Origin of the sequence: Dethiosulfovibrio salsuginis (assembly GCF_900177735.1) — a bacterium.
Classification (GTDB): domain Bacteria; phylum Synergistota; class Synergistia; order Synergistales; family Dethiosulfovibrionaceae; genus Dethiosulfovibrio; species Dethiosulfovibrio salsuginis.
The window spans coordinates 1-43,498 of sequence record NZ_FXBB01000022.1; the positions used below are offsets into that span (position 1 = coordinate 1).

Genomic DNA, 43,498 nt, shown 5'->3' on the forward strand with positions numbered 1-43,498 from the left:
TGGGGCGACAGGACGTCGCCCCAAGCCGAGGGGGCACAGGACGTGCCCTCCGAGGCGGTTCGTACGGAACAGGCAGGTCGAGTATACGATTGGGCGAAACAGGGCGTAGGCGGGATGATCTCTCCGAGGGGACTCAGACGTGAGTTTTAGAAATTCCCTACTCTAAGGTTTCTACGACCTCTTTAAGGGCCTTTCTTATGGGGATGTTCTGAGGACAGGCGGTCTCACACTGGCCACAGTCCACGCACTGGGAGGCCTTGCCTCCGTCTTTGGTGAAGGCGGTGTAAAACTGCTTCGCTCCGGCCAGATCGTCCAGCATGGTGACCTTGTTGAACTGGGCGAAACATTCCGGTATCTTGACCCCGGCGGGACAGGGCATACAGTACCGACAGCCGGTGCAGTTCACCGCCATGCGGTCCATATAGATCCTGGCGACCTTGTCCATGGTCTCCCTCTCTCTGTCCGTGAGGTTATCGGGCTGTCCGTTCTCCGCCGCCAGAAGGTTCTGCTCCACCTGCTCCATAGAGCTCATTCCGCTCAGGACCACCGAGGTCTCCTTCTGGTCCCATATCCACCTAAGGCCCCATTCGGCGGAGGGTCTACCAGGAGCCTCCCTCTCCAACAGGCCCTTGACCTCCTCGGGGACGGACTGGACCAGGGCTCCGCCTCTCAGTGGTTCCATGACGACAACCCCTACGCCTCTGTCGTAGGCCTCCTTGAGCCCCGCCCTTCCCGCCTGGTAGTTTTGGTCTATGAAGTTGTACTGTATCTGGCAGAAGTCCCAGTCGTAAGCCCTCAGGACGGTGCTGAACAGGTCCGGTCCGTCGTGGAAGGAGAATCCCACGTTCTTCACCTTGCCGGACCTCTTGGCCCGGTCCAGAAAGGAGAACACGTTAAGGGCTGTGACGTGGTCCCACCTACCCTGGTTGAGGGCGTGGAGCAGGTAATAGTCTATGGAATCGGTCTCAAGGCGATCCAGCTGGCTGTTCAGAAAGCCGTCAAAATCGTCGTGGCTCTCGGTGAGCCAGCAGGGTAGCTTAGTCGCCAGCTTTACCTTCTTCCTGTAGCCCCCTCTTAATGCCTCGGCGACGAATAGCTCCCCGTCCCCTCCGTGATAGGGCCAGGCGGTGTCGACGTAGTTTATTCCTCCGTCTATACCTGCCCTTATTATCCTTGTGGCCTCCGCTACGTCCACCGTCCCGTTCTCCCCTGTCGGTAGCCTCATACAGCCGAATCCCAGCGCCGAAAGCTCTTCCCCAGTTCCCGGCATAACACGATACTTCATGTCCACTCCCCCTTTAGATGGTTTTTCTGGATCCATTTTAAGCCCATTTAGGCTTATAAGGAACCCTGTGGTAGGATATCCTCTTGATACGCTTATTTTTAGAGAGGAGAGATCGACCTTGATGGGAGTTAGCCACGCGATAATGTCCTTCGCCCTGGTCTACGGCGCTACAGGAAAGGCCGTCCCCGCCTCCCTCGCCTCCGCCGGGGCACTGTTTCCCGACTGGATAGAGAGGGTGGTTTACGGTAAAAAATGGATGAAGCACCACCGTAAGTGGAGCCACTGGTTCGTCCCCTATCTGGGGTTGGCCTGGTGGCTCAGTCGCTATATAGAGGGGATTCCCCTGCCCTCCATCCTGAAAAAGTTGGAGGGAACCCTGTATCTGTCGCTGGATGTTCCCACCGTCGAGTTAGCCCTGGGGTTCCTGTTCTTCTGGCTCGTCGTAGGCTGCCTGCTCCATATCCTGGAGGACGGCTTTTTCGGCCCTATTCCGGTGCTGATACCCTGGAGAAGACATCGGTTGGTCTATCAGCTTTTTAAGACAGGAGGGATGGCGGAAAGGATCATCTCTAGATTGGCCCTTATAAGTGCGGTGGTCCTAAGATACGTAGACGGCACAGGATCGGTTGTGGGATAATTTTATGGTACTCTGTAAATAAGTTCGGAGATATAAAGGCTCTCGTCGATCGAGGCGGAAGCCCTCAGATAGGAGGGGTTTATTTGTCTTATAGGTTTATATCCTGTTGTGTCGTAGCGTTGATGCTATCTTTGTCCAGTGTCGGTGTAGGGTTTGCCTCCGAGGACGGCCAGATAATGGGTTTCATCGTGGATTCGGCGGGCCGTCCTGTCCCGAACGTGACGGTGAAGGTCGTCGGGGGAGAGAAGGAACTGACCGCTATGTCGGACAGAAAAGGGGAGTTCGTGCTGAGGGATCTCTCCCCCGACGTCCCCCTCTCGGTCCTCTGGGACGAGGGCAAGGCCTCCTCCGGAAAGGTAGAGGGAGTTCGAGTTCCTCCCGGTGGAACCCTTTTCGTCATGACGGGCTACCTGTCCGGCGAGGTCGGAGAGACCCTATCCTTCAGAATTCCGTCGAACCCCACCACAGGCTACAGTTGGGCCATTGCCGACCGGGGGAACCCTTCGGTGGCTGTCCCGGTAGGCAACCTTATGGAGTCTCGGGATGAAGCGAAGGATCCAAGGGGCAACGTAGGGGCGGGAGGAAACGAGCTGTGGCTGTTCAGATGTGTCGGCCCGGGGAACTCGTCGGTAGGTTTATCCTACGTCAGGCCCTGGGAGACCGATGTCCAACCTTCCAGAGTGGCGGTGGCTATACTTTCGGTGAGATGATGATTCGTTTCATAGCTCTATCTCTAGTAGCCTCACTGTTCTCTGCCGTACCCTCGTGGGCTGTGGATAAGGGGACTGTGGCACCGCCGAGCCAGGAGTACGTCCAGTGGATCGAGGCCGCCGAATTAGCTTGCATCACGGAGAGCAAAGATAGGCCCTTAGGGGACGTTCCTCCAAGGATCGATCTGTCTCACCTGAAAGGCGATCAGCTGTCTCTTTTCGCCGCAAAAGGATCTTTATCCTCTTTTCCGGTCAGCTACGACCTTAGGCCCACGACCTACCTCTCTCCTGTGAGGAACCAGGGTCACTTTGGAACCTGCTGGGCCTTCGGCTCCTTTGGATCTCTGGAGTCGACCTTTAAGAGGAGGGACGGGATCTCCAGCGATTTTTCCGAGGCCCATCTGGCCTACTTTGCCTACGTCGACCTAGGTCCAGATATGCCGGCTTTTACGCCTCAAGAGCCCCCTTTTGGAAACGACCCTATCTTTGACCAGGGGGGGAACGTGTGGAAGGCGACGGCGATTCTGAGCCGTTGGACCGGTGCGGTGAAGGAGTCCGACCGGCCCTACCAGAGCGTATCTCCTTGGCCTCAGGAGCTCTTTCCCCTGTCCTCCGACCGGGTCTCAAGCCACCTGGAGCAGGTGTTATTTCTAGGAAGCGATTTCCATGGGCCCTCTATGAAATCTGCCGTCATGGACTACGGGGCTGTAGCCTTCAGCATGGTCTGGAGTAACGACTTTTACAACGTCTCCACCGACTCCTACTACAACCCGACAGGGGACGGCGCTGGCGGCCATGCGGTGCTGCTTGTCGGATGGGACGACCACTATCCAAGGGGAAACTTCAACTTAGATCCCGGCTCCGATGGCGCCTGGCTGGTGAAAAACAGCTGGGGTGAGGGCTGGGGGGATAAGGGGTTTTTCTGGATCTCCTACAAAGAGGCCGTCTTCCGTCGGCCTGCCCTGTTTATCGGGGCCTCCTCGGATAACTTCGAGTATATCTATCAGCACGATCCTCTGGGATGGGTTGACAGCTACGGATTCAACTCCGACACCGCCTGGTTTGCAAACGTCTTTCAGGTCTCCGGCGACGCCGGTGGTTGGCAGAGCCTGGAGGCCATATCTCTGTACACCGGCGGGGCCAACAGCTCTTACACTATAGAGGTCTGGTCAGATGGAACCCCTGAAAATCCCAGAAGCGGACGGAGAATTATGACTCCACAGGAAGGCACCATCCCTGTGCCCGGGTATCACACCGTGAGGCTAAAAGAGCCTCCCTACCTTTACGATGGCTCTCGGTTTTCGGTGGTCGTAAAGTTGACAACCCCGGGATACCTGTTCCCGGTTTCGATCGAATCGCCGGAGGAAGGCTACTCGGATAAGGCCAAGGCGGCGAATGGACAGAGCTACGTTAGTTCCGACGGAGCGATCTGGCTGGACATGAACGCTACACGGCCAGGAACCAACGTCTGTATCAAAGCCTTTACGTCTAAAACCGACCCACCGCCGTCGTCCGGTGGGGGCTGTAATATCGGAGTTAATCCTGGGATACTGCTGCTCGCTCTGCCTATGGTAACCTTGATCAGATGAGTGCGATTTCTTGGAATCAATGTGATAAAATACAATGGAGGTGGTCTGTAGAGGTCATCTCCATTCCTTAAGGGAAAGGGGCGTGTTATAGGTATGAGGGGACTACTTTTCGCTGTGATGATGGCAGTATTTGCTATTTCGGTGACCCCTGGGGCCTACGCTGAGGCCAAGACCGTACCCGGCGAGTATCTGGTGTTATTTAAGACCAGGGATAAGGTGATGGAGACTGAGGGCAGGGATAGAGACGTTGCGGTGTCGGTTATGCTCGATTTTCAGAGCGAATACCTGGCGGTCCGATACGGCCTGGAGGTAAAGAACTCTTTCAGCGCTATCTCCCGCTCCAACGGAAAAGGGATGTTCTTCGTGAAGAGCGAAAGGGCGTCTATGGACGGAAAATTCGAGGAAAAACTGCTTGAGGAACTCAGGGCGGACCCCTTTATAGAGGCGGTCTCTCCGAACGAGGTTCAAAAAATGATCTCCACCTCAGTGGGGATATCAAAGCCCTAAGGGGCTCGAAGGGGTGTATATAATGGGGAAAAAATCTCTGTTTATCGCTTTCGCTTTCTTTGTCTTTATCTGGGGCGGTGTGGCCTTTGCCCAGTCCGCTCCGGTTGGAGAGTACGTCGAGGGAGAGGTCTTAGTGGTTCTGGAGGGAACGGGTATCAACGCCTCCGACGTCTCGTCCTTCAAGGCCGGTCTCGACTCCTCCGCAAAAGCCCTAGCCTCCTCTGTAGGGGCCAAGTCGGTGGGGACTTACAGCGCGATAGCCGCCCAGAGCGGCAAGAGCATCGCTCACCTCAGGGCAGAAGGCAAAACCACAGCAGAGCTCATGGAGGAACTTAAAGCCCAGCCCGGGGTGGTCGGGGTTGCCCCGAACTACATATTCAGGATATCCTCCTGGTCCAACGATCCGATGAGTGGCGACCTGTGGGGTATGGCGGATATAAAGGCTCCCGAGGCCTGGGGCCTTTGTTCCGGCGATAAAGGGGTTTTTGTGGCCGTTATCGACACGGGGATAGACTACAACCATCAAGATATAAAGGAGAACATCGGCAGAGATCTTGACGGAGAGTTGGGGATCGACACGGTTTCAAACGACAGGGACCCGATGGACGACAACGATCATGGCACTCATGTGGCCGGGACCATAGGAGCGGTCGGGAATAATGGCATCGGAGTAACCGGCATAAACTGGGGCGTCAGCCTCCTCGCCGTGAAAGTACTGAACAGAGAGGGCAGCGGGACCGGAGATCAGATAGTGGCTGGACTGGATTACGTTGTCGGCCAGAAGAGAAGGGGCCTTAACATAAGGGTTGCCAACATGTCCCTGGGCGGTTGGGGCCTGCCCATAAACAACCCCGACTCAGACCCTTACGCCAGCGCGTTCAAGGCCGTAACGAACGCAGGGATACTCCTCGTCGTCGCAGCAGGAAACGAGGGGCAGAATATAGACAACCCCACAGGATACAGAGACAGGGAAGATAAATGGATCGACCTCAGAGGCCTTGCGGTATACCCTGCCTGTTTCAAGTTCACCAACATGATCACGGTGGGAGCCATCAGTGCCGACCATACCCAGGCGTATTTCTCAAACCACAGCCCCAACTACGTCCATATCGCCGCCCCAGGCGTGAGCATACTGAGCACCGTATCAAACGACAGCTATCAGAGGTTCGGTGGAACCTCCATGGCGACGCCCCACGTGGCAGGCGTGGCCGCCCTTATAGCTGCCTACAGGCCCAACCTCAGTGCTGGGGAGATAAAGGGCAGGATACTCGCCAACGTCACGGATAACAGCGTGCTTGCCGGAAGCGTCGCGACAAGGGGTAACCTCAACCTTTACGATGCGCTGCGGGGGGCCAAAAGCGACGTCAAGGTGACCTCCATAACGGTTCCGTCATCTCAAAAGGTCCTGGATATAGATGCTGGAACCTCTGTCGCTCTGAGCCCGACTGTGAGTCCCTCCAACGCCACCAACAAGGTCCTGGTCTGGTCCTCCAGCAACAACTTTGCGGCCACCGTTTCCGGAAGCGGTGTGGTCAAGGGAAGGTACTCAGGGACCGCCACAATCTACGCAAGCAGCAACGACGGAAGCAACGTCTCGGACAGCGTGACTGTAAACGTCACCGGTGGAAGTCTTTTTGGGGACGGCGGTGGCTGCTCCATCGGCCTCGCACCTGCCACTCTCCTGCTGGCATTGCCACTTCTGTTCCTTCGCAGGTAAGGCTTAAGGTAAAGATGAAGGGGGACGACCTAGGTCGTCCCCCTTCATCTTTACCGGTTCAGATAAGCCCAGGCCACCGAGGCGGACATAGCGGCCCCTAGCTCAAGGACGTCGTCGTCGACGCAGTATTTGGGGTGGTGCTGAGGATAGGTCATGTCCTTACCCTCGTTTCCGGTCCCAAGGAACATGAAGGTCCCGGGTCTCTCCATGAGGTAATAGCTGAAGTCCTCGGCACCCATGGTGGGCCTCGCCTCGGAGACCTTATCCTCGCCTAGAACCTCTTTAGCCACTCCGACGGCGAACCTGGTGAAGTCCACATCGGTCACCGTGGGGGGGAGCATGTTGGTGTAGCTGAACTCCGCCTCGCATCTCATGGCGGAGCAAATAGCCTTGGCTACCTCCTCCATCCTTGCGGCGATGTTCTTTCTGACGTCCTGGTTGAAGGTTCTGGTGGTCCCCTTTATCAGTGCCGAGTCGGGGATAGCGTTGAACACCGAGCCGCTTTTTATCTCGCCGACGGAGATAACCGCCGCGTCCAGAGGGTCTACCTCCCGGCTGACTATGGTCTGCCAGGCCGAGACCACCGAACAGGCGGCCATCACCGGGTCCACCGACATATGGGGCATGGAACCATGTCCCCCTCTGCCTTGGATCTTGAGCTCGAACATATCCGCCGAAGCCATGGTCGGACCCTCGCAGTAGGTCATGGAGCCGCTTGGCACGGGCGACCAGATGTGCTGACCGAAGACCACGTCCACACCCTCCAACACACCTTCCTCCACCAGTTCCTTGGCTCCGCCGCCTCTTTCCTCGGCGTGCTGGAAGATAAGCCGTACCCTGCCGGGAAGGTCGTTCTCCATCCCCTTGAGGATTTTTGCGGCGCCGAGGAGCATGGAGGCGTGGGCGTCGTGGCCGCAGGCGTGCATCACTCCGTCGTTTTCCGACCTGTAGGGAACGTCCCTCTCCTCCTGGACAGCCAGGGCGTCTATATCGGCCCTCAGGGCGATGCACTTATCCCCCTGTCCGAGGTCCGCCACGACGCAGATATCCTTCCCCTTGCACCCCACCTTCACCTGGTCGTACCCCATGTCCCTCAGGGCCTGGGCGATGGTCGCCGCCGTCTCGAACTCGCAGTGGGACAGTTCGGGGTGTCTGTGAAAGTGGTGTCTCCACTGAGCTATCTCTTCCCTTATTTCCCTTGCCTTTTCCCTTATCTGTACGAGCATAAAAGCGCCTCCTATCTTAAAGTGGACTCAAACCTGTCGATGGTGGAAGGGGATATTTTCGGGGTGAATGAACTGACTACCGCCGCCACTGCGAAGTTGACTATGAGCCCGACGAATCCCTCGTGAAGGCCCATCGGCGACGGAACCCCCATGAACTTTATGGCCACCACCGTTGCCAGACCAGCCAGAAGCCCGGTCACGATACCGGCTTTCGTGGGCCATTTGGCGAAGAGACCGAGAAAGACCGCAGGGAAGAACTGGGTAACCCCCGAGTATCCCACCAGGAGCAACGACACCAACATGGATGGGGCAAAGATCGCCAAAAGCACCGCCAACACCGTCAGGACCGGCACCAGTGCCCTTCCCAGCTTTGCCACCGCCATGTCCTCCATCTCCGGCTTAAAGCCCTTCTGTATGACGTTTCTGGCCATCAGGTTGGAGGAAGTGAGAATGAGCCCCGAGGAAGTCGAAATAGATGCCGCAAGGCCTCCTGCCCCTATGAATCCAGCCAGAAGAGGTGGAAAGTTGTTGACCAAGGCTATGAGCATGGCATGGTCCGGTTTTGTTATGGTCCCCGCAAAGGCTGGATCAATCCCCGCCTTGGCCGCACAGGTAAAGCCCACCACCATTATAGGTATCATGGTCAGGGAGTAAAGAGGCAGTATCGTTGCGTTTCTGCGGACCACCTTCTCGCTCTTCGCTGCGTAGGTCGCGGTGAAGATATGGGGCCACATCCAGAAACCGAGGCCGCAGATGAGGGACACCGACGCGACCCAGAATATCCCCAGCCCCGCGCTGTCCGGCAGGGTTAGGTGGTTGGGCTTGATCTCCTGAAGGATCTCCCACACCTTGGCCGTTCCACCGAAGAACTTGTGGGGGAATATAAACCCTATGGACACCATCCCGAAGAGCATGATGATGGCCTGAAGGAAGTTGGTCCAGCCGATGCCCCTGAGCCCCGAGACGTAGACGAATATCACCGCAGCTATGAAGCTTATGATTACAGCAATCTGCCAGGAGATAGCCCCTCCCGACGCCAGTTGAACTATCATACCCGCTCCCATTATCTGAAGCTGGAGGTAGGGAATGGAGAAGATGACCCCTATAAAGGCCACGAAGACCCCCAGCCAACGGCTCTCGTATCTGTCCGCTATAAAGTCGGGCTGGCTTATGTATTTAAGCCTGGATCCCAGCCTGTTTATCCTGGGCCCTATGAAGAAATAAAGCCCATATGCGATGGATCCGTAGGCCATGGCGTAGACGATGCTCATTCCCTTGGAATAGGCCCATCCCGCCAAGCCTAAAAAGGCGAAGGCACTGTATATCTCCGCTGCCGCGGTGGTGTAGAAAAGGAAGGTCCCGAACGACCGACCTCCTACGAAATAGTTCTCCATGCTGAAGGCCTGGTTTCTCCCCGCCAGGACCCCCACCACCGTGGTGACTATCAACCAACCGAATATTATGGCTATGGAGATGGTCATCTGTCCTCACCGTCCTCTTTTGCCCTGACGATGTAGGCGTAGGTCATCAGGCAGGTGGTTATGGGGACCATCAAGCCGGACCAGAATAGGATGAAAGGCACCCCGAAAATAACCGGACTCACCCGGTTTGCCAGGTTCAACACAGGGGGCATATACCCCGCCACTATCAGCGCAAAGCACCAAAGCACCTTTCGCTCTCCTCTTGTAAGACCCACAAAAAACACCTCCGAAAGTATGGAATAGTATGCACTATAGCACGGAGGCCCTTTTTAGGGAACCCCGATTCACAAAGGCTCCCTATAAAAACCTATTTTCATAATGTAAGGGATGATTCCGCCCGTTTTCTCGATATTCTCCACAATATTAGGGCTGTTGGTGCTATCACAAGCTGAGCCCATGCGATGACTCTCATTGCTCCAGAGGTGCCAAAGTAGGCGGACAGGGCCCCTATTATAAGCGGCGACAGGGCGAAGCCCAGATCCATGGACAACATGCCTATAGAGGAACCTTTAGGCATGAGCCTGGGAGGGAATACGTCCGGTATGAGGGCCAGCATCACAGGAAAACCGAAGCCCATTCCCAAGCCGTACCCCATGGCGGCGAGAATCAAGGTGAAAGAGCTGTCAGCCGCCAGGGCTCCGGTGAGGGCCACCGCCATAACGGTTATGGAGACGCACCCTAACAGATATCTGGGGACGTCCTTTATCAGCTCGCTTCCGAATACCCTCAGGGCGACGCAGGTCACGGCGTTTACGGTGTAGAAAAGGCTCGCCGACAGGCCCTTTTCCCTCACCGGAAGGGACAGAAACTGTAAGGTCGTCGAGTTCAGCACCGAGAAGGATACCAGCGTGAGTATCATGGCCCATACGCCGGAGGTGCCAAAGCAGTCGCCCCAGCTTCCCCAATCCTCTTTTTCCTCGCCCTGTCTCAACGACTCAGGGGAGGGTAGCCCTCTTCCCATAAGGGCGGCTAATACCGTCAGGATAGCGGGTATCACCAGGTAGGAGGTCTCCATGTTTCTGTTTAAAAGCCACTCTCCCAGAGGTACCACGGTTATCTGAGGGAGGACGTAAGCTATGCCCATTATGGCGAAAAGAGGCCCTCTTTTCTCCTCCGGAATCACCAGCCCCTGAAAGGTGGATATGGCCACCATGGCCACCCCTCCTACCATTCCAAGCCCTGCCCGAAAGGAGATCATCCCCGCCATCCCCGGGGCGATCCATATGGAGGCGGTGGCGGCTAAAGATAGGATTCCCGCCATAAACAGGGCGCCGCTGAAGCCCCACCTCTCGGTGGCCCATCCTCCCATAGGACGGGATATAATCGCCGCCAGGTTCAGGGCGGACATGGACCATCCTATAACCCCTATGGAATAGCCCTGAGCGGAGAGGACCACGGGAAACAGAAACCCCACCGCCAGCATGGCCTGTATAAGATAGGCACCGGTAAAACATCTCCAGAAAAGTCCGCTCATCTTCTCACCATCCCCATCGCTGTCACGGCGGCACTTGCCGCTATGCCGGAGGCCATCGGTGGCAACCATATATGGAGGGATCCCGACGCCGCCATGGCAGCCAGTCCCGTTCCGTTGGCCGCCAGGGCCCACCTAGGTGATAGCCTCTCAGGCCATATCACAGCCACAACAAGAGGGATAAATGTCCCTGCTCCTCTCAGCCCCATGCTCAGATAGCTCCAGTGGAGTATCTGAGAGCCCTGGACGGCGCAGGCCATGATTCCCGCCGCCGCCACCACTAGAGCCACAGCCCACCGGCTCATCGCCAGCTCGCCGTCGCTCTTTCCCTTGGTCAAAGGGATTACGCCGTCTCTCACTAAGTTTGTGGCTATACCGAAGGATAGTCCCGCCCCTGCCCCTATGAGGGTCACCAGTATAACTCCCCACATAGCTCCCGCCAGAGCGGGGTGAAAGTTGGCGGTTATAAACGACGGTAGCGCTGACGCCGGGTCAACCGACACTCCCGATGCCCTCATGGCCAGCCCTGTGAGGACCCCCATTATCCCCACGGGAGGAATCAGGATGGCCGAGAGGATAGCTCCCCTGGCGGCGGTCCTCTCGTCGGAGGCAGCGAAGATTCCCTGGACGTATATCTGGGTGCAGAAGACCCCTGCTACCATGGACAGTAAGGCGTTGCCGTCGGCTCTGAGCCCTCCTCCGAAAAGATCGAACCACGGCCTGACCGGCAGGGCCCTTAGCAGCTCCGCCGGGGACGCTATGGACCAGGCGGCCAGGGCACAGAGGGCCATTGTCCCGTAAAGGGCCACCATCTTTGCCTTTCCTATAGAGCTGTAGCTCTTAAGCCCTCCTGAATAGGTGAACGCCAGTATGAGAGAGCCCAGTATCACCGCCGAGAGTTCCGGCGAGATCGGCAGTATGGTCCGAAACAGCGCCGCTCCCGCGAGAAACTGGGCCACTACCGATAGAAAGGTCCCCACCGAGGCGGAGACCATGGACAGACCGCTCATCTTTCCTCCGTAGTTTCGGGAGAGAAACTCGGGAACCGTAACGAACCCCGATCGTCTGAGAGGCCCTGCAAACCACAGCCCCAGTATGAGACAGCCTAGAGCGGACCCTAATGTGAACCACCAGGCCGAAAGGCCGGACACGTAGGCCATCTGAACCGTTCCTACCGTCGAGGCCCCTCCTACGATAGCTCCCATGATAATCCCGCTTACCCCAGCGGCACCGACGGACCGACCGGCGACCGAGTAGTCCGACGACGATTCCACCGACCTGGCGGATCTAAGCCCTAAAAGCACGAAAAGGACCACTGTGGCCCCTAAGCCGACAAGAAACAAAACCCTTCCCCCTCTAACTCTGAATCCATAGATTGTAGCACTCCCGTTGACATAGGCCTATGATCTTTCTATAATCCATTTATAGATACCCTATGACTCTAAAAATGGCGGTGGAGCGATGAACTTGAAAAGAAACTTAAAATGGTTTTTTCCCGGTGCTTTAGCGGTTATGCTGATAGGGGTGCTTTTTGGTCCGAGGTTCTTCTCCCCTAAAGACGGGGCAAGGGAACCTATCGTCGTCCGTCCAGTGAAATCCATGGTCCTCAGTCCTATCGACGGGGCCTGGATAAGGACTATGCCCGGAAGGGTCCAGGCATCTCGGAGGGTGGACCTGGCCTTTAGGGTGTCAGGACCTCTGGTGGAGCTGTCAGCTAAAGAGGGTGAGCATGTCAAGGCCGGAGATGTTCTAGCCAGAATAGATCCAAGGGACTTTCAGTTGGCCCTGGACGGTGTAAGAGGTTCTCTATCACAGGCCAGAGCCACCTTAGAGGCCATGAGGCGAGGGGCTAGAGCGGAGGATATCCGGTCTCTGGAGGCCCAGGTGGCCTCAGCGAGGGCAAGGGCGGAGGAGGCGGAGGCCCAGTTCAGCCGGTTTAAGAGGCTTTACGAGGCGAAAGCCATATCCCAGTCCGAGTTCGACCGGTACAGGACCGCCAAGGACGTGGCGGCCTCGTCGCTTATGGCGGCCCAGCAGGAGCTTCAGAAGGCCAGAAAAGGGGCCAGAGAGGAGGACATCCGGGCCATGGAATCTCAGATAAGGTCCCTTCAGGCCCAGGAGTCCGCCGCTGCCGCTGCTCTGGCGGACACCGAGCTAAGGGCACCTTTCGACGGAACGGTGGCTCGACGAATGGCGGATAACTTTCAGTTCGTCACAGCCCGACAGCCTATACTGAGCCTTCAGGATACCTCTTCGGTGGAGGTAGTGGTGGACGTCCCCGAGTCGGCGATAAACCTTAACCCCGACGACCTTGATGTATGGGCTTCGTTCTCGTCAATTTCGGGAAAGTTTCCCCTTAAGCTGGTGGAGTTCTCCTCCGCCCCGGACCCTGAGACCCAGACATATAGGGCCACCTTAGCTATGGAGGTTCCCGATGGGATCAGGCTATTTCCGGGAATGGCGGCGGAGGTCTCGGGAAAGATAAAGTACGGTGGGACGGGCAAGGTCTACCGGATCCCCATAGAGGCCCTTCTCTCCGACGATAGAGGATCGGGGGTCTGGGTCGTCGGAGAGGATCTCAGGGTCCAGTGGACCTCCGTGGAGGTAACCCACCTAGGTGACGGCCACGTCGACGTGAAAGGGCATATAGAGGCGGGAGATAGGGTGGTCACCGCAGGGGTCCACGTCATCAGGGAGGGGCAGTCCGTAAGGCTTTTGGAGGGCAAGAGATGAACATCGGCAGGTGGGCCATGGAGAGAAAATCCTTCACCCTCTTCGTGGCGGTGCTTATCGCCATCGGTGGAGTCTGGGCTTACTCGGGTTTAGGCCGTCTTGAGGACCCTGACTTCACCGTAAAGACTGCCCTGGTAGTGACCTCTTACCCTGGAGCCTCTCCTACGGAGGTGGAGGAGGAGGTCACGGACCAGATAGAGCAGGCGGTTCAGAGGCTTCCTCAGCTGAAGCGGGTTCGGTCTCAGTCCCGAAGGGGCCTGTCGGTGGTCTACGTGGATATAAAGGACCGCTACACCAACGGAAAACTTCCTCAGGTCTGGGACGAGCTTCGGAGAAAGATAACTGAGGCCCAAGGGCATCTCCCCCCCGGTGCTGGCCCCTCCATGGTCAACGACGACTTCGGTGACGTATTCGGAGTGGTCTTCGCCATAACAGGGGACGGCTACTCTATGGCGGAGCTGAAGACCTACGGGGACAGGATAAAAAAGGCCCTCCTTCTCGTTCCCGACGTCGCCCAGGTCTCCCTTTGGGGGGATAGGACCGAGGCGGTGTTCGTGGAGATGTCTCGGTCCAGAATGACCGAGCTCGGCGTATCGCCAGAGCAGATAGCCGCCACCCTCCAGGGCCAGAACCTGGTGGCCGACTCGGGGTCGGTGTCGGCGGGATCCCTGAGGATCCCTATAGATCCCACGGGAAACCTCAGGTCGGTGGAGGATATCGGGGAGCTCCTGATAAGAGGGGGCGTCGGAGGGCGGCTGTTGGCCCTCAAGGACGTCGCCCGCATATACAGGGGCTACATAGATCCTCCTAGAAAGGTGATGTCCATAAACGGACGGTCCGCTATCGCCATAGGAGTGTCCACCGTTCCAGGGGGAAACGTGGTCCGAATGGGAGACATGGTCAAAGAGGAGCTTAAAAGGATCGAGCAGGATCTGCCAGTAGGGGTTGACATAGAGACGGTCACTTACCAGAGCGACCTGGTTCGGGACGCAGTCCAGGGTTTTGTCGTCAACCTGGTCGAGGCGGTGGCCATAGTGATCGTCCTGCTGGTGGTCTTCATGGGAACGGTAAGCGGCCTCCTTATGGGAGCCATTCTGCTTCTCACCATAGCGGCCACCTTCGTGGCGATGAGGATAATAGGCATAGAGCTCCACAGCGTGTCCTTAGGGGCCCTAATAATCTCTTTGGGAATGCTGGTTGACAACGCTATCGTCGTCACAGAGGGGATACTGGTCGGCATATCCGCCGGAAAGGACGGTAAAGCCACGGCCTCCCGGATAGTGGAGGAGACCAAGTGGCCTCTCTTGGGAGCCACCGTCGTCGCCATACTGGCCTTCGCCGCCATCGGCCTCTCTCAGGACGTAACAGGGGAGTTCTGTCGAAGCCTATTCCAGGTTGTGGCGGTGTCTTTGCTTATATCCTGGATACTGGCCATAACCGTGACGCCTTTGCTGGCGGTCATGTTTCTTAAACCCGACGGTAATGGCGGCGAAAAGGGCGGTTCCTTCTACTCCCTTTACAGCGGCTTCCTCATAAAGTGCGTCGATCGACGAAAGCTAACCTTGGGGTCTATGGTGTTGCTTTTGGCCCTGGCTCTATGGGGCTTTCGCTTCGTGGGCCAGAGCTTCTTCCCTGACACAGTCAGAGATCAGTTCATGATCCAATACTGGCTTCCTGAGGGGACCGACGTCGACAGGACCGCCCAGGACCTTAAGGAGATATCGGAGCACCTCCTAAAAGAAGAGACCTCCGTCGCTTCCGTGGCGGCCTTCGCAGGGGAGGGGCCCCTTCGGTTCTATCTGGCCTTCGAGCCGGAGCTTCCCAACAGTTCCTACGGATTTCTCCTGGTGACCGTTAAAGACTACGATGCCATAGGGGGAATAATGGCAAGGCAGTCCCTCTGGACCGCCGAGAGATTTCCCGACTCGGAGGCCCGGTTTGAGCGGTTCAAAAAGGGGCCTGGGGTTGGAGCCAAAGTCAAACTTAGGATCACCGGAGACGACCCATCGGTGCTCAGAAAGCTCTCCAGACAGGTGAGGGCCATCATGGCCCAGGATCCCGCGGGGATCGACATCAGGGACGACTGGAGACAGAAGGTCAAGGTCCTGGTCCCCGAGGTGAACGAGGCCAGGGCAAGACGTTCTGGCCTGACCAGGGCGGAGATAGCGGGAGCGTTGAAAGGAAACTTCGACGGCAGACCTGTAGGGGTATATCGGGAGGGGGATAACCTGCTTCCTATAATGGTAAGGGCCCCTGAGGCGGAGAGGCAGGACCTGGACTCGGTGGAGGACGTCCAGATATGGAGCCGAGGTCTGAGGCGTTTCGTCCCGGCGGGGCAGGTGTTTTCAGGACTCAGGCTACAGTGGGAGGATCCGATCATATGGCGCAGGAATCGCTCAAGGGTCATAACACCTCAGTGCGATCCTCTGACCGGGACCGCCGAGGAGCTTCGCCGGAGGATCCTTCCTTTGGTAGATTCCCTTGAGGTGCCCCACGGCTATGAACTTGTATGGGGAGGGGAGTTCGAGGACTCAAAGACCTCTCAGGATGCCCTGTTAAAGCCCTTCTTGCTCAGCTTCGTCCTCATGATAGTGGTGGTTATGGGGCTCTTCAACGGCTTCAGGCAGCCAGCGGTGGTCTTTCTGTGTCTGCCATTAGCCGCCATAGGGGTGACCCTCGGGCTTTTGGTGACGGGCCAGAGCTTCGGTTTCATGGCCCTGCTGGGATACCTCAGCCTTGCGGGAATGCTCATCAAAAACGCCATCGTCCTGCTCGATCAGATAGAGCTTGAGCTGGCCCAGGGCAAGGCCCGATTCTCCGCGGTTATGGAGGCCTCCACCGGCAGGATTCGTCCGGTCATGATGGCGGCCATGACCACCGTCCTCGGCATGGCACCACTGGCTCTGGACGACTTCTTCGCCGCTATGGCTGTGACCATAATGTTCGGGCTTACCTTCGCCACGGTGCTGACCCTCATAGTGGTTCCGGTGCTCTACTGTGCCCTTTATGGAATATCCTCCGACGAGGTATCCCATGGCTCGTAGAACCCGGGAGGAAGCCGCCAAGACCAGGGAAAAGCTCCTCTCCGTGGCTACTGACCTTTTCTCGAAAAAAGGGGTGGACGGAGTCACCTTGGTGGAGATAGGCAAGGAGGCGGGGTTCACAAAAGGGGCGCTGTACCGCCATTTCGGCGGAAAGCCGGGGCTCTTAAAGGAGCTCATGGACTACGGGGCGGAGAAGGTGGATCAACTGGAGGAATCCTGCCTGAAGGGACCAGAAGAGCCTCTGGACAGGCTCCGAGCCATGGTCATGGAGGAGATGGAGGTATTCGAGGGCCGTCAGGAGCTGCAACGGATACTGGCCATATTTCTGGACCGCAGAAGCTTAGCGGAGGACGAGGGGATACTGTCGTCCATAGAGTCCCTGAGGGACAGGACCATCGGAAGGATAAAGTCGGTGATGGAGGAGGCCAAAGAAAAGGGACACATCTCCAAGGAGATCGACCTGACCGTTGCGGCGGAGAGCCTTAGACTGCTGATCTTCGGCCTTATGGAGAGAAAGCTGTACTCCTCCTCCCCCTATGATCTGTCCTCTCAGGCCAAGCCTATGCTGGAGCTTTTTTTTAGAGCTCTAAGGCCATAGCACGAAAAAGGCCCAGGGTTGGGGGACCCTGGGCCTTTCTCTATAAGGAGTTGTTGAAGAAGTGTGTGTGGTGTCTTTAAGGAGGTTATTCGCCTCTCGCTCTGTGGCCTAAATTATAGGGTAGAGACCTTCGCCGATCATCGGGAGAAACCCCCTACTTGGAGTAGGTAAATATACCTAGAGCACCTCAACACCTTATCGTCAAGGCCATGATACCATATAATCCTGTACAGGCCATAAAAAACACGGAGGTGTTCTCTTGAACATGAACTGCATAATACATCGGGGCAACGACCCCTTTTTCAACTTAGCTATGGAAGAAGTCCTCTTCGATCGGTCCTCCCGAACCGGTGAGGGCTACATACTCTTATGGAGAAACGCCCCCACGGTGGTGGTGGGCCGGTTCCAAAACGCCGCAGGGGAGATAAACGAGCCCTTCCTGCGTGAAAAGGGCGTCTCGGTGGTCAGACGGACCACCGGAGGCGGGGCGGTCTACCACGACCTGGGCAACCTCAACTACACCTTTATCCTCCCGGTGGGCGACCGTGATTCCAAGGGACTGGACTTCGCCCTCTACACCAGGCCTCTCCTGGACTACCTGGAGGAACTGGGGGTAAAGGCGGAGCTAACCGGTAGAAACGACCTAACCATAGAGGGCAAGAAATTCTCCGGCAACGCGCAACACATCAGCAAAGACACCATGCTCCACCACGGAACCATACTGTTCGACACCTGTCTTGAGGACGTGGCGGCCTCCCTGTCGGTGGACCCTGAGAAGTTCAAGTCCAAGGGAGTGGCGTCGGTCAGGAGCCGGGTCACCAACGTGTCCCCCCATCTTCCGAGTCCTATGACAATGGACAGCTTTATAGAGGGCCTGATGGCCCACTTCGCCGCTCCCTTCGGCCAGACACCAAGGGCCTTAAACGACGATGAGGAAAGGGCCATCTCCGCCATGAGGGAGTCCAAATACGCCACCTGGGACTGGGTGTGGGGAAGTTCCCCGCCCTTCTCCCTGACCTCGGAGCGTCGCTTTGAGAAGGGCAAGGTCCAGGTCTACCTTGACGTAAACGATGGCATCATCTCCGACGCCGCCATAAGGGGAGACTTCTTCAGCGTCCAAGATCCCTCGGGCCTTGAGGAGGCCCTGAGATCGGTCAAGTTCGACCGAGAATCGGTTGCCTCCGCCCTTCAGGGCCTGGACGTGGAGCGTCACCTTATGGGGATCTCCAGGGAGGACCTTATAGATCTGGTGATGAGCTGATGGCCCCCAGCTTCAGGACCATCGACGTAGACGACGTCACACTGGCCTACGCCGTGGCGGGGCAGGGCGAGCCGCTCCTTTTGATAATGGGCTTCGGTGGGACCATGGACTACTGGGGCTTCCCCTTTCTCTCCCACCTTGCGAAAAGCTTTAAGGTCATAGCCTTCGACAACCGGGGTGTCGGAGAGAGCTCCTTGGGGACCGAATCCCCCTCTATCTCCCGGTTCGCCCTGGACGCAGCGGCCCTCCTGGATCGCCTTGGCTATCCCTCCGCCCACGTCCTAGGTTGGTCCATGGGGGGCTACATCGCCCAGGAGCTGGCCCTTGAGAGGCCCGACCTCCTGAGACGGCTGGTCCTGTACGGAACCTGCTCGGACCACCGGGCTGCCCTGGCCGCCAGAAAAGAGGCCTTCGCCGAGCTGATGGACACCTCCCTGTCGGATCAGGGCAGGACCGAGGTCGCCCTTAAAATGCTGTTCCCCACGACCTGGCTCCAAGAACATCCCGGCTTTGCCCAGGCCTTCGTCTCCCGGCCTATGACGGTCTACTCCCGGTGCGCCGATGGAATTGCGGCCCAGGTGGAGGCCATAGCCTCCTGGGAGGGGTGTACCTCAAGGTTGGGCAGGATAAACGCCAGGACCTTGGTCATAGCTGGAGAGATGGACCACGTCATACCGCCGGAGCTGTCAAGGAAGACCGCCGAGCTGATACCTAACGGAGGATACGACTCCTTTGCCGACGGAGGGCACGGCCTGATCTACCAGTATCCCAAAGAGCTGGCCCAGATGGCGGCGGGTTTTTTAGGGGCCTGATCTTGGACATGGACCAAGAGCGAAGGGAAATGATCGAAAAGGCCAGGAGACACAGAAACAGACGGACCTTCAGGGCCGCCACCCCTGTGATGAAGGGTCCCGATCCCGATAAGGTTCACCCCAGAAGGCGGTACTCCCAGCTGGTGTTCCTGAAAAACGTGGTCAAAAGCCCCAACATAATCGTCGGAGACTACACCTACTACGACGACATCCGAGGGGACAGGCCCCTGGAGTTCGAGAAAAACGTAATCCACTCGGCTCAGGAAAAGCTGATAATCGGCAAGTTCTGCTCCATCGGTGCGGAGACGGTGTTCGTCATGAGCGGTGGAAACCACCCCATAGACAACGTGAGCACCTACCCCTTTGGCCTCATGGGAAGCGGCTGGGAGCCAGCGCCCTTCAGACCGGTTCTAAAGGGAGACATAACGATAGGAAACGACGTCTGGATCGGCTTTCGGGCTACCGTCCTAGGGGGCGTAACGATAGGGGACGGAGCGGTCATAGGGGCCGGGGCGGTGGTAACAAAAGACGTCCCCCCCTACACGGTGGTGGGAGGAAACCCGGCGTCGGAGATAAAAAAACGGTTCGACGACCTGACGATAGAGATGCTCCTGAAGGTGAGGTGGTGGGACTGGCCGCCGGAGAAGATCACCAGAAACGTAAAAGTCCTATCGTCGCCATCGGTTGGGGGCCTGAAGCGGTGCCGATAGGGCATAGTGGATCCTATTTTGTCGCCGAAGCACGACGTAGTTATGGGATGTGTTGCCAGACACGCGCAAACGTGTAATGTCAGTCTCTAAGGGAGGTGCTGTAGGATGGGTATCACTGCGATGAAACTCAAGGACAGAGCCCTGGCTCTCGGGGCGAATCTGGTGGGCATAGCCGATGTGTCATCTCTTGAGGTCCCCTTTGATAGAGCCATCTCAGTCGCCGTAGCTTTGAACCGAGATATAGTCTCCTCCGTTGGGCAGGGTCCTCATATCGAATATCAGGCCGAATATCTGTCGGTTAACGCCAAGATAGATCAGGTACTTGGGGAAATCACGTGCTGGATTCAGGGCGAGGGCTACGCCGCCGTCGTGGAGCCAGCGTCCTCGCCTAACTTTGACAGGGAAAAGCTGGCCGCTGCCTTCCCCCACAAGACCGCCGCTACTATGTCGGGGCTCGGCTGGATCGGAAAAAACGCCCTCTTGGTGACGAAAGAGTACGGCTCTGCCGTTCGGCTTGGGACGGTTTTTACCGATGCCCCTCTTCAGGCCGACGTCCCTCAGGCCAGCTCTCTCTGCGGTAGCTGCACCCTTTGTCGCAAGGCCTGCCCCGTCGCCGCCCCAGGGGAGACTCTATGGTCCCCCGGTATGGCCAGGGAGGACCTGGTGGACATCCGATCCTGTTGGGGCCAGTTACGTCTGTTCATGGAGGAAAGAGAGCTGAAGCACGCCATCTGCGGAATCTGCATACAGGCCTGTCCGTGGACAAAAAAATACCTCCATTCCCGTTGATGGACGGCCTGGGTAAAGTTGGCCCCACCTGCTTTATCTCGGCAACCGTGGCTATAGGGCGAAGCCCGCTATCAGGAAGGCCAGGACGATAAGCGGGGCGGGAACCTTTTTCGTCAGCAATAGGGACAATGTGATCACCATGGCAAAAAGGTTGCCTAGCTCCAATCCATTCCGCTGGATGAGGATGATCGCCGCTACTGTGACAAGACCACCAGCGACGGCGACAATGCCTTTTAACGATATCTTTATCGCCTTTATCTTTTTCAGGCTTTCCCACGTAGGGTACACGAAGTAGATCAACAGTAGCCCCGGTAAAAATATGGCTATTCCTCCAGCCATCGCCCCTAGAACTTGAGTGACAGTGCCGCCACCTCTAGCCGCCATTCCTCCGGCGTAAGCGCTGAAGCTGAACATCGGCCCAGGCAGACCCTGGACGAGTCCGAACCCGGTTAAAAATTCCTGGTTGGTCATGTAGTGGTTCACCTCAACCAGCTCGCTGTACATAAGAGGTACCACGACCTGACCGCCACCGATTACCAGATACCCATAGCGATAAAAGCTCTCGAAGAGTCGGGCGATGGGGTTGTCCCATATAAAGGCCAGCAAGAGGCTTCCGACGGCGAAAAATCCGAAAGCGACCAGATACCGCCACGGTGGGCTTATCTTCACGTGGTTCCAAAGATCCCTCTCCTTCGACGCTATCACCGTCGCCGCTCCCCCTGCGATCAGGACCAGGGGGTAAATCCAGGGCTCTCGGATAAAGTACGTTGCCGTCGCTCCCAACAGGGAAAGGGACAGCGTAAATCGATCCGTCACCACTTTGAGCCCTATTTTGTATGCAGCTAATAGGACGAACCCTACCGCCATTGGCCCTATATACCTCAGGCCGTCTTTGGATATGTTCATGCTTCCCATGAACTGGCTTAAAAAAGATAGCAAGGTCATAAGTGTAAGGACCGGCAACGCCCAGACCAACATTGTCAGTAGGGCCAGCCATGGGCCTCCAACTTTATGCCCGATGGCTACGATGGTCTGGGTGCTGCTCGGTCCAGGTAAAATGCCCGTCAGCGCTATTAGCTCCACCAGCTCTTCCTCGGTGAGGTATCTTTTCTTGGTAACCATCTGATCTGTAAAAACGCCGTAATGGGCTTCAGGACCTCCATAGGCTCCTAATGAACATATTAATACATCCTTTAAGAAAACGCTCCACTCAGTTTTTTTCATCCACGCTCTCCTCTCTTTGGCTGCGATAAGGGGCCGAAAACGGACCGGTTGGAGGGGATCCTCCCAGAGGATAGACGATTGGAGACCAAAAGAAAAGCTATGTCCGACCTATTGGGAGGCCCTTACCTGGTGGCCTATCACTGCTCTGGCTATCTCTCCATAGGCGAGGCGTACGAGAGGCTGCTGGCTTAGGTACGCGAGAGAGGACTCCAGATAGGGGAACTTTTCTTCGAGGACGTGGTGCTGGACGAAATGTCGGTGAGGGGCTACGATGGCTTTATGGTGAAGATATCGGTGAAGCTCAAAAATCCCCCCAGATGGGAGTGACTTAGGTTGTACTTTAAGAAAATGATCGGGAAAAAATGTTATCTGTCCACCATAGACCTGGACGACGCCCCTGCCTTCACCGGCTGGATGAGTGACTACGACGTGACAAAATACCTGGCCGAGGCTCCGTCGTGCTATCCTCTCCAGGCTGAGAGGGAGGCCCTGGACCGGCTGTCTCGGGAGCACAACTACTGTATCGTCGACCTTGAGACCGACTCCCTCCTGGGGATATGCGGTTTTATGAACCTGAACCACCTCAACCAGACCGCCGAGGTGGGCATATTCATAGGCAACAAGGACTATTGGGGCAGAGGGTACGGAGGGGAGGCCCTGTCTTTGTTGGTCAAGTACGGCTTCGACGTTTTAAACCTCAATAACATAATGCTTGAGGTGGTGTCCTTCAACGGTAGGGCGATAAGGTGCTACGAGAGAATAGGCTTTAAGACCTTCGGCGTCAGAAGGGAAGCGGTCCTAAGGGAGGGCAGAAGACACGACAAGGTCTATATGGAGATGACTCGGTCGGACTTCAACGATAACTAGAGGGGATATCTAAAACTCTGGTCCTCGGAGAGACCGTTCCGACGAAGCCCATTTGAGCCCGTATACTCGACCTGCCGTAGTGTAGTACGAATGGGGCGACAGGACGTCGCCCCAAGCCGAGGGGGCACAGGACGTGCCCTCCGAGGCGGTTCGTACGAAACAGGCAGGTCGAGTATACGCCCGGGCGAAACAGGGCGCAGGCGGAACGGGCTCTCCGAGGGGACTCGAAGTTGAGTTTTTTACAGATTACCTAGAGAGGTGGTTGTGATATGAGCTTTAGAAAGTTTGGTTTTGTGATTGCGGTGTTTTGCGCCATGTTGGCCATCGGGGGAGTGTCCTTCGCTGAGGATAAGGTCCTTTCGGTGACCGGAGGGGAGCCGGTGGTCTACTCCTGCGACAACGGCGACCGTCTGGTGGCTCGCTACTACTCACTGTCCGACGAAAGCCTTAACTTCGTAAAGGTCACCTTCCCCGACGGCAAGGAGTACACCCTGCCTCAGGTAATGTCCGCCTCAGGAGCTAGGTACACCGACGACTTCGAGCTTAGCTGGTGGATCAAGGGAGACGAGGCCTACGTTGAGAAGCGAGACGACCAGGGAGACTGGAAGCCCCTCTACAGCGACTGCCGAGTCAGCGAATAGCACAGAAAGCTCCCTCGCCGTTGTGGTGAGGGAGCTTCTTTACGGGAATGCAGGAAGTGCGGTTCCCGGTTCTGCCTCTATTTTCTCGGCGGTCTGTGGATGGCCCGGCCGTCGCAGTCCATGGCGGCCTCCGCCAGGGCCTCCCCTACGGTGGGGTGGCCGTGGATGGTGGTGATTATCTCCTCCGTTGTGGCCTCCAGCCTGAGGGCCAGAGCTCCCTCAACTATGAGGTCCGTCGCCCTGGGTCCTATTATGTGGACCCCTAGTATCTCGTCGTATTTACCGTCCACGACGAACTTGACCAGCCCGTCGTATCCCTTCATGATGAGGCTTTTTCCGTTGGAGGACAGCGGGAATCGGCCTATCTTCACCGAATGTCCCCGCCTCTTTGCCTCCTCCTCCGTCAGCCCCACCGATCCTATCTCCGGTATCGTATAGACTCCGCTTGGGACGGTCTTGTAGTCCATCGACCTTGAATGTCCCATGATATTCTCCGCCGCGACCTCTCCCTCGGCGGATGCCACGTGGGCCAGCTGTATAGGGCTACAGCAGTCGCCTATGGCGTATATGCCAGGTACCGACGTCGCCATGTGCCTATCCACCGCGATCTTTCCCCTGTCGTGATCGACTCCCGCCTTCTCCAGGGCCAACGATCCGGTGTTTGCCCTTCGGCCTACCGACATCAGGACCCACTGGGAGTCAAGATATACGGTTCCCTCGCCGGTTTCGACCGACGTGGTCACCCCATGGTCTCCCTTTTTAAAGGCTGTGACCTTGGCGGAGGTGTAGAATTTGACCCCCATCGCTTCCATCCTGCCTCTTGCTATGGCGGATATCTCCCTGTCTATAGGGGGAAGGACCGAGTCCAGCATCTCCACCACCGACACCTCTGTCCCCATATTGGCGTAGAGGCAGGCGAACTCCATCCCTATGACCCCACCGCCAACCACCGTCAGGGACTGAGGTATGGACGGGAAGGACAGGGCCTCTTTGCTGGTGACCACCTCCGGCAGGTCCACCCCTGGGATGGGAGGTATGACCGTCTCGGAGCCCGTTGCGATAACCGCGGCGTCGAACTCGACGGTACGTCCTCCGACCTGAAGGGACCTAGGGGAGGAGAAGGAAGCCTCTCCCTCCAGGACCTCCACGCCGTTGGCGACCATGAGCCCCTGAACCCCTCCGACCAGCTGATCCACGACGCCGTTCTTTCTTGCCATAAGGTTGGGCCAGTTTATGGAGGGATCCTTCACGTCCAGGCCGAGGTCGGAGCAGTTTTTCGTCTCGTGGTACAGCTCCGCGGTGTGGACCAGCACCTTAGTGGGGATACAGCCCCAGTTCAGGCAGGTTCCTCCCAGCCTTTCTCGCTCTATCAGTGTGACCGATGCCCCCAGCTGGGCCAGTCGGACTGCGCAGACGTAGCCCCCTGGGCCTCCTCCTATTACCGCTACTTTAGTCATGTGCCTGGCCTCCTAGAGCAGCAAAAGCACAGGAGACTCCAAAAGCTCCTTGAGCCTGGCGAGGAATTTTGCGCCGTCAGCGCCGTCCACCGATCTATGGTCGGCGGTCAGACAGAGGGTGGTCATGGTTTTCACAACCACCTGACCGTCCACCACCACCGCCCTGTCCTCCATGGCGTTCACCGCCAGGATGCACGACTCAGGCGGGTTTACTATTGGGGTGAAGCTCCTCATGCCGAACATGCCCAAGTTGGATATGGTGAAGGTGCCACCCTCCATGTCCTGAGGGAGAAGGCTGTTTTCCCTGGAACGCTGGACCAGCTCGTCGGTCGAGGAGGCTATCTCCAGCAGCGATTTATCCTGGACATCTTTGACGTTGGGCACTAAAAGCCCGCCCTCCACCGCCACAGCCAGGCCGATGTTCACCGAGGAGTGGAGGATATACCTCTGTCCCTCCATATCGACTGAGCTGTTGCACATAGGCTGTTCCACGAGGACCTTGGCGCAGGCCATCATGATTATGTCGTTGTAGGTGATCTTGACCCCCGCCTTAGCCGCCGACGGCTTGGCCTTTTCCCTAAGGTCTATCATGGCGGAGCAGTCCAGGTCCATCTCGTAGGTAACAGTCGGTATGGTCTGGGTGCTCTCCAACATCCTCTGGGCTATGATCTTCCTCATGGCTGTCATGGGGACCACCGAGTCCTCCTGTGCCCTTCCGGCGGAGGCCCTCAGGACGTCGGACTTCATTATCCGTCCGTCTCGGTCTATGGAGCCGAGGTCCACCCCAAGGTCTTTAGCCATCTTGGCGGCGACAGGGGAGGACTTTGGCCCGGCGGCGAGGACGTCTCTGTTCTTTATCCGTCCGTCAGGCCCCGATCCGACCACCGTACTCAGGTCTATTCCCTTTTCTTTGGCGGTCTTTCTGGCTTTAGGGGTCGCCTTGACCTTGCCGGAGGATACCGCCGTCGCAGGTCTTTCGGCCTCGATCTGCACCTCTTTCGATTCCTCTACTGGAACAGGGGCGTCGCCCGAGACCGGCTGAGAGTCCTCCACCGCCTCTCCCTGCTCGCCGATAACCGCGACCGGAGCTCCCACCGGGACCGAGCCGTTTTCCTCGACGTATACCTTTAAGAGGACTCCCTCTCTCTCCGCGGTAACCTCGTAGGTTATCTTGTCGGTGGAGACGACGAACAGCGCCTCCCCTGAGGTTACGGCGTCACCTTCTTTTTTAAGCCACTTTGAGACGGTACCCTCGGTCATTGTCAGACCGAGCTTGGGCATCGTAAGTGTCGTGGACAAAACTCACACCTCCTATTTAAGTCCCAGCGTGTAGGGTAACCAGGTCGACAGCTGGGGGAAGAGGACTATCACCGCCAGGGCCACTATTGCCGCAAAGATCAGCGGCAGGGCGGGACGGCTTATGTCCTCTATGGTCAGTCCGCTTATGTTCGCTCCGACGTAGAGGTTCACCGCCACAGGAGGGGTGACCTGACCTATGGCGAGGTTTATGGTCATCATGACCCCGAACCAGATGGGATCCCATCCGAAATGGGCCATTATCGGGAGCAGTATTGGCAAAAAGACGTAGTATATGGAAATGGCGTCCAGCACCATCCCGGCCAGAAGCAATATGACGTTTATCATGAGCAGTATGACCCACTGGGACTGGGATATGCTTAGGAGCACCCCTGCGCCCTTCTCTATGAGCCCCACCGTCGCTCCGACCCAGGAGAACAGACCGGCACAGGTGACCACTATCATGACCACCGACGTGGCGACCACCGTGGACGACAGTATCTCGTAAATTATCGAGAAGGAATTTATCTGCCTGTAGACGAAAACGCCCACGAAAAGGCCGTAGAAAACCGCCACAGCTGCGGCCTCGGTGGGGGTGAATATTCCACCGTAGATTCCCCCAAGTATTATGACCGGCGCCAGGATCCCCCAGAAAGCCCGTTTGAAGGCGGTGAATATCTCCCCTGGCTTCGCTGGCTCTCCACCTCCGTAGCCCTTTTTACGGGACACCAGATATACCGCTCCCATCATGAACAGCGCCACGACTGCTCCGGGAATGAAGCCCGCTGCGAAGAGCGCCGGTATGGAGACGTTGGCGACGCCTCCGTAGACTATAAAGGCGATGCTTGGCGGTATGACTATGGCAAGCCCCGACGCAACCGAAACCGTCGCCGCAGCGAAAGGCTTATCGTATCCGGCGTTTGCCATCCCAGGTATGAGGATGAGCCCCAGTGCCGCCACTGTTGCAGGACCTGAGCCACTGACCGCCCCCCAGAAGGTGGCGACCCCGACGGTGGCTATCGCAAGGCCACCGGTCATGTTGCCGACCATCTTCTTCATCAGGACGATGATCCGCTCCGCTATGCCCGCCTTCTCCATGATGACCCCGGCCATTATGAAAAAAGGTATGGCCAGCAGAGGGAACTTGGCTATTCCGGCGAAAAAGTTGTAGGAGACCATAGGAAGTCCCATGTCCCAGAAGTGGACCACCGCCACCGCGGCTCCTCCCAGGGCTATGGCTATAGGCACATTTACCAGAAGAGGCACGACGAAGAGTATCATCGTCCAGAGTGCAGGATCGGAAAAATTCATCGTGATACCTCCTCAGTAGGATTTGTCCCTAAGGACCTGAACGGTGTTTTGCACTATCCTGACGATTATCAGCAGTGAAAAGACCGGGACAGCTATGGTGTAATACCAGACCGGTATGGCCAGCGACTCGGTTATGACCGACAGGTCCATCTCGTCTATGACCTCTAAAGTCCCAAGCCAGGCCAGAACCACGAAAAACCCTATGGACAGGGCGCTGGACAGGATGAAAAGGACCTTTTTGCACTTAACGGGAAGCCTCTCGTAGACGAACTCCATGCCCAAATGGGACCCCTTTTTGAACGCCACCGATGTGCCCAGGAGGACCACCCATACGAACAGGTTGACCGTTATCTCCTCGGACCAGGACAGAGACATCTTTATGAAATATCTAGTTATCACGTTTACGAAGGATATGGTCACCATCACAGCTACTAACAGAGACCCCAATATCTCCTCGAAGTGATCCAGAAACTTGGAAAACATAAACCGCCACCCCTTTCGTATCAAGGGAGAGAGGGAGGGGAGAGTATCCCCCTCTCTCCCTATAGGTTTTGTTACTGTACCGAAGCCATATCCTCCTCGGCGGCAGCTACTAGCTTGGGACCGATCTTTTTGGTCCATTCCTCTCTCACCGACGCAGTGGCGTCCTTAAACGCCTGAACGCTCTCGGGAGTGAGGTCGGTGACGGTCATGCCGTTTTCCTCGCAGAACAGAATTGGGTCTTTGACCTCAGGGGCCTTGCCGATGCTCTCGAGGTAGGCCAGAGAGCTTCCGTCGTCGAGGCCTATGCGGGAGATTGCCTTTTCATACTTCATGGCGTCTATGGCACACTGGGCTATGATGGCCTGGTCCTTCTCGTCGAAGCTACTCCACACCTTGGGGTTGACCGCAAGGAGGAGGGGATCTATGACGTAGTGCCAGTTGGTGAGGTACTTGTGGTAGTCCCAGATTTTAACCGGGATGCATATACCGACCAGAGGGTTCTCCTGGCCGTCGACGAGTCCCTGCTGGAATCCCGTCGTCGCCTCGGACCAGTTCATGTTGATCGGGTTGGCTCCAAGGGCCTTGAAGGTGTCGATATATATAGGGCTTCCGACGACCCTGAGCTTGAGGTCCTTCATGTCGGCCACGGTGGCGACGGCCCTGACGCTGTTGGTGAGCTCTCTGAAACCGTTCTCGCCCCAGGCCAGGAACTTGACGCCCTTACTCTCCACCGCGTCGATCATCATCTTGCCCGACTTGCCCTCCTCTATGGCGTCCATGGCGGCGTACCTTTTATCCACGTCCGAGGCCACGAAGAAAGGCAGAGCAGGAAGGTTCAGCTCGTTTACCTGGGGAGACCAGTTGATCGTCGACGCCAGCGAAAAGTCGATGGCTCCGTTCCTGAGCAGAAGGAACTCGGAGGTCTGTTTGCCGGCGAAAAGCTGTCCCGAGTAGTAAACCTTGACGTTGACCCTTCCCTCGGTCCTCTCGTTGACCAGCTCGGCGAAGTAGCCAGCGCCCATCCCCCAAGGGGTGACGGCGCCTGGGACTACGCTCATTTTGTACTCGCTCTTGTAGGAAGCAAATCCCGGAAGGGCGATGCAGAGTATCATGACAGTCAGCAGAACCGCAGAAACCTTTTTCTTCATTTCATTCCCTCCTTGCGATATAAGAAGCCCTGAGTTGCACCCTAAGCGCGTTTTAACCGTGATCGATCACCTCCACCCTCTCCCGATCGATTGTGGGGCTCCGGTTTAAAGAGGGGAAATCCGGTCTCCTCGTCGAGACCTCGGATCCACCTCATTCCGATAAATTTGGTTATAACTATCTCCACCGTGGCCAAGACCCTGTTGCGTCCGTCGTCGACGAAATGGCCGAAATAGGCCTTTGCTTCGTCCAACGCCACCGTCCCGTGGAGGTGGATTGACAGCTCTCCCGACTCGCCTTCCGTACCGATGGTCCCGCAGGCCGAGACCAGCTCAAGAGGCCCTTTTACGTTAAGGGGCTCCCGGTAGGACGCCCCGGAGGGGGACGACTCGTCGGGGGATATGCAGACTACCGTGGCGGAGGTCAGGCTTCCTAAGGCGGTGTCTATCGCTCCGCACTCCACCTCGTGGTGACGACAGATCTCTCTGATTCCCTCGAAAAGGTCGGTCCCAGGGGTTAGCCTGGCGACGATCTTCACCGTCACCTCTGGGACCACCGACTGAAAGGCCGCCATGGCCTAGAGCATCTTCCTGATCGCCTCCAGGATTGCCTGGGGCTTCAGACGGTACTCCTGCTCCAGAGGCCTGGCGAAGGCCACGGGGGTGAAGGGCGCTCCGAACCGGAGGATAGGGGCGTCCAGAAGGTCTATGGCCTCCTCTGCGACTATGGCGGAGATCTCCCCTCCGACCCCTCCCTGCTTTACCGCCTCGTGGACTATGACCAGCCTGCTGGTCTTCGCCACCGATTCGAGAATAGTGTCTTTGTCTATCGGAGAGATGGTCCTGAGGTCCACCAGCTCTATGGAGATACCCTCTTTAGAAGCCATATTCACCACCGGCTTAGCCACCGTCTGGAGACAGTTGGAATAGGACACCATAGTGACGTCGGATCCCTCACTGACCACCTTTGCCTTCCCTATTGGGGTGAGGTAATCGTCGGTGGGCACGTCCCCTTTTGTGTTGAACAGGGCCTTGTGCTCGAAGTAGATCACCGGATTATCGTCCCTTATGGCCGACTTCAGAAGCCCTTTGGCGTCCGCCGGATTTGACGGGGCCACCACCTTCAGCCCTGGGATATGTTGAAAAATCGCCTCCAGGCTCTGGGAATGCTGGGCCGCCGCCTGGTTTATAAGGCCATCAGGGGCTCTGAGCACCATAGGAACGGTTTTTTGGCCTCCGAACATATAGTGAACTTTTGCCATCTGGTTGTATATCTCGTCGCCGCAGACCATCATAAAGTCGGCGAAGTGCATATCCGCTATTGGCCTCATACCGGCGAGGGCCGCTCCCACCGCCGCCCCTATGATGGCGGTCTCGGTGATAGGTGTATCCCTGATCCTCTCGGTCCCGAAGGAGTCGGGAAGCCCTCTGAACTGACCGAAGATTCCGCCCTGTCTGGCGATGTCCTCGCCCATGACGAAAACCCTGTCGTCCCTGGCCATCTCCTCCTGCATCGCCTCAAGGGTCGCCTGAGAGAAGGTTATATTTTTAGTCTCAGCCATAATTCTTCCTCCTGACTACACGTAAAGGTCTTCGTAGAGCTCCGACGGATCGGGCTCGGGACTCTCGAGGGCGAACCGCACCGCGTCCTCTATGGCCGCCTCCACCTGGCGGTGGATCTCCTCCAGCTCCTGATCCGTCATTACCCCCGCCTCGGTGACCTTGGCCTCGAAGCGGGTGATAGGATCGTTGGTCTCCTGCATATTCTGGACCTCTTCTTTGGTCCTGTATTTCTCAGGGTCTCCCACGAAGTGCCCCTTGATCCGATAGGTCTTGCACTCCAGGAGGACAGGACCGCCGCCGGACCGGATCGACTGGATTATCTCTTTAGCCGCCTCGTACACGGCGAAAACGTCGTTTCCGTCCACTATATAGCCCGGCACGCCGTATCCCTGGGCCCGGTCCGCCACGTTCTCCACCGAGTTGACCGTGTGGGTTGGGGTGGTGGAGGCCCACTGGTTGTTCTCGCAGACGAAAAGCACCGGCAGGTTCCAAACCGCCGCCATGTTCAGGGCCTCGTGGAAGGTTCCCCTGTTGGAGGCCCCATCGCCGAAGAACACCGTCGAGACTCGGTCGTCGCCCCTCAGCTTGGACGCCAGACCTGCGCCGACCGCCAGGGTATAGCCCCCTCCGACTATGCCGTTGGCCCCCAGCATTCCCACGCTGAAGTCCGCTATATGCATAGAGCCTCCCTTGCCCTTGCAGCATCCCGTCCTTTTGCCGAAGATCTCCGCCATCATGCGGTTCAAGTCGGCACCTTTCGCCACTGTGTGGCCGTGACCTCGGTGGGTGCTCTCGATATAGTCCTCCTTGGTCATGTTGGCCATGACCCCGGTGGCTATTCCCTCCTCACCTATGTAGAGATGGACGAATCCCGGTATGTCTCCCGCCAGAAAATGATGCTCCACCTTCTGCTCGAACAGACGGATGGACACCATCTTTCTGTAGAGCTCCACCAAAAGGTCCCGATCATAGGCAGTGACCGGGACAAGCGGTTCTTTACGAATAGCTTTTGCACACATACGCTGAACCCTCCTCCTGTTGTGTTTACCCCACTCGCTTTTATGGATATCTCTAAAAATTCAACGTTGCGTTTCCTCGGAGAGACCGTCCCGCCTGCGCCCTGTCTCGCCCAAGCGTATACTCGATCTGCCTGTTTCGTACGAACCGCCTCGGAGGGCACGTCCTGTGCCCCCTCGGCTTGGGGCGACGTCCTGTCGCCCCATTCGCACTACACGACGGCATATCAAAAATACGGGCTCGAAGGGGCTTCGTCGGAACGATCTCTCCGAGGACCAGCGTTTTTAGAGGCTCACTTGAGAAGATTGGTCTTTCCGAACTTGAGGTGGTCGTGGGTGGTGCGGACCGCCCTCTCCACGTCCTCGTCCTTTAGTGCCTGGACGATTTCCTTGTGATAATCCAAGGACGTCTCGATGTCCTTCTGGGTGGTCAAAACCGACACCCCTACGGTGTGAAATCTCTGCCTGACCTGTAGGATGGCCTCCAGAATGGCCCTGTTGCCGTAGAGCTGGAGAAAAAAGTCGTGAAAACGGCTGTCCGCCTTGAGATACTGATCAAGATCTCCGGCGGCGCAGGCCCTCCCCTGCTCGGCGATAAGCCTATCCAGAGTCCTGAAATGGTCCTCGGTCAGCTTGTCCGCCAGGTTTCGGACGACGAACTCCTCTATTGCCATCCTCATGTCGTAGATCTCCCTGGCCTCCACCACCGAAACGGTGTTTATGACCGCCCCTCTGTTCGGTATCACCGTGATGAAGCCCTCGGACTGGAGCTTCAAAAGGGCCTCCCTCACGGGAGTGCGGCTCATATCGAGCATCTGGGCCAGACTGTTCTCCGACAGACAGTGATCCTCGGTGATCTCCTTGGACAGGATCATCCTCTTGATGGCCTGATATGCCTGATCCTTCTTCCTGCTCCTCAAAGCAACCCCTCCGATGCCCTTCAGTGTAGGGCCTCTCTAAAAACTCAAGTTGTAGTTCCCTCGGAGAGATCGTTCCGTCTGCGCCCTGTCTCACCCGAACGTATTTTCGATCTGCCTGTTTCGTACGAACCGCCTCGGAGGGCACGTCCTGTGCCCCCTCGGCTTGGGGCGACGTCCTGTCGCCCCATTCGACTACACGACGGCATATCGAAAATACGGGCTCGAAGGGGCTTCGTCGGAACGATCTCTCCGAGGATCAGCGTTTTTAAAGGTTCCCTGTATGTATTCCACTTACATACAAGTTGTACGTCACCTGGGCCTACCTAACTATACGGACTTTAAACTTGAAAATCAAAAGTTTTTAGCCGTTTATGCAGTATACTTGAACGTTAAAATACAACCTGTTTGTTTTTTTATGTACAAGTCACTGAGCTGGAATAATCAGGCAAGGTCAAAAAATACAACCCTGGAGCGTTTCATCTGTGTAAAGCGGTTTTTTGAGGGGAATGTGAACTGAAGGATGGGTGTGGTTTGCTAAAGAGGCCCACTTTTGCGGTAATTTGCCGCCCTCTGTGGACTTGATGGCAGGTATGTGTCTATACTGGGGCAGCCCATATTCATAGGGGGAAATCCTTGAGCATGGAAGGGTGATCTAAATGGAGCGCAAAGCGGTTGTCACGGAAATTAGGGAGGGCATAGGCAGGATTACCCTCAACAGGCCTGAGTCGATGAACACCTTCTCAAGCGAGTTGGCAAGGGACCTCTCCGATGCCCTGGAGGCCATGGAGTCGAACCCAGAGGTCGTCGTTGTCGTCCTAGGCGGAGCGGGAAAGCACTTCTCCACAGGCATCGACCTGAAGGAGTTCCTGTCGAAAGAAAAGCACGAGATTCGGGAGTTTTTGCGGCTGATGGACCGACACAACAACGTCCTGTTTGCCATGTCCAAGCCGGTTATCGCCTCCGTTCAGGGCTACACCCTGGCGAACGGAGCTGGGCTGGCCCTGGCCTGCGACTTCATAGTCGCGGCGGAAAACGCCGTCTTCGGCACAACCGCCATAAACGTGGGGCTCATATGCCTGGAGCCGGGCTACCAGCTTTCCCGCTGGATAGGCCCAAAACGGGCCCTCCAATACGTCCTGACCGGAGACTTCATACCGGCTGAGGAGGCCCTGAGGCTTGGCATAGCCAGTCAGGTGGTTCCCCTGGAGAAACTGGAGGAGGCGACCATGGATTTCGCGGCAAAGCTGGCAAAAAAGAGCCCCCTCGCCCTGAAAACCGGCAAAAGGGGATTACAACAGATGGAGGGCCTTACTCTGGAGCGAGCCATAGAGGCAGCAGGGGAGAGGTTCGCCGCCCTAGCGGCGACGGAGGACGCAAAGGAAGGTCTGGAGGCTTTTTTAGGAAAGAGGGAGCCTGTCTGGCGGGGGAGGTAGGAGAGGAAAAGGTCAAGAGCCGTCCCCATCGGACGGCTCTTGCTATTTTAGGCTCCTTTTACGCCGAGGCATTTACCTGTTCTTTTCTCTGTTTGGTTGCCATTCGCTCCCGGAAAGAAGGCATCCATATCTCCACGAGTATAACCACGAACTTATTTCCGTCTTCCTCGTACTCGCTCAGATTTAGATGCTGAATAGGGGTTGGCGGTGGTATAGGGTCTCCATCGTCCTCCATGCCCCACAGATGTAGGGACATGGCCTCTTGGGCGTTCCCTAGGGCCTGGTCTTCCGTATCGGCAGTCGTGGTGCAACCGGGAAGGTCGGGCCAAAGAACGTAGTATCGCCCTGTAGGAACGTCGTATCCCAGTATCGCAGGGTAGCGGTATCTGTCCGATCTGCTCATGTTTTTCATCTCCTTTCCGCAGGTCCTACATAAGCCCTGCCTGCCTCCATATCGACCTTGCCGTAGGGGCTGGGACGTCTTTGTCTGGGTGCTTGACTGTAACCTTTCCTTTTTTTCTTTTTTGGCTCATTATAATATGTGTTGAAAGTATTTGTAAGGAGCCCTGCCCCTGCTTTATGGGCTTAAAGGGGATTCTCGATACGTACTGTGCGGGGTTTCTTCACGGTATGAAAGGAGCGACTTCCCCAAACCCTATGCCCCTTATACAGCTCCGTGGGGAAGGGATCTCCTCCTTTGAGAGCGTCGTTTAGGGGCATGATAAAGCCCTCTTTGGTTATCACCGCCACGATGTCGCTGCCGCTGTTTTCGAGTAGCTTTTCCGTCCGTCTCAACGTGTTTTTATCCGACTGGGACGGTACTCTGGAGGCCCTGTTCCTGTTGTCGTATCTATTTCCTCTCTCCGCCTCTCTTCTGGCCTTCTTGCTCCACAGGTCCGCAAGCTCGTTGTCCTTGTTGCCTCTATGGGCCTTCACCTTGCTGATCATGATTTTGCCCCTGTGGCGGTCGATCATGTCCTGAATGACATCCCTGCCTCTGACCCCTTCCTGGTCGTGAAGAACTCCGTGGAGGGTGATAAGGCTGTCGGTGGATATTTCAACCTTTTCATCGGGATGGCTGGTCAGTATGGTGGAGGCCAGCTCCACCGCCATAGCCATCGCCATGGTCTCTGCCTCGTTTGCCGACGAGCAGCGGCAGGAGGCTACGTGAGCCTCCTGCCCAGTCTTTTGAATCGGGAAAACCTTTATGTCCTTGGAGGGAGGGAAGCCCGATGGGGCTATCACCGCCATACCTCCCATGCCGTCCTTAAAGGATCCGTCGCAGCTTATGTGGATCATGGCGACTCACTCCAATCTGTCTCTAACTAGCTTTTCTGTCTCTGCCGTATCCAGGCCTAGCTTTGATGCCTGCTCGGAGCACATGAAACAGGCCTGGGATATACTAAGTCCCTCTTCCAGTATGAGCTGTATTATCTTGAATATGAGCTTAATTATTGCTAATGACATGTCATTTTCCTCCTTTTTAAATATGAAAATAGAGGCCCCAGCAGAGGTCTCTTGCCTTATATTTATTCTCTTAGATACATTTAGCGATAAAGATGAAGCCATAGCAAGGGGCTGAGATGCATAATGCACACCTCAGCCCTAGTCGTTCCTCAGCCCCAGATTCTGGTTTTGCAGAGCTCCGAGGGGTTGTTCTCCCCCTGCTGAAAGGCCTTGTTCTTGGGGAGTATCCTTCCGTCTCTGGTGATAACCGCCCAGACCGTGTCGTCGTGGCTCTCAAGCATGCTCTCGGTCTGTCTGAGGATATCGGCCTCCTTCATCTGTCCTGAGCCGAAGTCGAAGCCAGAAAGCTCGTCGTCTACCCTGTAGCCCTGGGACCTGCCGCCGTTGTCCTTTTTACCGCCGTAACCTCTGTTGTCATAGGGGAATCTCATGTCTTTATCTCCTTTCTGCTCTAATCTTGAGCCAGTCCGATGTTGATTTCCTGCTCGGTGTCTTCCTGAAGATAGTCGTCCAGGTTGAGGGGAAGGTCGTCGTTACCGCAGGCGGGACAGTCGTCCACTGCCTCAAGGTCGTAGTGGGCGAACCGGAGCTGAGGCCTGCCTAGCCCCTCCTCGTCGGACCGACTGACGTAGACTACCGTGAGTGGGGGAAGGCTCTTTTGATCTTGATCCTCGTCGTCGTCGCGGCACAGGATGTCTATGGCCCTTACCGTTCCTACCTCCGCCACGACGCCGATCTGAGCGGAGAGCCCTGGCTGGATGGTCACGTCCCTTACGCTGTCCGCGTCGCTGTAGGCGAAGGCCTCGTTTCTCTGAGCTCCCTGGTCGAGGGTTGTCCTCCTATGACACATAAAGCAGGCGCCCTCTTTGGGCCTGATCACCTGGACGATGCCCGAATGAGCCCTTTCGTGAAGTCCCACCTGAAGGGAGGGCTTGCCGAGCTGAATGGTCATGTCGTTAACGAAGGCTCTGGAGGAATCGGTGTCGGTGGTGCATATGAGGAGATCGCAGTCTTTGGCTATGTCCATGGTCGTCTCCATCGACCTTTGATCCTCCACTACGTCCAGAGGGCAGGCCAAGACGTTCAGAGAAGGGCAGATCTCCATCACTCTGTCCTTTAAGGCATCGACTTTGAGCCTTCCCAGATCCTTGAGTCCGCACTGATGTCTGGACAGGTTGTGAGGCTCCAGGATATCCGGGTCCATGAGATAGATGGTTCCCACTCCCGCTCGAGCCAGCTCCATCGCCATCGCCGATCCCAAGCTCCCACAGCCCACCATCATCACGGCCTTATCCCTAAGCTCGATGGTCTCCAAAAGCCCGAGGTTCCTGCTGTAGACGTCCTCCTCCGGGTCGACGTAGGTGGGGCTAAGCTCTGCGACCTCTCCCTCCTCTATGCCGTAGAAGCGGATATCCCCCGAGTCGAACAGAACGGCGGTAACCTGGTTGGGATGGGCGGGAACCGGTATAGACTCCACTCCACGGATGAACTTGATGAGTCCGTTCTGATCTCCCGGCAGAGGAAGAAAGACAAAACTCTCGTCTTTGTTCCACCGGCCTCTGTAAACGGCGGTCATGGCGTTGCTGTGGACAAACTCGCGAACCCAGTTTTCGTCTACGTATAGCTTGGTCATTCCCGATGCCTCCTCGGTATTTTTCTCGTCCTCCCTGGCGGTCCAGAGATGGGAGATTTTCAGGTTGCCCTCCTCAAGGGTCGCCACGTACAGATCTATCTGAACCTTGCTTCCCGCTCTGGTGACTATGGGCAGAACCAGTAGCTGATGGTCCTCCTCCTCCAGTATCTCCCTGGCGGTTCTCCTGTCGATCTCGCTCAGGGTGTTGAGCGATCCTGGGTGTCTGTGCCACTCTCCCAGATATATCCAGCCTTTCTCCCTGCCGTAGTAGTCGACTCTCTCTCTGGCGTAAGCCATGTCCGGGCTGTAACAGGCCCTCTCTCGCCTTATGGGCTTGATGCAGCTTCTGTGAACCGTGACGGTCGTACCTTCCTCGTCGACGTCTATGTGCCCTATGAGGATCCCTCCTGTCTCCAGATCGTCCTCCCTCGAGGCCTCCCTGAGGATCTTTTTCCAAGCCTTAGGATCGAACTGAACCGATATGCTCATATCCTTTACCTCCTTCGATTTTAGCGTCTACCTTGTAATATATTTATTTTTATAGAGATATAGAGAGGGAGCCAGGCTTATTTCCCTGACCCCCTTATCTCAATACCTAAAGACGATCTTCCTGGACGTTGGTTATGTTGACCTGATAGGTTGGGCCCGGAAGGGGATTATTGCTGATAGGCTGTCCCAACGTGACGTGGTAAAACCGACCGGTTAGCGCCTCTTTCGCCGATCTCCTGGTGATCCAGAGTGCCTCGCTGATGTTGGCTAGGCCGAAATGCCTGTTCGGAAGCTCAAGGATCAGATAGCCCTCCTCTCTGTAGTCCACCGCTAGCCCCCATAGGGAGGAGCCCCTGTTTATCTTTTCCACCTTTACGCCGTTTTTACCGTGAAGCTGTGCCATCTCCACCACCACGTTCCCGGCCTTGGGTCCCTGGGGATAGAATTGGAGAACCCTGACCGATAGCCTTTTGCCTGTGGCGTCTCTGTTCTCGTCGTAGTAGTACCCGCTTCTGCTCCTGGGCATAAAGCCCTTTACGTCCTGGCCGAAGTGAACCTCGTATCCCGCAAAGTCGCCTCCTTGGCTTCTTTTCCGATAGAAGGCTTCGGCGGGGATATACAGAGACTCGTCGGCGGCGGAGGAGAGAACGTTCTTCCAGGCCGGACCTCTGAACTTACAGCCTTTGTCGTTGGTGTCCACGACGTAGATCTCCCCTTCACTGTTGATCACCTCGTAGACCCCCTCTCCGGTTGACCGTGGAGAGGGATCCTTCCGCCTAAAGCTATTCATAAAATCGTTGAAGGCCATGCTATTCCTCCTACTCTCTTCCCGGCCATCTACCTGTTCTGCTGTAAACCTCCCAGGCGTTGAGCCAGGCCGCCGTCCAGGCCACTATGGTCGGAGCGGTGGTCTCCATTCCGACTCCCTGGCTTTTGCCTCCGTCGTGGGTGTTTGAGTACAGACAGAGATGGCCGTCCATGTACATGTGCTTGGAGTTCTTCTCCTTCATAAACTCCATAACAAAAGCCTTTATCTCCCCATAGGGATAGTTCTCGGGATAGACCACGGCGACGTTAAAAACGTTTCCGAAGTTGGTCCTGAGCTTTCCCGCCCAGAACAGACTGCCCTTCTTGGCGAAGTCCAGCTGACTATCGCCCTCCATGAGCTTAAACTGAGGGTGTTTCTTGGCCATAACGCCGCTTTCTTTGGAGAGGCGGTTTTTGAGATTGGGGGTCTGATACCAGTAAGTCATGAGAGTTACCTCCTTAAGGGTTTAGGTTTGTCTTGCAAGAGAAGGGCTCTGGATTGATCTCCAGAGCCCTTCTCTTGTTTATTATTTACTTTTCAGGATACTTGCAGTTGCCCTCCATACAGGGAGGAGCCAGCGGACTATAAAGGTTCCCGCCGCCAGGCCGCTGGTAGCTATGGCTAACCAGAATAGCCAGTAGGTAAAGTCGTTTACCCTGGTAACCGTAGTATCGATGATCCCGCTTTTGCCCTGAGACCTGCGATACTGCTCGTTCTCCCACAGTGCGTAAACTCCCGTTCCTCCGACTATGGCCTTCCAGTGTTTTTCCACAAACTGGACCCCTGCCTCTCCTGTCTTGCCCAGAAACCGGGCTATCTCATCGAGCTTAGCTCCTGATATACCCGCCTTTTGGGCCCTTTTAAGAACTACCCGACCGCTCCTTCCAAGTTGCTCTACCGCGACCTTGGCGACAGGTTTCGATGCCTTTATTCCAATTCCGATAGCGTCATCGCCGTACTTTTTGGCCCCCTTTACAATATCATCCCCAAACTTGCTAAACGCCTTGGTCAATACAGTGGACCCTGGAAATGCCTGACAGGGAGCGGAGTTCAGGGCAGTAAGGGCTACAATAGCTACGAACAGCACCGTCTTTATAGTCTTGCACATTATCGTTGCACCCCCTTAAGTGTTCTGTCGATAGACCTCGTGAGGTCAAGGCGAAGCTCCTCTATAAAGCTGTCCATGGCGTTTCCAACCGATACTTTCAGACCGTCCTCGGTGCTCATGCGAACTATCTTCTGTATGATCATGTCTATCACTATTCCTACTATGATTCCCGACATTACTTTAGTTAATGTAGAGGACACGCCCTTAGACACCGCTCCTGCGATCAGTCGAGAGCCTGGCCCGGCGATTACTCCTTTCGACAGTCCCGAGGCGAAGGATCCACCCATAACCCCTGCCACGATTACCTCCGGCAGATTCCAGGCCAATAACTGCCCTCCTGCTGAGACCATCGATGGGGTCTGGGATATCGTCTGAAACCTAAATTTCCTTATGAGATGGTCCTGCTCAGCCTGACTGAGCTGCCCGGCTAAATCCTTTCTTACCGCCCTCAGCCAGCGATCCTCGTAGAGCCCTGCGGTGGCCTCAAGGTTCTCCCCTAGCTCGTTAAGCTGGATATCCAGGTCGAAAAGAAGATGCTCTTTGACCATCTTCTCCATCTTCGCCTCCGTCCTGGGGTTGCCGGATGAGAACAGGTCCGCCATAGAGCTCCCCATGAGGGAGATGCCGGTGAAAAATCCGTAATAATCGTCGGCAAAGTTCTCTATTCTGCCGGATGAAGCTATGGTTCTACTGAGGTTCGAGGTAAAGTCGTCCACGTCCTTCAGTAGAGCCTTCCGAAGGAGAGCGGTGTTCTCGTTCCAGCGATACTGGATAACCTCCTCCGGTGACGACAAATAGGAGACCATTACCTTGCCCCTCAGGTCGGCATTTGCCAAAATCGCCGCAACTATAAGTGCTGTCGCAAATACCATAATCGACAACCGGGAAGAACTCCGCTTTTGCTCTCTGTAACCTTTGTTCTGAGCCTTTTTCATCCTTATCCCTCCTATGTTATTGGTTGAAAAACTAGGACCTCCGGCAGAATGTCTACCGGAGGTCCTTGCCTTGTATTTGTCTTTATAGAGACTTTAGCTTTCCAATAGATACTTTTGGCTCGGTGTAGATATCGCCTAGAGGGAAAATACATCCTGATATATAATCTAACGGTGTCTTTTATCCCTTATATTTCACAGGAGGTCCTATGAAATCCTTCATTTTTAAATATCGATGCACCAAAGAGACCCATCTGCCCAGGTCAAACGGATATATGGTTTACTCAGCCCTGTGTCGCTGGGTCCAAGGAACTGACCTTGAGTTCGACTTCCACACCGCAGATGGCCCTCCGCCTTATGCCATCAGCGACATGATCTCTGGGGATGGTTCCTCCCTGTCAATCGACTGGTCCTCTCCTAAAGTAATCCTTAAGCCAGGAGATTGGGCTTTTTTTCGACTGTCGCTGTTGACGCCGGAGATGGAAAGGAGCTTTGTGGACACCGTCGCCCCTAGAGACATAACCATCGCCAATCAGCCTGAGATGGTCTTGGACTCGATTCTCGGCCCAGGCAGCAGCCCTCTGGCTATGAGCATATCCTCGGAAGCCCTGTTTGCCGGTGCGCCGGAGGCCAAAGATATAACACTAGCTTTCCGATCCCCTGCGGGGTTTAACAGTCAGGGAAGGCAGATCCCCTTTCCTATGCCGGAGCTGGTCTTTTCCAGCCTTCTGTGGAGATGGAGGCGATTTTTCAACGACGATCGCTGGTCCGGCCTTGAAGATAGGCTATCCCAGATAAACATCTCCCGTTACGACCTTAAAAGCGTCGTGGCTAACGGTAAGGGAGGAGCTATGCACAAAGGGTGTGTAGGGAGATGTCGCTACGACCTAAAGCCCCTTTCCCTGGTAGATCGGAAGGCGATCCACTGTCTAGGTGCTTTTGGGGCCTTTGCAGGGGTAGGCTACAAGACCGGCCAGGGACTCGGCCAGGTTGAGGTGTTGTAAAGGAGATGGGTTCTGGAGGTCGACTGCTCCAGAACCCATAGGCAATCATTTGCTTAGAATTAAATTCCCTGAAGATGTTTTTGGCGGAGGGCCGCAATAATAAAGGTTGCAGGCATGGTTACCCGATAAGCTGGTCCTGCGATGTCGATAAGTATCCATATGCTGGATAAAACGTAACCTATTGGGCCTGCCAATAGCTTGCTGCAAACCTTTACTAGAGAGGCGTTAAGGGCAAGAGATAAACCTCTTCCTGTTATAGTCTTAATTACTGAGTTGACTATTATTAGTGTTACTTGGTAAGCCTTAAAGCCCCCAGCTCTAAAAATAGCTTGAAAAGCCAAAGTCATAGCAGCTGGAGTGAACGAATGTATTCCTTTTAGACCTGCCTGTTTAGCAAATTCTTTCCTTTCTTGCTCAGTCATATTATCGATGGTATCTTCCAGAATCTTCATCAAAAGGCAGTTCTCGATAACTTCTATCTTGGACTGGCTGTTGTAGTTCACTTTCAACTTGTCGCATACATCGGTTAAAATCTCCCTGTAGGGAACTCCTTTGCCGAATCGTAATAGGTTTGCGAGAGAATTGCCTCCGAAAAGCTGGAGTTCTTCAGAGATTCTATCCCAGTATTTATGGTGGTCCGGGTAATGGGCTTTGTATTCTTCTGACACGGTCAAAGTCTCTGTCATTCGAGTATCACCATCTTCGTCATGTGTAAGACACCTTACTAAATCATCGAGGTCCTTTGAAGGCATCTCCTTCAAAAACTCTAAATCTCTGTCTTTTCTGTAACTCATAGCCTCTCCTCCTTATGTTTTTGATGTGTAGCTTGCAAGTAATTTATCTTTATAGAGACATAGTCCCTCAAAAAAGGGGGAGATGGCGAAGTTCGCCACCTCCCTTGAGCTCCTAAGCCTCTTTAACCGAAGGCCTGGAGACCACCTCGCCTCTGTAGGACCAGCCAGGGGACTGAACCAGAACGTCCTTGGCCTCTCCGTCGCCGAACTGGGATCCCTCGTAGATATAGCCGTCAATGTCGTTCAGGGAGAGAGTAAGTTTGGTCCCTACCGGGACGATCTCCTTAAGCCCCGATTTCTTGAGGAACCGAACGACCATCCTGACCGTCGTGGCGGTGGACTCGAGCTCCTGAGGTATCGCTCCCTCGGACCTCAGCTTGGCGATTCTGCCCTCAGAGGCGTAGAGCTGGTCCAGCAAACCTCCCCATGTAGGGGCGTTGAGCTCCCTGAAAAAGTCCACCGAGGCGTCCTGGGCGGCCTCCTCTCTCACCGACTTAAGCTCCTCCTCCAAAGACTCGAGCTGCTGCTGGGTTATCTCTAGAGAGGACGTCAGGTCCGAGACCCTGACCTCCAGCTCGGCGATTCGAGGATCCTCGTTGGCCTTGGCAACCCTTTGGGGGCGAAAGCCTCTCTCCTCTCCCATGATATCCAACACTGTTCGCAGGAATGATTCGGCGTTTTTCCAGTCCAGCAGAGGGATTATCCCTTTGACGTCCTCCAGAAAGGGGTTAGCCGTCTTTTGTGCCATCCTCCGAAGGACCATGGCGGAGGTATAAAAGGGTTTGTTCCTGTCGAAAACTACCTTTCTGACCCCCTCGTAAAGGGAGGATTCGACCTCGTCGTCACAGATAAGCCGTTCCACAGAAAGGGCGTAGTCGTCTATCCTCTTAACCAGATCATGCCTGAGTTCGGGGGCGTTGAGCTTCCAGCGACGAAGAGATTTTCTCGTATCGTCTAGGCATAAACCGGAAATCAGCCCTAAGGTCTCGTAGTTGCTTGAAGGTCGAGTAAAGACAGCGTCCATAAGGGAGACCTCCGTAGACCACTGGGACGACCCTCTAAGCCGCCTTCTCTTAGCCCTTACCAGCCCATCAATCCTTCTTTTTACTGCATCTCTGTCCATGACTACGCTCATAACGATCCTCTCCTTCATCAAAATCTATCCCAACATGGAGCGAAGCCCCAGAAGGCTCTTTTCCTGCTCCTGCGAAAGCACCTCTCCTTTGACCATGGCGGTGGCTATGTCGCAGTAGGACCTTATGGTGGTGCTGTTTCCAAAGCGGTTCCTGGTGGCCCTCTGGCGGATATCGGCTATGGCTTTAAGGGCCTTAGAGCAG

Annotated in this window: 44 protein-coding genes; 16 read left to right on the plus strand and 28 right to left on the minus strand. The window is 56.0% G+C overall.

All coding sequences use genetic code 11. The features are described from left to right. Positions 1-157: 157 nt before the first annotated feature. A complete protein-coding gene (locus tag B9Y55_RS08605; protein WP_085544951.1) occupies positions 158-1,285 on the minus strand; it encodes an aldo/keto reductase in 1,128 nt (375 codons plus the stop codon). Between the two features lie 121 nt (positions 1,286-1,406). Between B9Y55_RS08605 and B9Y55_RS08610 the strand changes: the two genes are divergently transcribed. The 5 genes from B9Y55_RS08610 (at position 1,407) to B9Y55_RS08630 (ending at position 6,445) form a co-directional block, all read left to right on the plus strand. Next, the gene (locus B9Y55_RS08610) at positions 1,407-1,922 is read left to right on the plus strand and encodes a metal-dependent hydrolase (RefSeq protein ID WP_234986188.1); all 516 of its coding nucleotides are present in this window, start codon (positions 1,407-1,409) and stop codon (positions 1,920-1,922) included. Between the two features lie 83 nt (positions 1,923-2,005). Continuing rightward, on the plus strand, positions 2,006-2,632 hold the full coding sequence (locus B9Y55_RS08615; RefSeq protein ID WP_085544953.1) for a protease inhibitor I42 family protein: 627 nt from the start codon (positions 2,006-2,008) through the stop codon (positions 2,630-2,632). Then, complete coding sequence (locus tag B9Y55_RS08620; protein WP_143340882.1) at positions 2,515-4,221, plus strand: lectin like domain-containing protein; 1,707 nt, start codon at positions 2,515-2,517, stop codon at positions 4,219-4,221. The genes B9Y55_RS08615 and B9Y55_RS08620 overlap by 118 nt, the downstream gene beginning before the upstream one ends. A gap of 117 nt (positions 4,222-4,338) precedes the next feature. After that, on the plus strand, positions 4,339-4,728 hold the full coding sequence (locus B9Y55_RS08625) for a hypothetical protein (protein ID WP_159448292.1): 390 nt from the start codon (positions 4,339-4,341) through the stop codon (positions 4,726-4,728). Positions 4,729-4,750: 22 nt separating this feature from the next. Further along, on the plus strand, positions 4,751-6,445 hold the full coding sequence (locus tag B9Y55_RS08630; RefSeq protein ID WP_085544956.1) for a S8 family serine peptidase: 1,695 nt from the start codon (positions 4,751-4,753) through the stop codon (positions 6,443-6,445). Between the two features lie 50 nt (positions 6,446-6,495). Here the strand turns inward: B9Y55_RS08630 and B9Y55_RS08635 are convergent, their stop codons facing one another. The 5 genes from B9Y55_RS08635 to B9Y55_RS08655 form a co-directional block, all read right to left on the minus strand. Beyond that, entirely contained in the window at positions 6,496-7,671 is a 1,176-nt protein-coding gene (locus B9Y55_RS08635; protein WP_085544957.1) for a M20 metallopeptidase family protein, read from the minus strand. Between the two features lie 11 nt (positions 7,672-7,682). Then, positions 7,683-9,152, minus strand: a complete 1,470-nt coding sequence (locus B9Y55_RS08640; protein ID WP_143340883.1) for a sodium:solute symporter family protein — start codon at positions 9,150-9,152, stop codon at positions 7,683-7,685. Then, a complete protein-coding gene (locus B9Y55_RS08645) occupies positions 9,149-9,367 on the minus strand; it encodes a DUF3311 domain-containing protein (protein ID WP_085544958.1) in 219 nt (72 codons plus the stop codon). Before B9Y55_RS08645 ends, B9Y55_RS08640 begins: the two co-directional genes overlap by 4 nt. A 98-nt stretch (positions 9,368-9,465) precedes the next feature. Continuing rightward, a complete protein-coding gene (locus B9Y55_RS08650) occupies positions 9,466-10,626 on the minus strand; it encodes an MFS transporter (RefSeq protein WP_159448293.1) in 1,161 nt (386 codons plus the stop codon). Then, positions 10,623-11,966, minus strand: coding sequence for a sodium:solute symporter family protein (locus B9Y55_RS08655; protein ID WP_159448294.1), 1,344 nt, complete (start codon positions 11,964-11,966; stop codon positions 10,623-10,625). The genes B9Y55_RS08650 and B9Y55_RS08655 overlap by 4 nt, the downstream gene beginning before the upstream one ends. Positions 11,967-12,084: 118 nt before the next feature. Here B9Y55_RS08655 and B9Y55_RS08660 point away from each other — a divergent pair, with 118 nt between their 5' ends. The 7 genes from B9Y55_RS08660 (at position 12,085) to B9Y55_RS08690 (ending at position 20,570) form a co-directional block, all read left to right on the plus strand. Then, positions 12,085-13,356, plus strand: coding sequence for an efflux RND transporter periplasmic adaptor subunit (locus B9Y55_RS08660; protein WP_085544961.1), 1,272 nt, complete (start codon positions 12,085-12,087; stop codon positions 13,354-13,356). Then, on the plus strand, positions 13,353-16,400 hold the full coding sequence (locus B9Y55_RS08665; RefSeq protein WP_085544962.1) for an efflux RND transporter permease subunit: 3,048 nt from the start codon (positions 13,353-13,355) through the stop codon (positions 16,398-16,400). Before B9Y55_RS08660 ends, B9Y55_RS08665 begins: the two co-directional genes overlap by 4 nt. Continuing rightward, positions 16,390-16,998 (plus strand): TetR family transcriptional regulator, encoded by a 609-nt coding sequence (locus B9Y55_RS08670; RefSeq protein WP_159448295.1) that lies wholly within the window; start codon positions 16,390-16,392, stop codon positions 16,996-16,998. The genes B9Y55_RS08665 and B9Y55_RS08670 overlap by 11 nt, the downstream gene beginning before the upstream one ends. 265 nt (positions 16,999-17,263) lie before the next feature. Then, positions 17,264-18,259: a lipoate--protein ligase gene (locus B9Y55_RS08675; protein ID WP_143340885.1), complete on the plus strand. Its 996-nt coding sequence runs from the start codon at positions 17,264-17,266 to the stop codon at positions 18,257-18,259. Beyond that, entirely contained in the window at positions 18,259-19,071 is an 813-nt protein-coding gene (locus B9Y55_RS08680) for an alpha/beta fold hydrolase (RefSeq protein ID WP_085544965.1), read from the plus strand. Before B9Y55_RS08675 ends, B9Y55_RS08680 begins: the two co-directional genes overlap by 1 nt. A gap of 89 nt (positions 19,072-19,160) precedes the next feature. Next, positions 19,161-19,781, plus strand: a complete 621-nt coding sequence (locus B9Y55_RS13670; protein ID WP_200806655.1) for a CatB-related O-acetyltransferase — start codon at positions 19,161-19,163, stop codon at positions 19,779-19,781. 105 nt (positions 19,782-19,886) lie between these two features. Next, the gene (locus B9Y55_RS08690) at positions 19,887-20,570 is read left to right on the plus strand and encodes an epoxyqueuosine reductase (RefSeq protein WP_085544966.1); all 684 of its coding nucleotides are present in this window, start codon (positions 19,887-19,889) and stop codon (positions 20,568-20,570) included. 51 nt (positions 20,571-20,621) lie between these two features. Here B9Y55_RS08690 and chrA read toward each other — a convergent pair whose 3' ends face one another. Beyond that, a complete protein-coding gene (gene chrA, locus B9Y55_RS08695) occupies positions 20,622-21,794 on the minus strand; it encodes a chromate efflux transporter (RefSeq protein WP_085544967.1) in 1,173 nt (390 codons plus the stop codon). A 333-nt stretch (positions 21,795-22,127) separates the two neighbouring features. On the opposite strand from chrA, the gene B9Y55_RS08700 reads away from it, so the two are divergent. Both B9Y55_RS08700 and B9Y55_RS08705 read left to right on the plus strand, forming a co-directional pair. Then, a complete protein-coding gene (locus tag B9Y55_RS08700) occupies positions 22,128-22,661 on the plus strand; it encodes a GNAT family N-acetyltransferase (protein ID WP_085544968.1) in 534 nt (177 codons plus the stop codon). Between the two features lie 269 nt (positions 22,662-22,930). Beyond that, a complete protein-coding gene (locus B9Y55_RS08705) occupies positions 22,931-23,302 on the plus strand; it encodes an MliC family protein (RefSeq protein WP_085544969.1) in 372 nt (123 codons plus the stop codon). A 77-nt stretch (positions 23,303-23,379) separates the two neighbouring features. Here B9Y55_RS08705 and lpdA read toward each other — a convergent pair whose 3' ends face one another. The 9 genes from lpdA to B9Y55_RS08750 all read right to left on the minus strand — a co-directional run bounded on the left by lpdA (position 23,380) and on the right by B9Y55_RS08750 (position 32,493). Continuing rightward, entirely contained in the window at positions 23,380-24,759 is a 1,380-nt protein-coding gene (gene lpdA / locus B9Y55_RS08710; protein ID WP_085544970.1) for a dihydrolipoyl dehydrogenase, read from the minus strand. A 12-nt stretch (positions 24,760-24,771) separates the two neighbouring features. Next, the gene (locus tag B9Y55_RS08715) at positions 24,772-26,058 is read right to left on the minus strand and encodes a dihydrolipoamide acetyltransferase family protein (protein ID WP_085544971.1); all 1,287 of its coding nucleotides are present in this window, start codon (positions 26,056-26,058) and stop codon (positions 24,772-24,774) included. 12 nt (positions 26,059-26,070) lie between these two features. Beyond that, positions 26,071-27,366 carry a TRAP transporter large permease gene (locus B9Y55_RS08720; protein WP_085544972.1) on the minus strand — a complete coding sequence of 432 codons (1,296 nt, stop codon included), beginning with the start codon at positions 27,364-27,366 and terminating at the stop codon, positions 26,071-26,073. Between the two features lie 12 nt (positions 27,367-27,378). Further along, complete coding sequence (locus tag B9Y55_RS08725; RefSeq protein WP_085544973.1) at positions 27,379-27,849, minus strand: TRAP transporter small permease; 471 nt, start codon at positions 27,847-27,849, stop codon at positions 27,379-27,381. A gap of 71 nt (positions 27,850-27,920) precedes the next feature. Further along, entirely contained in the window at positions 27,921-28,997 is a 1,077-nt protein-coding gene (gene dctP, locus B9Y55_RS08730; protein WP_085544974.1) for a TRAP transporter substrate-binding protein DctP, read from the minus strand. A 41-nt stretch (positions 28,998-29,038) separates the two neighbouring features. After that, positions 29,039-29,569, minus strand: a complete 531-nt coding sequence (locus B9Y55_RS08735) for a PPC domain-containing DNA-binding protein (RefSeq protein ID WP_085544975.1) — start codon at positions 29,567-29,569, stop codon at positions 29,039-29,041. Positions 29,570-29,572: 3 nt separating this feature from the next. Further along, positions 29,573-30,556: an alpha-ketoacid dehydrogenase subunit beta gene (locus B9Y55_RS08740; RefSeq protein WP_085544976.1), complete on the minus strand. Its 984-nt coding sequence runs from the start codon at positions 30,554-30,556 to the stop codon at positions 29,573-29,575. 15 nt (positions 30,557-30,571) lie between these two features. Beyond that, entirely contained in the window at positions 30,572-31,576 is a 1,005-nt protein-coding gene (locus B9Y55_RS08745) for a thiamine pyrophosphate-dependent dehydrogenase E1 component subunit alpha (protein WP_085544977.1), read from the minus strand. Positions 31,577-31,866: 290 nt separating this feature from the next. After that, on the minus strand, positions 31,867-32,493 hold the full coding sequence (locus B9Y55_RS08750) for a GntR family transcriptional regulator (protein ID WP_085544978.1): 627 nt from the start codon (positions 32,491-32,493) through the stop codon (positions 31,867-31,869). Between the two features lie 656 nt (positions 32,494-33,149). Here B9Y55_RS08750 and B9Y55_RS08755 point away from each other — a divergent pair. Next, on the plus strand, positions 33,150-33,926 hold the full coding sequence (locus B9Y55_RS08755; protein ID WP_085544979.1) for an enoyl-CoA hydratase/isomerase family protein: 777 nt from the start codon (positions 33,150-33,152) through the stop codon (positions 33,924-33,926). 58 nt (positions 33,927-33,984) lie between these two features. Here B9Y55_RS08755 and B9Y55_RS08760 read toward each other — a convergent pair whose 3' ends face one another. From B9Y55_RS08760 to B9Y55_RS08800, 10 genes are all read right to left on the minus strand, one after another. Next, positions 33,985-34,329, minus strand: coding sequence for a type II toxin-antitoxin system HicB family antitoxin (locus tag B9Y55_RS08760; RefSeq protein ID WP_143340886.1), 345 nt, complete (start codon positions 34,327-34,329; stop codon positions 33,985-33,987). Between the two features lie 25 nt (positions 34,330-34,354). Then, the gene (locus B9Y55_RS08765; RefSeq protein WP_085544981.1) at positions 34,355-34,459 is read right to left on the minus strand and encodes a type II toxin-antitoxin system HicA family toxin; all 105 of its coding nucleotides are present in this window, start codon (positions 34,457-34,459) and stop codon (positions 34,355-34,357) included. Positions 34,460-34,511: 52 nt separating this feature from the next. Further along, the gene (locus B9Y55_RS08770; protein ID WP_085544982.1) at positions 34,512-35,225 is read right to left on the minus strand and encodes a ribonuclease HI; all 714 of its coding nucleotides are present in this window, start codon (positions 35,223-35,225) and stop codon (positions 34,512-34,514) included. A gap of 6 nt (positions 35,226-35,231) precedes the next feature. Further along, positions 35,232-35,393: a hypothetical protein gene (locus B9Y55_RS13260; RefSeq protein ID WP_159448296.1), complete on the minus strand. Its 162-nt coding sequence runs from the start codon at positions 35,391-35,393 to the stop codon at positions 35,232-35,234. 149 nt (positions 35,394-35,542) lie between these two features. Beyond that, positions 35,543-35,824, minus strand: coding sequence for a hypothetical protein (locus B9Y55_RS08775; RefSeq protein ID WP_085544983.1), 282 nt, complete (start codon positions 35,822-35,824; stop codon positions 35,543-35,545). 20 nt (positions 35,825-35,844) lie between these two features. Then, a complete protein-coding gene (locus B9Y55_RS08780) occupies positions 35,845-37,515 on the minus strand; it encodes a ThiF family adenylyltransferase (RefSeq protein WP_085544984.1) in 1,671 nt (556 codons plus the stop codon). A gap of 106 nt (positions 37,516-37,621) precedes the next feature. Then, the gene (locus B9Y55_RS08785) at positions 37,622-38,323 is read right to left on the minus strand and encodes a S1 domain-containing protein (RefSeq protein WP_085544985.1); all 702 of its coding nucleotides are present in this window, start codon (positions 38,321-38,323) and stop codon (positions 37,622-37,624) included. 10 nt (positions 38,324-38,333) lie between these two features. Beyond that, on the minus strand, positions 38,334-38,768 hold the full coding sequence (locus B9Y55_RS08790; RefSeq protein ID WP_085544986.1) for a type II CBASS E2 protein: 435 nt from the start codon (positions 38,766-38,768) through the stop codon (positions 38,334-38,336). 81 nt (positions 38,769-38,849) lie between these two features. Next, positions 38,850-39,431 (minus strand): hypothetical protein, encoded by a 582-nt coding sequence (locus B9Y55_RS08795; protein WP_085544987.1) that lies wholly within the window; start codon positions 39,429-39,431, stop codon positions 38,850-38,852. Further along, on the minus strand, positions 39,431-40,366 hold the full coding sequence (locus B9Y55_RS08800; protein ID WP_085544988.1) for a hypothetical protein: 936 nt from the start codon (positions 40,364-40,366) through the stop codon (positions 39,431-39,433). Before B9Y55_RS08800 ends, B9Y55_RS08795 begins: the two co-directional genes overlap by 1 nt. A 206-nt stretch (positions 40,367-40,572) precedes the next feature. Between B9Y55_RS08800 and cas6 the strand changes: the two genes are divergently transcribed. Next, positions 40,573-41,367, plus strand: a complete 795-nt coding sequence (gene cas6, locus B9Y55_RS08805; protein WP_085544989.1) for a CRISPR system precrRNA processing endoribonuclease RAMP protein Cas6 — start codon at positions 40,573-40,575, stop codon at positions 41,365-41,367. Between the two features lie 59 nt (positions 41,368-41,426). Here cas6 and B9Y55_RS08810 read toward each other — a convergent pair whose 3' ends face one another. Further along, entirely contained in the window at positions 41,427-42,161 is a 735-nt protein-coding gene (locus tag B9Y55_RS08810) for a YaaW family protein (protein ID WP_085544990.1), read from the minus strand. 112 nt (positions 42,162-42,273) lie between these two features. Next, entirely contained in the window at positions 42,274-43,296 is a 1,023-nt protein-coding gene (locus tag B9Y55_RS08815) for a coiled-coil domain-containing protein (protein ID WP_085544991.1), read from the minus strand. Between the last annotated feature and the right edge of the window lie 202 nt (positions 43,297-43,498).

Coding starts and splice junctions, on each gene's coding strand:
- B9Y55_RS08605 (WP_085544951.1), bottom strand. CDS start 1,285: ATGAAGTATCGTGTTATGCCGGGAACTGGGGAAGAGCTTTCGGCGCTG.
- B9Y55_RS08610 (WP_234986188.1), top strand. CDS start 1,407: ATGGGAGTTAGCCACGCGATAATGTCCTTCGCCCTGGTCTACGGCGCT.
- B9Y55_RS08625 (WP_159448292.1), top strand. CDS start 4,339: ATGATGGCAGTATTTGCTATTTCGGTGACCCCTGGGGCCTACGCTGAG.
- B9Y55_RS08630 (WP_085544956.1), top strand. CDS start 4,751: ATGGGGAAAAAATCTCTGTTTATCGCTTTCGCTTTCTTTGTCTTTATC.
- B9Y55_RS08635 (WP_085544957.1), bottom strand. CDS start 7,671: ATGCTCGTACAGATAAGGGAAAAGGCAAGGGAAATAAGGGAAGAGATA.
- B9Y55_RS08640 (WP_143340883.1), bottom strand. CDS start 9,152: ATGACCATCTCCATAGCCATAATATTCGGTTGGTTGATAGTCACCACG.
- B9Y55_RS08650 (WP_159448293.1), bottom strand. CDS start 10,626: ATGAGCGGACTTTTCTGGAGATGTTTTACCGGTGCCTATCTTATACAG.
- B9Y55_RS08660 (WP_085544961.1), top strand. CDS start 12,085: ATGAACTTGAAAAGAAACTTAAAATGGTTTTTTCCCGGTGCTTTAGCG.
- B9Y55_RS08665 (WP_085544962.1), top strand. CDS start 13,353: ATGAACATCGGCAGGTGGGCCATGGAGAGAAAATCCTTCACCCTCTTC.
- B9Y55_RS08670 (WP_159448295.1), top strand. CDS start 16,390: ATGGCTCGTAGAACCCGGGAGGAAGCCGCCAAGACCAGGGAAAAGCTC.
- B9Y55_RS08675 (WP_143340885.1), top strand. CDS start 17,264: ATGAACTGCATAATACATCGGGGCAACGACCCCTTTTTCAACTTAGCT.
- B9Y55_RS08680 (WP_085544965.1), top strand. CDS start 18,259: ATGGCCCCCAGCTTCAGGACCATCGACGTAGACGACGTCACACTGGCC.
- B9Y55_RS13670 (WP_200806655.1), top strand. CDS start 19,161: ATGAAGGGTCCCGATCCCGATAAGGTTCACCCCAGAAGGCGGTACTCC.
- B9Y55_RS08690 (WP_085544966.1), top strand. CDS start 19,887: ATGGGTATCACTGCGATGAAACTCAAGGACAGAGCCCTGGCTCTCGGG.
- chrA (WP_085544967.1), bottom strand. CDS start 21,794: ATGAAAAAAACTGAGTGGAGCGTTTTCTTAAAGGATGTATTAATATGT.
- B9Y55_RS08705 (WP_085544969.1), top strand. CDS start 22,931: ATGAGCTTTAGAAAGTTTGGTTTTGTGATTGCGGTGTTTTGCGCCATG.
- lpdA (WP_085544970.1), bottom strand. CDS start 24,759: ATGACTAAAGTAGCGGTAATAGGAGGAGGCCCAGGGGGCTACGTCTGC.
- B9Y55_RS08720 (WP_085544972.1), bottom strand. CDS start 27,366: ATGAATTTTTCCGATCCTGCACTCTGGACGATGATACTCTTCGTCGTG.
- B9Y55_RS08725 (WP_085544973.1), bottom strand. CDS start 27,849: ATGTTTTCCAAGTTTCTGGATCACTTCGAGGAGATATTGGGGTCTCTG.
- dctP (WP_085544974.1), bottom strand. CDS start 28,997: ATGAAGAAAAAGGTTTCTGCGGTTCTGCTGACTGTCATGATACTCTGC.
- B9Y55_RS08735 (WP_085544975.1), bottom strand. CDS start 29,569: ATGGCGGCCTTTCAGTCGGTGGTCCCAGAGGTGACGGTGAAGATCGTC.
- B9Y55_RS08740 (WP_085544976.1), bottom strand. CDS start 30,556: ATGGCTGAGACTAAAAATATAACCTTCTCTCAGGCGACCCTTGAGGCG.
- B9Y55_RS08745 (WP_085544977.1), bottom strand. CDS start 31,576: ATGTGTGCAAAAGCTATTCGTAAAGAACCGCTTGTCCCGGTCACTGCC.
- B9Y55_RS08755 (WP_085544979.1), top strand. CDS start 33,150: ATGGAGCGCAAAGCGGTTGTCACGGAAATTAGGGAGGGCATAGGCAGG.
- B9Y55_RS08760 (WP_143340886.1), bottom strand. CDS start 34,329: ATGAGCAGATCGGACAGATACCGCTACCCTGCGATACTGGGATACGAC.
- B9Y55_RS08765 (WP_085544981.1), bottom strand. CDS start 34,459: ATGAGCCAAAAAAGAAAAAAAGGAAAGGTTACAGTCAAGCACCCAGAC.
- B9Y55_RS08770 (WP_085544982.1), bottom strand. CDS start 35,225: ATGATCCACATAAGCTGCGACGGATCCTTTAAGGACGGCATGGGAGGT.
- B9Y55_RS13260 (WP_159448296.1), bottom strand. CDS start 35,393: ATGTCATTAGCAATAATTAAGCTCATATTCAAGATAATACAGCTCATA.
- B9Y55_RS08775 (WP_085544983.1), bottom strand. CDS start 35,824: ATGAGATTCCCCTATGACAACAGAGGTTACGGCGGTAAAAAGGACAAC.
- B9Y55_RS08780 (WP_085544984.1), bottom strand. CDS start 37,515: ATGAGCATATCGGTTCAGTTCGATCCTAAGGCTTGGAAAAAGATCCTC.
- B9Y55_RS08785 (WP_085544985.1), bottom strand. CDS start 38,323: ATGGCCTTCAACGATTTTATGAATAGCTTTAGGCGGAAGGATCCCTCT.
- B9Y55_RS08790 (WP_085544986.1), bottom strand. CDS start 38,768: ATGACTTACTGGTATCAGACCCCCAATCTCAAAAACCGCCTCTCCAAA.
- B9Y55_RS08795 (WP_085544987.1), bottom strand. CDS start 39,431: ATGTGCAAGACTATAAAGACGGTGCTGTTCGTAGCTATTGTAGCCCTT.
- B9Y55_RS08800 (WP_085544988.1), bottom strand. CDS start 40,366: ATGAAAAAGGCTCAGAACAAAGGTTACAGAGAGCAAAAGCGGAGTTCT.
- cas6 (WP_085544989.1), top strand. CDS start 40,573: ATGAAATCCTTCATTTTTAAATATCGATGCACCAAAGAGACCCATCTG.
- B9Y55_RS08810 (WP_085544990.1), bottom strand. CDS start 42,161: ATGAGTTACAGAAAAGACAGAGATTTAGAGTTTTTGAAGGAGATGCCT.
- B9Y55_RS08815 (WP_085544991.1), bottom strand. CDS start 43,296: ATGAGCGTAGTCATGGACAGAGATGCAGTAAAAAGAAGGATTGATGGG.